The 55908-nt window shown below is 54.0% G+C and carries 62 protein-coding genes and 2 pseudogenes (2 of these 64 running past the window's edge); 21 read left to right on the top strand and 43 right to left on the bottom strand.

The window, feature by feature from the left end; genetic code table 11:
* The 3 genes in view from H5T67_00560 to H5T67_00550 are tightly spaced (at most 35 nt apart) and all read left to right on the top strand, a layout consistent with a single transcriptional unit that may run on beyond the window.
* Nucleotides 1–1665, top strand: the 3' portion of a protein-coding gene (locus tag H5T67_00560; GenBank protein MBC7243809.1) for an alpha-glucosidase. Its footprint begins 45 nt before the window's first position; only the last 1665 of its 1710 coding nucleotides appear in the window; its start codon lies off the left edge, out of view; the stop codon is at nucleotides 1663–1665.
* A gap of 35 nt (nucleotides 1666–1700) precedes the next feature.
* Nucleotides 1701–2618 carry a hypothetical protein gene (locus H5T67_00555; GenBank protein ID MBC7243808.1) on the top strand — a complete coding sequence of 306 codons (918 nt, stop codon included), beginning with the start codon at nucleotides 1701–1703 and terminating at the stop codon, nucleotides 2616–2618.
* 24 nt (nucleotides 2619–2642) lie between these two features.
* Complete coding sequence (locus H5T67_00550; GenBank protein ID MBC7243807.1) at nucleotides 2643–4094, top strand: gluconokinase; 1452 nt, start codon at nucleotides 2643–2645, stop codon at nucleotides 4092–4094.
* A 60-nt stretch (nucleotides 4095–4154) separates the two neighbouring features.
* Here H5T67_00550 and H5T67_00545 read toward each other — a convergent pair whose 3' ends face one another.
* The 5 genes from H5T67_00545 to H5T67_00525 form a co-directional block, all read right to left on the bottom strand.
* A complete protein-coding gene (locus H5T67_00545; protein ID MBC7243806.1) occupies nucleotides 4155–4415 on the bottom strand; it encodes a hypothetical protein in 261 nt (86 codons plus the stop codon).
* 72 nt (nucleotides 4416–4487) lie between these two features.
* The gene (locus tag H5T67_00540; protein MBC7243805.1) at nucleotides 4488–4748 is read right to left on the bottom strand and encodes a glutathione S-transferase N-terminal domain-containing protein; all 261 of its coding nucleotides are present in this window, start codon (nucleotides 4746–4748) and stop codon (nucleotides 4488–4490) included.
* 81 nt (nucleotides 4749–4829) lie between these two features.
* A complete protein-coding gene (locus H5T67_00535; GenBank protein ID MBC7243804.1) occupies nucleotides 4830–5192 on the bottom strand; it encodes a winged helix-turn-helix transcriptional regulator in 363 nt (120 codons plus the stop codon).
* A gap of 85 nt (nucleotides 5193–5277) precedes the next feature.
* Nucleotides 5278–6219 carry a SufD family Fe-S cluster assembly protein gene (locus H5T67_00530; protein ID MBC7243803.1) on the bottom strand — a complete coding sequence of 314 codons (942 nt, stop codon included), beginning with the start codon at nucleotides 6217–6219 and terminating at the stop codon, nucleotides 5278–5280.
* The gene (locus tag H5T67_00525) at nucleotides 6200–6955 is read right to left on the bottom strand and encodes an ABC transporter ATP-binding protein (GenBank protein ID MBC7243802.1); all 756 of its coding nucleotides are present in this window, start codon (nucleotides 6953–6955) and stop codon (nucleotides 6200–6202) included. The genes H5T67_00530 and H5T67_00525 overlap by 20 nt, the downstream gene beginning before the upstream one ends.
* Nucleotides 6956–7312: 357 nt before the next feature.
* Between H5T67_00525 and H5T67_00520 the strand changes: the two genes are divergently transcribed.
* The gene (locus H5T67_00520; protein ID MBC7243801.1) at nucleotides 7313–7561 is read left to right on the top strand and encodes a macro domain-containing protein; all 249 of its coding nucleotides are present in this window, start codon (nucleotides 7313–7315) and stop codon (nucleotides 7559–7561) included.
* Nucleotides 7562–7653: 92 nt separating this feature from the next.
* Here the strand turns inward: H5T67_00520 and H5T67_00515 are convergent, their stop codons facing one another.
* Nucleotides 7654–10863, bottom strand: a complete 3210-nt coding sequence (locus tag H5T67_00515) for an N-6 DNA methylase (GenBank protein ID MBC7243800.1) — start codon at nucleotides 10861–10863, stop codon at nucleotides 7654–7656.
* Nucleotides 10864–11123: 260 nt separating this feature from the next.
* Here H5T67_00515 and H5T67_00510 point away from each other — a divergent pair.
* Nucleotides 11124–11451, top strand: a pseudogene (locus tag H5T67_00510) (phage integrase N-terminal SAM-like domain-containing protein).
* Between the two features lie 307 nt (nucleotides 11452–11758).
* Here the strand turns inward: H5T67_00510 and H5T67_00505 are convergent.
* The 34 genes and pseudogenes from H5T67_00505 to H5T67_00340 all read right to left on the bottom strand — a co-directional run bounded on the left by H5T67_00505 (nucleotide 11759) and on the right by H5T67_00340 (nucleotide 34495).
* The gene (locus H5T67_00505) at nucleotides 11759–11989 is read right to left on the bottom strand and encodes a DUF5320 domain-containing protein (GenBank protein ID MBC7243799.1); all 231 of its coding nucleotides are present in this window, start codon (nucleotides 11987–11989) and stop codon (nucleotides 11759–11761) included.
* Nucleotides 11990–11994: 5 nt separating this feature from the next.
* Nucleotides 11995–12396 (bottom strand): helix-turn-helix transcriptional regulator, encoded by a 402-nt coding sequence (locus tag H5T67_00500; GenBank protein MBC7243798.1) that lies wholly within the window; start codon nucleotides 12394–12396, stop codon nucleotides 11995–11997.
* Nucleotides 12397–12594: 198 nt separating this feature from the next.
* Nucleotides 12595–13042 (bottom strand): annotated as a pseudogene (locus H5T67_00495) (MogA/MoaB family molybdenum cofactor biosynthesis protein).
* A gap of 423 nt (nucleotides 13043–13465) precedes the next feature.
* Nucleotides 13466–15697 (bottom strand): xanthine dehydrogenase family protein molybdopterin-binding subunit, encoded by a 2232-nt coding sequence (locus H5T67_00490; GenBank protein MBC7243797.1) that lies wholly within the window; start codon nucleotides 15695–15697, stop codon nucleotides 13466–13468.
* Nucleotides 15698–15730: 33 nt separating this feature from the next.
* Nucleotides 15731–16462, bottom strand: coding sequence for an ABC transporter permease (locus H5T67_00485; protein MBC7243796.1), 732 nt, complete (start codon nucleotides 16460–16462; stop codon nucleotides 15731–15733).
* Nucleotides 16449–16958, bottom strand: a complete 510-nt coding sequence (locus H5T67_00480) for an ABC transporter ATP-binding protein (GenBank protein MBC7243795.1) — start codon at nucleotides 16956–16958, stop codon at nucleotides 16449–16451. The genes H5T67_00485 and H5T67_00480 overlap by 14 nt, the downstream gene beginning before the upstream one ends.
* A gap of 29 nt (nucleotides 16959–16987) precedes the next feature.
* Nucleotides 16988–17395 (bottom strand): dinitrogenase iron-molybdenum cofactor biosynthesis protein, encoded by a 408-nt coding sequence (locus tag H5T67_00475; protein MBC7243794.1) that lies wholly within the window; start codon nucleotides 17393–17395, stop codon nucleotides 16988–16990.
* A gap of 10 nt (nucleotides 17396–17405) precedes the next feature.
* On the bottom strand, nucleotides 17406–17858 hold the full coding sequence (locus H5T67_00470) for a zinc-binding protein (GenBank protein MBC7243793.1): 453 nt from the start codon (nucleotides 17856–17858) through the stop codon (nucleotides 17406–17408).
* Between the two features lie 471 nt (nucleotides 17859–18329).
* A complete protein-coding gene (locus H5T67_00465; protein ID MBC7243792.1) occupies nucleotides 18330–18995 on the bottom strand; it encodes a hypothetical protein in 666 nt (221 codons plus the stop codon).
* Nucleotides 18976–19659, bottom strand: coding sequence for an NADH:flavin oxidoreductase (locus H5T67_00460; GenBank protein MBC7243791.1), 684 nt, complete (start codon nucleotides 19657–19659; stop codon nucleotides 18976–18978). The genes H5T67_00465 and H5T67_00460 overlap by 20 nt, the downstream gene beginning before the upstream one ends.
* Nucleotides 19660–19846: 187 nt before the next feature.
* A complete protein-coding gene (locus H5T67_00455; protein ID MBC7243790.1) occupies nucleotides 19847–20614 on the bottom strand; it encodes an XdhC family protein in 768 nt (255 codons plus the stop codon).
* A gap of 225 nt (nucleotides 20615–20839) precedes the next feature.
* Nucleotides 20840–21133, bottom strand: coding sequence for a hypothetical protein (locus tag H5T67_00450; protein MBC7243789.1), 294 nt, complete (start codon nucleotides 21131–21133; stop codon nucleotides 20840–20842).
* A gap of 41 nt (nucleotides 21134–21174) precedes the next feature.
* Nucleotides 21175–21552 carry a YlbF family regulator gene (locus tag H5T67_00445; protein MBC7243788.1) on the bottom strand — a complete coding sequence of 126 codons (378 nt, stop codon included), beginning with the start codon at nucleotides 21550–21552 and terminating at the stop codon, nucleotides 21175–21177.
* Nucleotides 21553–21565: 13 nt separating this feature from the next.
* Nucleotides 21566–21970 carry a YlbF family regulator gene (locus H5T67_00440; GenBank protein MBC7243787.1) on the bottom strand — a complete coding sequence of 135 codons (405 nt, stop codon included), beginning with the start codon at nucleotides 21968–21970 and terminating at the stop codon, nucleotides 21566–21568.
* 88 nt (nucleotides 21971–22058) lie between these two features.
* On the bottom strand, nucleotides 22059–22331 hold the full coding sequence (locus tag H5T67_00435; protein ID MBC7243786.1) for a metal-sulfur cluster assembly factor: 273 nt from the start codon (nucleotides 22329–22331) through the stop codon (nucleotides 22059–22061).
* 103 nt (nucleotides 22332–22434) lie between these two features.
* Nucleotides 22435–22647: a zinc ribbon domain-containing protein gene (locus H5T67_00430; protein MBC7243785.1), complete on the bottom strand. Its 213-nt coding sequence runs from the start codon at nucleotides 22645–22647 to the stop codon at nucleotides 22435–22437.
* 99 nt (nucleotides 22648–22746) lie between these two features.
* Nucleotides 22747–23307, bottom strand: coding sequence for a hypothetical protein (locus H5T67_00425; GenBank protein ID MBC7243784.1), 561 nt, complete (start codon nucleotides 23305–23307; stop codon nucleotides 22747–22749).
* Nucleotides 23308–23387: 80 nt separating this feature from the next.
* Nucleotides 23388–23534: a hypothetical protein gene (locus H5T67_00420; GenBank protein MBC7243783.1), complete on the bottom strand. Its 147-nt coding sequence runs from the start codon at nucleotides 23532–23534 to the stop codon at nucleotides 23388–23390.
* Nucleotides 23535–23562: 28 nt separating this feature from the next.
* The gene (locus H5T67_00415; protein ID MBC7243782.1) at nucleotides 23563–24234 is read right to left on the bottom strand and encodes a cytochrome c biogenesis protein CcdA; all 672 of its coding nucleotides are present in this window, start codon (nucleotides 24232–24234) and stop codon (nucleotides 23563–23565) included.
* Between the two features lie 49 nt (nucleotides 24235–24283).
* Nucleotides 24284–25507: a hypothetical protein gene (locus H5T67_00410; GenBank protein ID MBC7243781.1), complete on the bottom strand. Its 1224-nt coding sequence runs from the start codon at nucleotides 25505–25507 to the stop codon at nucleotides 24284–24286.
* Between the two features lie 62 nt (nucleotides 25508–25569).
* On the bottom strand, nucleotides 25570–26349 hold the full coding sequence (locus tag H5T67_00405; protein MBC7243780.1) for a bifunctional metallophosphatase/5'-nucleotidase: 780 nt from the start codon (nucleotides 26347–26349) through the stop codon (nucleotides 25570–25572).
* Nucleotides 26350–26358: 9 nt separating this feature from the next.
* Complete coding sequence (locus tag H5T67_00400) at nucleotides 26359–26664, bottom strand: hypothetical protein (GenBank protein MBC7243779.1); 306 nt, start codon at nucleotides 26662–26664, stop codon at nucleotides 26359–26361.
* A gap of 10 nt (nucleotides 26665–26674) precedes the next feature.
* Complete coding sequence (locus tag H5T67_00395) at nucleotides 26675–27190, bottom strand: hypothetical protein (protein ID MBC7243778.1); 516 nt, start codon at nucleotides 27188–27190, stop codon at nucleotides 26675–26677.
* A gap of 59 nt (nucleotides 27191–27249) precedes the next feature.
* On the bottom strand, nucleotides 27250–27828 hold the full coding sequence (locus H5T67_00390; GenBank protein MBC7243777.1) for a hypothetical protein: 579 nt from the start codon (nucleotides 27826–27828) through the stop codon (nucleotides 27250–27252).
* Between the two features lie 43 nt (nucleotides 27829–27871).
* On the bottom strand, nucleotides 27872–29497 hold the full coding sequence (locus H5T67_00385) for a hypothetical protein (GenBank protein MBC7243776.1): 1626 nt from the start codon (nucleotides 29495–29497) through the stop codon (nucleotides 27872–27874).
* Nucleotides 29498–29555: 58 nt separating this feature from the next.
* Entirely contained in the window at nucleotides 29556–29981 is a 426-nt protein-coding gene (locus H5T67_00380; GenBank protein ID MBC7243775.1) for an arsenate reductase ArsC, read from the bottom strand.
* Between the two features lie 42 nt (nucleotides 29982–30023).
* Nucleotides 30024–30287, bottom strand: a complete 264-nt coding sequence (locus tag H5T67_00375; protein MBC7243774.1) for a ferredoxin family protein — start codon at nucleotides 30285–30287, stop codon at nucleotides 30024–30026.
* A 158-nt stretch (nucleotides 30288–30445) separates the two neighbouring features.
* Nucleotides 30446–30649: a hypothetical protein gene (locus H5T67_00370; protein ID MBC7243773.1), complete on the bottom strand. Its 204-nt coding sequence runs from the start codon at nucleotides 30647–30649 to the stop codon at nucleotides 30446–30448.
* A gap of 316 nt (nucleotides 30650–30965) precedes the next feature.
* Entirely contained in the window at nucleotides 30966–31502 is a 537-nt protein-coding gene (locus H5T67_00365; GenBank protein MBC7243772.1) for a Fe-S cluster protein, read from the bottom strand.
* A 614-nt stretch (nucleotides 31503–32116) separates the two neighbouring features.
* Nucleotides 32117–32647: a winged helix-turn-helix transcriptional regulator gene (locus tag H5T67_00360; GenBank protein ID MBC7243771.1), complete on the bottom strand. Its 531-nt coding sequence runs from the start codon at nucleotides 32645–32647 to the stop codon at nucleotides 32117–32119.
* 127 nt (nucleotides 32648–32774) lie between these two features.
* Nucleotides 32775–33050 carry a ferredoxin family protein gene (locus H5T67_00355; GenBank protein ID MBC7243770.1) on the bottom strand — a complete coding sequence of 92 codons (276 nt, stop codon included), beginning with the start codon at nucleotides 33048–33050 and terminating at the stop codon, nucleotides 32775–32777.
* Nucleotides 33051–33086: 36 nt separating this feature from the next.
* Nucleotides 33087–33458 (bottom strand): hypothetical protein, encoded by a 372-nt coding sequence (locus tag H5T67_00350; protein ID MBC7243769.1) that lies wholly within the window; start codon nucleotides 33456–33458, stop codon nucleotides 33087–33089.
* A gap of 250 nt (nucleotides 33459–33708) precedes the next feature.
* Nucleotides 33709–33957: a thioredoxin family protein gene (locus H5T67_00345; protein ID MBC7243768.1), complete on the bottom strand. Its 249-nt coding sequence runs from the start codon at nucleotides 33955–33957 to the stop codon at nucleotides 33709–33711.
* A gap of 160 nt (nucleotides 33958–34117) precedes the next feature.
* Complete coding sequence (locus tag H5T67_00340) at nucleotides 34118–34495, bottom strand: winged helix-turn-helix transcriptional regulator (protein ID MBC7243767.1); 378 nt, start codon at nucleotides 34493–34495, stop codon at nucleotides 34118–34120.
* 275 nt (nucleotides 34496–34770) lie between these two features.
* Between H5T67_00340 and H5T67_00335 the strand changes: the two genes are divergently transcribed.
* The 6 genes from H5T67_00335 to H5T67_00310 all read left to right on the top strand — a co-directional run bounded on the left by H5T67_00335 (nucleotide 34771) and on the right by H5T67_00310 (nucleotide 40413).
* A complete protein-coding gene (locus tag H5T67_00335; GenBank protein ID MBC7243766.1) occupies nucleotides 34771–35142 on the top strand; it encodes a hypothetical protein in 372 nt (123 codons plus the stop codon).
* Between the two features lie 249 nt (nucleotides 35143–35391).
* Nucleotides 35392–36606: an ABC transporter substrate-binding protein gene (locus tag H5T67_00330; protein MBC7243765.1), complete on the top strand. Its 1215-nt coding sequence runs from the start codon at nucleotides 35392–35394 to the stop codon at nucleotides 36604–36606.
* Between the two features lie 207 nt (nucleotides 36607–36813).
* On the top strand, nucleotides 36814–37680 hold the full coding sequence (locus H5T67_00325; GenBank protein MBC7243764.1) for a branched-chain amino acid ABC transporter permease: 867 nt from the start codon (nucleotides 36814–36816) through the stop codon (nucleotides 37678–37680).
* A gap of 19 nt (nucleotides 37681–37699) precedes the next feature.
* Nucleotides 37700–38869: a branched-chain amino acid ABC transporter permease gene (locus H5T67_00320; protein MBC7243763.1), complete on the top strand. Its 1170-nt coding sequence runs from the start codon at nucleotides 37700–37702 to the stop codon at nucleotides 38867–38869.
* An 8-nt stretch (nucleotides 38870–38877) separates the two neighbouring features.
* Complete coding sequence (locus H5T67_00315) at nucleotides 38878–39693, top strand: ABC transporter ATP-binding protein (protein ID MBC7243762.1); 816 nt, start codon at nucleotides 38878–38880, stop codon at nucleotides 39691–39693.
* A gap of 15 nt (nucleotides 39694–39708) precedes the next feature.
* The gene (locus H5T67_00310) at nucleotides 39709–40413 is read left to right on the top strand and encodes an ABC transporter ATP-binding protein (GenBank protein ID MBC7243761.1); all 705 of its coding nucleotides are present in this window, start codon (nucleotides 39709–39711) and stop codon (nucleotides 40411–40413) included.
* Between the two features lie 81 nt (nucleotides 40414–40494).
* Here H5T67_00310 and H5T67_00305 read toward each other — a convergent pair whose 3' ends face one another.
* The gene (locus H5T67_00305) at nucleotides 40495–41397 is read right to left on the bottom strand and encodes a hypothetical protein (protein MBC7243760.1); all 903 of its coding nucleotides are present in this window, start codon (nucleotides 41395–41397) and stop codon (nucleotides 40495–40497) included.
* 387 nt (nucleotides 41398–41784) lie between these two features.
* Between H5T67_00305 and H5T67_00300 the strand changes: the two genes are divergently transcribed.
* The 6 genes from H5T67_00300 to H5T67_00275 all read left to right on the top strand — a co-directional run bounded on the left by H5T67_00300 (nucleotide 41785) and on the right by H5T67_00275 (nucleotide 48864).
* Nucleotides 41785–42531 carry a hypothetical protein gene (locus H5T67_00300; GenBank protein ID MBC7243759.1) on the top strand — a complete coding sequence of 249 codons (747 nt, stop codon included), beginning with the start codon at nucleotides 41785–41787 and terminating at the stop codon, nucleotides 42529–42531.
* Between the two features lie 262 nt (nucleotides 42532–42793).
* Nucleotides 42794–43693 carry a DNA polymerase domain-containing protein gene (locus H5T67_00295; protein MBC7243758.1) on the top strand — a complete coding sequence of 300 codons (900 nt, stop codon included), beginning with the start codon at nucleotides 42794–42796 and terminating at the stop codon, nucleotides 43691–43693.
* A gap of 6 nt (nucleotides 43694–43699) precedes the next feature.
* Nucleotides 43700–44881, top strand: a complete 1182-nt coding sequence (locus H5T67_00290; GenBank protein ID MBC7243757.1) for a hypothetical protein — start codon at nucleotides 43700–43702, stop codon at nucleotides 44879–44881.
* A gap of 17 nt (nucleotides 44882–44898) precedes the next feature.
* On the top strand, nucleotides 44899–45726 hold the full coding sequence (locus H5T67_00285; GenBank protein ID MBC7243756.1) for an ATP-binding cassette domain-containing protein: 828 nt from the start codon (nucleotides 44899–44901) through the stop codon (nucleotides 45724–45726).
* Between the two features lies 1 nt (nucleotide 45727).
* On the top strand, nucleotides 45728–46534 hold the full coding sequence (locus H5T67_00280) for an ABC transporter permease (GenBank protein ID MBC7243755.1): 807 nt from the start codon (nucleotides 45728–45730) through the stop codon (nucleotides 46532–46534).
* A 119-nt stretch (nucleotides 46535–46653) separates the two neighbouring features.
* On the top strand, nucleotides 46654–48864 hold the full coding sequence (locus H5T67_00275; protein MBC7243754.1) for a hypothetical protein: 2211 nt from the start codon (nucleotides 46654–46656) through the stop codon (nucleotides 48862–48864).
* Here the strand turns inward: H5T67_00275 and H5T67_00270 are convergent.
* A complete protein-coding gene (locus H5T67_00270) occupies nucleotides 48842–50179 on the bottom strand; it encodes a TldD/PmbA family protein (protein MBC7243753.1) in 1338 nt (445 codons plus the stop codon). The genes H5T67_00275 and H5T67_00270 overlap by 23 nt on opposite strands.
* Nucleotides 50180–50243: 64 nt before the next feature.
* Nucleotides 50244–51683: a TldD/PmbA family protein gene (locus tag H5T67_00265; GenBank protein ID MBC7243752.1), complete on the bottom strand. Its 1440-nt coding sequence runs from the start codon at nucleotides 51681–51683 to the stop codon at nucleotides 50244–50246.
* Between the two features lie 198 nt (nucleotides 51684–51881).
* On the opposite strand from H5T67_00265, the gene H5T67_00260 reads away from it, so the two are divergent.
* The 4 genes from H5T67_00260 to H5T67_00245 all read left to right on the top strand — a co-directional run.
* The gene (locus H5T67_00260; protein MBC7243751.1) at nucleotides 51882–52118 is read left to right on the top strand and encodes a zinc ribbon domain-containing protein; all 237 of its coding nucleotides are present in this window, start codon (nucleotides 51882–51884) and stop codon (nucleotides 52116–52118) included.
* A gap of 331 nt (nucleotides 52119–52449) precedes the next feature.
* Entirely contained in the window at nucleotides 52450–53703 is a 1254-nt protein-coding gene (locus tag H5T67_00255) for an argininosuccinate synthase (protein ID MBC7243750.1), read from the top strand.
* Between the two features lie 78 nt (nucleotides 53704–53781).
* Entirely contained in the window at nucleotides 53782–55161 is a 1380-nt protein-coding gene (argH, locus tag H5T67_00250; GenBank protein ID MBC7243749.1) for an argininosuccinate lyase, read from the top strand.
* Nucleotides 55162–55484: 323 nt separating this feature from the next.
* A protein-coding gene (locus H5T67_00245) for a pyrimidine-nucleoside phosphorylase (protein MBC7243748.1) crosses the window boundary here: on the top strand, nucleotides 55485–55908 show its 5' end (the start). It continues 881 nt past the right edge of the window; 424 of the gene's 1305 nt are visible here — the first part of the coding sequence; the start codon lies at nucleotides 55485–55487; its stop codon lies beyond the right edge, outside the window.

The following is a 55908-nucleotide window of genomic DNA, read 5'->3' as shown; positions in this document are numbered from 1 at the left end:
TACCCCCGAAGTTTTGCTGATGGCAATGGAGATGGCATTGGAGATTTTCCAGGGATGATTGAGCGCCTGGATTATCTGCAGGATCTGGGCATTGATGCCATCTGGTTATCGCCGCATTATCCATCCCCCCAGTACGACTGCGGGTATGATGTGAGCGACTATACCGGAGTTGCTCCGGAATATGGCACGATGGCGGACTTTCAGCGCTTTCTGGACGGAGCGCATCAACGTGGCATCCGGGTCATCTTGGACCTGGTGTTGAACCACACTTCACACTTGCACCCGTGGTTTGTCGAGTCTCGGTCCAGCCGAGATAATCCCAAGCGAGACTGGTATATATGGCGTGATGGTAAGGATGGGCAGCCTCCCAACAATTGGTACTCTGCGTTCGGAGGTCCAGCATGGGAATATGACCCCACCACTGGCCAGTATTATTACCACTATTTCTTAAAACAGCAGCCTGATCTCAATTGGCATAATCCAGCGGTCAAGGAAGCGATGTGGAAAGTCGTGCGCTTCTGGCTGGAGCGAGGCATAGATGGCTTTCGCCTAGATGCCATTGGCACTATCTTTGAAGATCTGGCGATGCCAGACCACAGTGTCAAGATGTCGCAGGTGGAGTTGTATCATGCTTTACGTAACGCCAAAACTGCAGAAGAACGGGCCAGGCTTTTGGAGCAGCAGGATGAGTTCTATGTACATCAAGTTGATCAGCCCGAAACGCATGAATTGATGCGTGAGTTGAGGGCGCTTGTTGATGAGTACCCAGAGCGCATGCTAGTGGGTGAAGATGATGATATTGCCTACTATGGAGATGGGCAGAACGAACTTCATCTCCTGTTTAATTTTCCGTTGATGCGGACGGATCGCATAACCCCAGCCTGGGTGAGAGCGAATCAGAAGGAGCGACTGAATGCGTTACCTCCAGGTGCATGGCCATGCAATACGCTGGGCAATCACGATACAGACCGGCTGTACAGCCATTTTGGCGATGGGCGGAACGATGCCGAGATAGCGAGGCTGTGTGCAGCACTCATGCTTACCCTCCGTGGTACGCCCTTTCTCTATTACGGTGAGGAGATCGGCATGACCGATTTGTTGCTCACGGACGTGTGCCAGTTCCGGGATTTGCTCGGAGTTATCGTGTACCAAGTGGAGACAGAGATTCTAGGGACTCCGCCGGATGAGGCTGTGATTTATGCCGCACGCATTGGTCGGGACAAGTGTCGCACACCAATGCAGTGGGCGAATGCTCCTAATGCTGGTTTCAGTCCCCTTGGCGTGCAGACCTGGCTGCCAGTGAACCCCAACTATGCTCATGGTGTTAACGTTGCGGATGAACTGGCGGATCCTGATTCGCTGCTGAATTTCTACCGGCGGTTGTTGCGAGTGCGCAAGCAAACTCCAGCGCTTATCGCTGGCGAGTATGTACCCTTGCATGAGGATGCCCAGGACTATTTGGCCTTTCTGCGCAGCAGCGAGAGCGATGGACAGAGTTGCCTGGTAGTGCTGAATATGTCTAACAAGTCACATGTGCTGAGTTTTGATGTGCCTGCAATGACAGCACGCGTGATTTTCTCTAGCCGCTCACGAGGCAACCCTATTGACACGCTAACGCATCTTCCCATCGCGCCTTTTGAAGTGTACATAGGTGAATTGACATAATAACAGACTCGTTGAGTAATGAGGATAACAAGGTTATGGAAAAACTGAATTACAAGGGATGGCCCAATAGTTATCGCTTGTCCAATGGCTTAGTTGACCTTGTAGTGACCACGGATGTTGGTCCACGCATTATCCGCTTTGGTTTTATCGGTGAGGAGAATGAATTTAAGGAATACGAATCCATGCTGGGCAAGGTGGGTGGCGATGAATGGCGCATCTATGGGGGGCATCGTCTATGGCATGCACCCGAAGCCATGCCACGCACTTATTTTCCTGATAATGGCTCTGTTCAGTTGGAAACATATCCAGATTTTGTGCGCCTGATACAGCCTGTAGAGATGGCCACGGGCATACAGAAGGAAATGGATATTCGCTTTTCGCGCGAAGGACCCCATGTGCAGGTTACCCACCGCTTGTGCAATACCAATTGCTGGGCAGTAGAGCTCGCTCCGTGGGCGCTGTCAGTGATGGCTCCAGGAGGTACGGGGATTATCCCCCTGCCGCCACGTGGCGCACATGCAGAATTTTTGACACCACTGAGCACCATTGCTCTTTGGGCATATACGGACATGGCTGATCCACGCTATACATGGAGCAGTAAGTATATCCTATTGCGACAGGATCCAAGGGCCAAGACGCATCAGAAAATCGGGGCGATGGTCCCAGATGGTTGGATAGCCTATGCTCGTAATGGGCATCTTTTCTTGGTCCGCTTTGACTACGTGCCAGGGGTACCGTATCCGGACTTGGGCTGCTCAGCAGAGATATTCACCGATGCGGAGATGTTGGAGATCGAAACGCTTGGGCCACTGGTTCGCTTGCAGCCTGGCGCTGCAGTTGAACATACCGAGTATTGGTTCCTCTTCCGCGATGTGCCTGTGCCCCAGGACGATGCTGACGTGGATGAACATATCTTGCCCAAGGTGCAGATAGCGCAAACGACTGACCGATAGGGCTTTTGGGTGGGGAGATATGCCTTGCTGATCGGTCTTGATTTGGGCACGACCAATTGCAAAGCTGTGGCATTGACTGCCGATGGATGTGTTGTTGCCAGCGCGTCCAGTTCATACAGCCTGCAATCGCCTCATCCCGGTTGGGCAGCGCAAGATGTGCGCGAAGTTTGGCGTGGCGTAGTAGAGACCATACGTACTTTAGCGGTAAAGCTGGATCGAAGGCAGCTCCATGGCCTTTGCCTCAGTGGCGCCATGCATAGCTTATTTCCTGTTGATAAAGAGGCTAGCCCGCTGGCCTTGGCGATGACCTGGGCTGATAACCGTGCTTTGTCCTATGTGCCTGCTCTGCGTGCCCAGACTGACCCCTATGCCTTGTATCAGCGCACTGGGTGTCCACTGCGCTCTACTTATCATCCTGTACGTTTGCAGTGGTGGCTGCGGGAATCGGTATGCCAAGGAGCTTCGCGCTTTGTTGCCATCAAGGACTGGGTACTGCATCGTTTGACTGGTATCTGGGCTACCGACTTGAGCTTAGCTTCTACTACGGGGCTGCTCAATCTCGAACATCTGGATTGGGATGCGGAAGCGCTGGGTCTGGCTGGAGTGACACCTGATCAGTTGCCACCCCTCATCTCACCTGCAGCAGTGGTCGGAGAATTGAATCAGCAGGTGGCGAGTGAGATGGGCTTGCCACGAGGCTTGCCCGTGGTAGCGGGGGCTAGCGATGGAGGCTTGGCAAATCTAGGTGCTGGGGCTGTATCCCCTGGGCAGGTTGTGGTTTCCATCGGCACCAGTGGTGCCATCCGCAAAATCGTTCCGCAGCCGCAGTTTGACGTCGCTGAGCGCACCTGGTGTTATTTTCTCGTGGACGGACGTTGGTTTGCCGGTGGGTCCATCAACAATGGTGGACTGGCATTGCAGTGGATACGCGAGAGGTTCTACCCTGAGCTGCCCGCGGAGCTAGGGTATCAGCAGCTGCTGGAGGATGCGTCTACGGCCCCTGCTGGTGCTGGCGGTGTGCTGGTATTGCCTTATTTCAGTGGTGAGCGCAATCCACACTGGAACCCTACGGTGCGGGCAGTCATCTATGGCTTGAGTCTAGAGCATACTCGTGCGCATGTGGCACGCGCCACTTTAGAGGGAGTAGCCTTTTGTCTGGCGGATGTCTGGGAAGCCCTCGCGGGGGGAGACCAAGGAGAGGAACCAGTGCGGCTCACTGGAGCTGTTGTCCGTTCTCCCGTATGGATACAGATTCTGGCAGATGTGCTGCGCATCCCTCTCATGCCAGTGGAGGTGCCTGATGCATCCGCCCTTGGCGCAGCAATGCTCGGCCATTGGGCCTTGGGAAACATGAAGACCCTTGGGGCTTCGCAAGCCCCAAGGGTCTCTACTGCTTTCATGCCCAATCCAGAACAGTGCGCCTTTTATGCCTCAAGGCATCGGGTATTTCAGAAACTGTACCGCCTTCTAGAATAGGCCGCCATTGGCGGAAGAAAGATGCTATCTCCCTTCCAGGGAGATGAAATCAGGGGTTCATCAGCCATCGCCTTCGACAAAAGTCATGCCCTCAATCTGCTCAACAGCGGCTATGACCGCTTTGCGCAGACGCATCTCTAACTGCGATTGATCCGCAGCCTCCGTAATAGGCAGGTCGAGGGTTAGCGCTTCTAGTATTTGCCACAAGCCTACCGTGCCGCGATCCGCCTTAGGTTGCTGTGGCTCAAGCTCCAAAACTAGTTGGCGAATGCGCTCCGGTGTAATGGTGGCCAGGAATTCCTCCAATTCCTGCTCATTCATAATGCTCTCCTTCTGCTATATGGTTTCGGAGGCCTCAACTTACTGCGGCGCACGGCCGCCAGCTTATACTGCTCAGGAGCCATGGAACCCAATGATGACTTGCTCGCCCATTACGATAGTGGGCACCTTCCGTTGCCCGCCGTTCAAGGCTAACATTCGCTGGAGCATATCCGGCTCTTGGAGCACATCATACTCTACATAAGGCAGGCCATCATGTTCCAGCTTGCGCCTTAGGGCACGGGTATAAGGACATCCAGCTTTGCTAAAGATCTGGACCGCATTTGGCGCTGGCGTCGCGGCTGCACTTTTGCTCTGTGAACCGTCTGGTTGCATACGGGATTTGCATTTGCATGGTCGCGTAGGTTGTTGCGTCATGGTGAATTCATTCCTCTGCAAATGTTGGTCATGATGTATTCATGGACAACGTGCTTTTGGTGTTGGCACATTCGACACACGTCCGGAATCGAAAAGCTGCTGGCAAGAGGCGACAATGCCCTGCAGGCGTTGCCAATTGAGGGAATAGTAGGCCCAACGTGCATCGCGGCGTGTGCGTACTAATCCCGCCGCGCGTAGCACCGCCAGATGATAGGAAGCCAGTGGTTGCGATAGTTCAAGCGCCTTTGTGATATCGCACACGCATTGCTCGCCACTGACCAAAAGATCGAGAATGCGCAACCGTGTCTCGTCAGCAATGATGCCCAGGTCAGCAGCGAGGTCCTTCAGGATGCTAGGTTCTGTCTGCGCAATTTGTTGCAGTTCTGTCGTTATGATTTTCATGAGCGTAGCCCATTTGTATAAACCGACATTTATATATTATATACAACAATTTTGCCCAAAAGTCAAATTGCTGTGCACTTCGCAGCTACCGTAACATGCCTCGGATAATCACATCCACAGCGGTCTCCTCATCCAGACCGCGAGCCATCAATGTCTCCAGTTCCTTCTTGTCCACGGTGCCAATGGCTGCTTCATGGGTTACGTACGCACGGGGATCCGTTACCTTGACCACGGGGATGGCATTGGCTATCGCTTTATCGCGTACAATTTCGATGCAGTCCACATGGCCACGAGCAAAGGGGGCGTTTCCTTCGGTTGTGCCGATTACCTCACTGGTGGCTTGATCGCGCACAGCAATGCGTGCCTTAGCTAGGCCACGCGCCGCCTCGCCATTTAAATGGATAGTTTCTTTCACAGAGATGGTATCTGTACCGTAGCCATAGGCTTTGGTGGTCAGCTCAGCCACTCCGTGGGCGCCTACGTCCACTACGTAATCCAGATCTAGCTTGCCCACACGACCGGTGGTCAATGTGAATTCTGCTGTATACTGCCCACCTTCATCTACGACAATCTGGGCTTTGGGCAGCACTTCGGCGCCCCCTTCTTCACCGTGATAATGAGTCTCGGAGTATTTCATTTGAGCGTCGCGGCCTACATGGATCTGCGCTTCCATGAGGTGCACAATGCGCTTGGCATTGGGGAAGGTGCAGTGAGCGATGAAATCCGCTTTGGCCCCTGCGCCAATTTCGAATTCGGATAGGATGCGCTGCGTGCCTTCCGTCGGGATCACTCCAAAGCAGAGATGGGCCGGGGTGTCCAGTTTGATCCCTGGTTCAATTACTACTTTGACCCGCACTCCATCTGGCAATGGTTCAGAGATGAGGTGAATCCCAGCGACTTCGTTTGCACCCAGGATGCGATTGCCGCTGACGACCAGGCTGGCCACACGCGATGACTTGAGGAAATGAGGATTGCCCCCTGAGCGCTCATAGGCTTTCAAGATAGCTTCAAAATCGCTCATACTCATCTCCGACGGGCTCCACGGCTTCGGCCGTCACACACGGCTGGCAACGGCTGGTGTAATAGTCGCACATCGCCTGCGGTTTTCCAACGCGCAGGATTTCGCCTGCGCACATCAACGCTGCTTTATCAGCCACCGATACCATCTCGTTGCGGTGTGTAATGAGCAGCACAGAAGTTCCCTCTGCAGCCAGGCGGCGAATCAGACGGGCAATGTCATCCAGCGAAAGCACATCAATGCCCGAATCGGGCTCGTCGAGGATGGCTAGACGCGGGTGCATTGCATAGACGGCAGCCAGTTCGATGCGCTTCCGTTCGCCACCGGAAAGGGCATCGTTGACGGTGCGTTCCAGATAGGAGAGCGGAGAGAGAGCTACGGCGTTCAGTGCCGCTTCCATCCGCTCCCGCAATGGTTCCTTCATTCCCAGCGCGAGATAGTCCTTTACCTTCAGTCCCTCAAAGCGGGCAGGTTCTTGCCACGCTAGGGTCATGCCTAGCCGTGCGCGTTCGGTAATGGAGAGGTTGGTAATGTCCTGGCCATTGAAGAGGATGCGTCCCTCGGAAGGGCTATATCCCGCACAACCCATCAAGGTGTAAGCCAGGCTGGACTTACCTGAGCCATTGCGGCCCAGGAGTGCAAATACCTGCCAGGGCGCAATTTCAAAAGTTACGCCGCGCAGGATCTTTTTCTCTTGTCGTTGCAGATGGAGATTCTCCACGCGCAAAAGATAGCCATTGTGCATTTTGCACCTCTTTCGCATTGAGTGTGTTTCCACAGCGTAGAAAGAGCCTCTACCTGCCAGACGTAGATATGCATCTTCCAGGCAGAGGCTCCCCGTCGGCAATTAGACAGTCAAGGGACACATGCTTTAAGAGACGGTCCCGTGACCACAAGTTATATTATAGCCATGTGTAGCAGAATAGACAAAGCTTCATTACGCTTGCGCCAACAGATCGTTACCAGGTGATGCAGGCGATCTTGATAAAAGGGGGTGCTCCTGTGGTAAGAGTTGTGGCAAAAACTTCACCAGGAGGAGCACCCCCTATGGCCGATCTGGCCTACCGGGAAGTATACACGATGAATCGCGTAAGCAAGACACATCTCGTGCAAACCTATCAGGAAACGGGCAGCATCAGCGCCACAGCTCGCCACATCCTGCGCCGCCATCGCCCTCCACAACATCCATGCCGTGGGTCCCATCTACCGCGGTGGAACGCAAGGGGAGGCAGAGAACCTGGCCAGTGCTTACCGTTACAGCCTGGAACTGGCTTCCAAGCACGGCATCAAGAGCGCTGAAGGAATTGGTTTAGCACGGCAACAGGGCAACCTAGAGAACATGAGTTCTTGACACAGAGCCATCGCGATTCGCAGTGAATGCTCTCGCTGGATAACGGGTTGTTTCAAGGGCTGACCAAAGCGCCACGCGCCCAACGTCACCGCTCACGGGCGGCGGGTACGCCGTCGCGTGGACCCGTTTGTTAGGCTGTCCGTCTTGGTTTTGGTTTCCGCGCCTGGCAGGGGGACGATCTCTTTCTCCGCCTCCGGATAGGGGCCGTCAATCTCCTGCTGCAATTCAATGGTCCGCGCCAGCGCCGTGACGATGCGGCAGTAGGTACGGATGTCGTCCAGGGTGAGGGTGCGGTCTCTGCGGTCTTTCAGCCACTTGTGGCACACCTGGTAGCCGCCGATCTGGTACGCCCACACCTCGGGCGGAACGCCCTCGAAATACTGGTTCGGGTTGATGTACACGCGCTTCCGCTCGGCGTCGTAGCGAAGGCCCTTCTTGCCCGAGACGATCACCTTCCCATCCCCCTCGCCCTGGAAGCGGGCAATGGGCGGATCGAGTTCGGGCGATTTGAGCAGGTGCAACGCGACAAGCCGCTCGCCCAGCGCGGCAAGTTGCCTGAACAGTTCCGCGTCCGCCGTAAAGGGGATGCGCGGGAAGTCCATCCGCAGAAACTCGGCGTACTTTGTCCGGTATGTGGGCGCGTAGAGCACGGCATAGACGTAGTGGAAGATATCCTCTGGGGTGGGTTCCCAGCCGTAGGCCGACGCCAGCGCCGCCACGACCGTGGGATCGAGATTTGGCTCCCTCTCGTCTGGCTCAGGCTTGCTGAAGAGGTCCTTTTTAGAGGTGTCAGGGTAGAGGTAGAGAGGGAAAAGGTAAGAAATTGAAACAGCGGAGGTTATCGAATGAGCATCTATTACTGAATTGGCTACAAAAACCTGCTGTATTCCTGATGTATCCATTTGCCTTGCGGTGACCAAGCCCACATTCTCCCCCGCCAGCATGTGGCGCATGAAATGGGGATAACACCATCTAAGGAAACCCTTGTTCCTACCCGTATAATACGTGTATCGAACATCAAATGGCCGATAGAGGATTGGCACTATCCGTTCCTTATTGAAACCAAAGGTATTTAGATCTTTTTGGGCTGCGGTAATAGACCAATCTCTCGCGTCTTTGCCCAACTGAAATGCTTGCCGAGCCAATTCTGGCGGCATCTGTGAGAACGTAAGCACCGTGTGCCAAACTTCATCTCTGGAAAATTGGATTGCCAAACGGTCGCGGCCGGCAATGAGGCCCGTGTTGGACTCGACGAAAACGTTATTGACGGAAGGGAATCTGCTATAGTGCTCGAAATATGCTTCGCTCTGTGGCACAAAGAGATAGAAGGGCAGTTTAGGCTTTAGCTCCCGCCAGCCTGTATCTGCGATGTCATGTGCCTTCAGCCACTCGTACTTCGCCTCGCGGGAGCCGTATAGGTCCGCATGCCGGACCACGGCGTCGGATTTTGTCTTGCCGCCGCGCTTGACGAAGAAGGCGATGGCGACACCCTGGCGGATGTCGAAGACGTTCTCGTCCTTGCTCCCGTCGGGAGCGGTCTCTTTCTTGAGAGAATTGCCGTGCAGGTCGAGGACGTAGATTTCATCGAAGGTCCGCATGAGGCTCTGGCGCATCCCTCGGAACGTCGGGTTGTCCAGATAGCCGTGATTGGTGATCATACCGACCACGCCGCGCCCGGCCTGCTCGATCTTCCATTGCGCGAAGCGCAGGAACTTGACGTAATCGTCCTGAAGCCATTTGGGGTTCTTTTCGCCCAACGGTTTGCCGTCCACCTGCTTGTAGGTCTCGATCAGCCCGCGAATCCACGCGCCGGTATTGGCCGAGTGGCCGGAGTAAGGCGGGTTGCCCAGAATGACCAAAATAGGCGTATCACGCTTCACCTGCAAGGCAAGATGGGATTCTTCGGCTAGCGAGGAGAGCCCCGGCAGCTTGCTGCCCTCTAGTTCGCTCATGTCCAAGGTATTGGTCAAATAAAAAGGCATTCGTTCGTTATCTGCCAGGTGATAGTCGAATTCGTCCAGGAAGAAACTCATCTTGAGGTGCCCGATGGCGTAGGGGGCCATCATCAGTTCGAAGGCGTAAAAGTTCTTGAGGATGTGGCGGCGGATGAAATCGGCGCGGCCGCCTTGGCCGTACTTGGCCACGAACTCGGCCACGGCCCGTTCGGCGGCGCGGGCGATGAAGGTCATGGTCCCGGCGGCGGGGTCGAGCAGGGTCACGTCGTCGGAAGCGAGGCCATCGCGCTTGCCGAAGTGGGTCTTGAGGATGCCGCGGAGGGAGCGGACGATATAGCCGACGACGGGCTCCGGGGTGTAGTAGACGCCGCGCCGTTCGCGTTCGGCGGGATCGTACTGGGCAAGGAAGGTCTCGTAGAAGTGGACGATGGGGTCGCTGCCCTTGCCCTCGTGGTAGTAGCGGTCAAGAATGCCGGGGACGTCGGCCACGGCGAGCACCTCGGCGATGTCGTCCACGCACCAGGCCAGTTGCTCCGGCAGTTCGCCCAGCGAGATAAACCGGAACAGGTCGCGCAAAACGCCAATGGTGTGCGGGATGGCGTCGAAGGCGGCGCGGCGGTTGAAGCCGTCTCCGGCGCGGGTGCGGGCGGCAAAGAGGCCGTAGGTGATGGTCTGGGCGAAGAGGTCGGCAAAGTCCTCGGGCGTCAGGGCGCCGATCAGATAGGTCTGAAAGGCCTCGAAGAAGCCGGTGAGAACGCCGGGCGCATCCTTCTCCTGCGCGAGCTGCTGAGCGACCACATCGCGCAAGAAACGCGTGCGCTTGGCCAGTTCGACGGCCAGCGATTCCGCCGTGAACGACTGCGGGAGGGAGAAATCGAGGAACCGGTCGAGAAGGGTGCGAAGGTCGTCTCCCTTTTCGAGAACCGGAGTTGTGTGCAGGCGGGTCAGCACGAAAGGGCGCGCCGCGAGCACTGTCTGAATCCGTTCCCCGTTCCGATAGAGGCGAAACTCAAAAAAGTTGGTGAGGATGAGGTTCGGGAATGTTGCGCGGTAGCGGGTGAGTTGCTCCGACTGCTCGATCTCGTCAAGCCGTTCTTCCGTCGGTTTCTTGGCCTCGACATAGCCGACGATCCGGTCCGTGCCGTTCCACAGGCGGAAATCGGGGTTGCCCGCGTCCGTCGGCTTTGGGAGGGTCGTCACCCGGATGTGCTTCCGCCCGGTTGCATCGGCAAACGTCTTCAGCATGTTGGCGAGCGCGGGGTAGAAGCTCTCCTCCCGCGCGTCGCCTTGCTGGGCAACGGCGTGTAGCTCCTTGAAGTAGGCTTTGAATGGCGTCGGATCGCTCATGTCATCCTCGTTTCTGGCGGGCTAACGGCGCGGACGCGCAGCGTCCGCGCTAACTATTGAGTAGACCGAACTATTTCGGCCTAGCTACCCCGATTCCTAGACAGAATCAATTCGGTATAGCGTGCTTGAAAGTTGACTTATGCCAGTTTCGGCTATAATACCTGAAGTCTTGACTGGGCAATCGGGTTAACGATGCAGGTCCGACGACGCCTGTATTATGCAACACAAATCTTTTCTTGTCAAGTTCGAGGAGACAACCTATGGAGGAGCAACGCCCCAAGAAACTGTTGGACCAGGTCCGCGACGCCATCCACCTCAAGCACTATTCTATCCGCACCGAACAGGCCTACGTCGGCTGGATCAAGCGCTACATCTACTTCCACGGCGTGCGTCACCCGTCCGAAATGGGCGCTCCCGAGGTCGAAGCCTTTCTCACCTACCTGGCCGTCAAGGAAAACGTCGCTGCTTCGACACAGAACCAGGCCCTCAGTGCCCTGCTCTTCCTCATATCGCGAGGTACTCCACCAGGACCTGGGTCCCGTTGACGCCCTGCGCGCCAAGCGACCCAAGCGGCTGAAACGTCTATAGTCGTTGTCACTTGCTCATCGGGCACGGTGTGTAAATGGGCCATTCCCAGCGCCTGTGCTACGGAATAAGGCCGACAATGTGGTACAGGGCAGTTAGTGTATGAAGCGATAGCCCCATGTCCGACTGCGCAAGACAGGCTGCAGGGTCGGCTGCCCGCGGGAAAGCTTCGGCTGTCCAATGACTGATGGCCTTGTGATCGGGGTGTTCCGAGATCCCGTCAAGCGGCCAGGTAAGCAGTATCTATGCCGAAGCTCCCGCACCACAGCGACGATCTGCGCCACGGCTTTCTCGATGAAGAGTTTCCATCTTATTCCGTTTCTCTGGCCTTGAGTTCAGCAATGCGCTCTTCCACCGCCTTCGCCTCAGCCTGTAGTTCTTGCAAGTACTCCTCGAGCCAGGCAATACGCTCCTCACGAGTAGGGAAGCGTCGGCCAAAGCGCATCATGCGCGGGCCAAAGCGCATCCAAGGGCCAAAAAATCCCTCGTCCCAGCAACAGCCATAACCATGATGGCTACGATATTCGCCGTATTCACGCATCTCTTTCACCTCTTTTCTTTCTTACCAAACTGTGCTTCATATTCACTGAGGAAGCGGTCCAATCGCCGGCGCGTGCGGCGGACGTTCGCTGCCCAGGCGTGCAGGTAATCCAATCCCTCCTCGGTGATTTCATATACGCGTCGGGCTGGGCCGCCGCCCTCTGTGTCCCAGGATGAACGGACCAGCCCTTCTTCTTCGAACTGGCGCAGGGTGCGGTAGAGCAGACCGGGGTCAGCGCCAGGGCTGTCTTCATCCTGAGCCAACCGCTCCATCAGGTCATAGCCGTGGGCAGGTGCTTGAGCCAAGAGCAACAGCAACCAGGGCTGCACGAAGCCTCGCACTCTGCCTCTGGGAGGGCAACAGCGGCCTGCACTCTCGTCAAACTCTTCGTGATGTTTGCCGCACATATAATCTCCTTTTATCTGATATGATCTTCTATATGAATTACACATATATTATACCACAAATGCTCTCATTTGTCAAATCAACGCATGATCCCGGAGCAGAAGCTTCACCGCACGGTAAGTATCCGTGGGTTTTTGATGACCCTTATTGCAGGCTGCATCGCAAGGCGAAACATGACAGCTTTCTGGATAAAGTACCGCTTACTTTGTTCCACCGCCAAAGCGAGCTTTCCAAGCGGGGTCGTTGATGCCATTGGGTGGTGCTTCACCCTTCACCAGCGCCACCGCAGCAGGCAGGAGTGGTCCCAGGAGCTCCATGTGTTGGCGCACTGCCTGAGGGCTGCCTGGCAGGTTCACAATGAGGGTTTTGCCACGGATGCCCGCTACAGCGCGGGAGAGCACCGCAAATACGGTGTGTTTGCCGATACCCTTCCATGCGCATGAGCTCTGCTAGCCCAGGCATCTCCCGTTCAATGACCGCCAATGTCGCCTCAGGGGTTACATCGCGGAGCGTTAGGCCAGTGCCACCGGTGGTGAGAACGAGGTCCACGCTCTGACGGTCCACCAGATCGAGCAAGGCGGCCTGAATCTGTGCTTTTTCATCGGGGACGATTGCATACGAAACCACCTTACCTCCAAAAAAGCACATTTCCCCAGAAGCTAACCGTTCGTGTACCTTGATGGGATCGGCCTCAGGTCGGAAACGAATGTACTCCGCAATGTCATTTTCGTGAAGCAGGGCAGTGGTTATTGGCACACGTGGCATCACTTCGGAGATAGGCTCGTCTAGCAGTCGCTCCATTAGTACCATGCGGCGATAGATGGTCTCGCCTAGTATCTTGAACCAGAGGCTCTTGACGCCCTCCTGACGCCATACCTCAATGGCTCGCCTCAGTATTTCTGGCAGAGTCTTGTGTGTGCTCATTCAGTGGCGACAATCCTATTCGAAACGCTACGGATGCCGGTTAGTGCGCCATTGCGTGCAACGAACAGCATGCCAGATTTGAGCAAGTTCGTGCCTGACTAGGAAGCGGTCCGTAAATACTGACTTGCTACCCGCTCTTTCGTAGATTCAGGTTCCCAGAGGAATCTTTCGAAGATGGTAGAGCACTCTTTCTGCCGTAGCTGGCAGCCGATCCAGCCATATCCCGGTTGCATCGTGAATCGCATTGAGAATGGCTGGCGCAGTAGACAAGGTGGTCATTTCGCCCACTCCTTTGGCACCATAGGGGCCTGTGGGATCGGGCACTTCTACAATGATTGGCACAACCTCGCCTGGCATATCGAGAACGGTGGGAATCTGATATTCCGCAAAGTTGCGTGTGCGCACCATACCTTCTAGCTGGATGAACTCTTCTATCAAGGCATAGCCCAACCCCATGTGTATCCCACCGCCTATCTGACCCACGATCATATCAGGGTTCACGGCTTGGCCCACATCATGGGCGGCCCATATTTTGAGCACGTCCACTACGCCTGTTTCCGTATCCACTTCAACCAAAGCAATCTGCGTGGCGTAGCCGTAACTGATATGAGGATCGCATTGGCCGGTCTCAGGGTCATAAGCGCTGGTGGGGCGGACGCTGCGTCCGTGGTAGGTGTACTCTGCTGTGATGTGGCGCTCTCCGCTCTCTGCATGCAATACGTCCTCTAGCTTTGCCTTAGCTGCCCGGCAAGCACGCAACACGGCATTGCCAGACATATAGACATGCCGTGAAGCCGAGGAGGAGCCAGCATCCGGCACCTCTGCGGTATCCAGCGGGGCAATCTCTACTCGATCCAAGGGTACATCCAGGGCCTCAGCAGCGATCTGTGCCAGAGCGGTGTGCACTCCTTCGCCAACGTCTGAGGCGCCAACCAGCACGCGCACGTGCTGGATGGTCCCTGACTCTTCCAGGGAGAGCTCCACGCGCGCCGTAGTCTTGTCATCGAAGCCAAAAGAGTAGCCGACGTTTTTGTAAGCGCAAGCCACGCCGATGCCACGGCGCTTATGAGGCGCGGAAGGTCGACCTAGGTCGGGCTTGAACCAGTGGCCGTTTTCCTCGCGCCAGCCCGCAGCCAGCGCCGCTCGTCGCAATGTTTCCTTGATGCCTACCCCAGGAGGCATGCGGTTGCCAGTCACAGCGATCGATCCTTCTTCAAAAAGGTTCTTCAGACGCAGTTCCACTGGATCCATGCCCAGCGCTTCAGCGAGTTTATCCATCTGTTGCTCATAGGCCACTGGAGCCTGCGTGGCGCCAAATCCGCGCATGGCCATGGTCACGGCGTTGTTGGTATAGACGGTGTAGCCATCAATCTTGGCATGGGGGATCACGTAAGGTCCGGCAAAGAAACTGGTAGCATTGGCCAGCACAGGGACGCTAGTAGAGGCGTAAGCTCCGGCATCAGAAATGCCCTCGATTTCCACAGCAGTGAGCCTGCCGTCGCGGGTTGCGCCCCAGCGATGGCGCAGGTAGAAGGGATGGCGCTTGCCAGTGCGCATTACAGATTCCTCGCGGCTGAAGACCATCTTCACCGGACGGCGGACGACATAAGCGCACAGGGCTAGCAAATGTTGGATGTACATATCCTCCCTGCCACCAAATGCCCCGCCTACGGCGGGTACAATCTCGCGGAGCTGGTCTTGTGGCACGTTAAGCATATGCGCGATCTGATGGAGGTCGTCATGTGGCCACTGCGCAGCAGAGATTACCGTTACCCGACCTTGTTCATCAATATAGCCCAGGCCGGCTTCTGGTTGCAGGTAGGCATGCTCTACGTGGGGGGTAATGTAATATCCTTCGACAATCACATCGGCTTGGGCAAAGCCCACCTCGATATCCCCCTTGCGGATGCGGAAGTGTTGCAGGATATTGGTGTTCCCGCGTTCATCGTGCACCAAAGGAGCTCCTGGCTTCATAGCCTCGCGCGGGTCAGTAACCACGGGCAAGGGCTCGTAATCCACCTTCACCAACCAGCGAGCTTGCTCCGCGATTTCTTCCGTCTCCGCAATGACGATGGCAATGCGGTCACCTACCCAGCGCACCTTATCCCCTTCCGCAATCAGTACCGGCTGATCCCTGATGTTAATGCCGTACTCATTGACTGGCACGTCGCGGTAGGTGATAACCTTGACCACACCGGGCAGTGCCTCTGCCTTGGATGTGTCAATGCGCCGCACACGGGCATGCGGATACTCGCTCCACGCCACTTTAGCGTGGAGCATCCCAGGCATAGAGAAATCACCGGGGTAGCGTGCTTGTCCGGTAACTTTCTCCCAAGCGTCAACACGCGGCAAGCTTTGGCCTATGACCTTGGTGTCCATCTTTCCTCCTCTCTGCGGGGTGGGCACTGCGCTCTAGTCTAGCCAGCGCTCTAGGATGCGCACGGCCAGGCTAAATAGAATCATAGCAAACAATGCCAGTATGAGCAAATCAAGAGCGCAGGCCCTCCAGGCGGTTCCGGACAATGCGGCGCGCAGTACCTCTACCGCATAAGTGAGCGGCAAGAGCCAAGCAATCACCCGCAAGGGCAAGGGTAGTGTATTGATGGGCACGAAGACGCCGCCAAGGAACATCATCGGGAAACGGATAAAGTTTGCCAAGGTTTGTGCCTCGAACACCTCTTTCACGGCTATTGATACGAATGCGCCCAATGCAGGGAAAGCCGCCGCAGAGAAGAGCATGGCGAGGAACAACAGCAGCCAGTTGATGCCGGCAGTACCAAAGACTAGCAGCGCTATGAGCAGCACTACCAGCGTTACGGTCAGTCCAAAAGCCATTCCACCCAGTAGTTTGCCTGCCAGCAATGCAGGCAAACGTATCGACGCCAGCAACAGCCGCTCTAACGCACCGATGCGCCGCTCGAAAACAATAACGATGGCTTCCATCGAACTAGTCCCGAACAGCAAGGTCAATCCTAGAAGCCCTGGCATTAGCGTATGCACATCGTTCGGGTTGCGGATGGCAAAAGCCAGGACAAAGGCAAAGGGGAAAAGAATGCCCCAACTGATGTTGGGAGGCTTGAAGTAATAAGCCTCCAGATCTTTCAGGGCGATGTAGAACATACAACGCAAATCATCCCGCCACATTGCTTTGCCCTTTCCCTCCTTTTTCGACCACTATCACTTCGGCACTCAAACCAGTCAGTTGGACAAAGACGTCTTCTAGTGTCGGGCGGACAGTACTGATTGCCAAGATATGCCGATCTTTACTCTGCGTCAAAGCCAATTGGACGGTGGCCACCACATCCTTGCCATAGAAGCGCATAGTACGGATGTTCCCATTGGGGTCGGCAACAGTCGCTTCCACCACCACGTTGCTCTGAGCTAGTGCCTTTAAGCCATCCACAGTATCTAGAGCAACAATACGCCCCTGGACAATAATGGCAATACGGTCGCACAATTGCTCGGCTTCTTCCAGATAGTGCGTGGTCAAGAAGACGGTTACTCCCTCATCGCGGAGTGCAGCGATCATGCGCCGCGAATTTCGCGCGCTTATCACGTCCAAGCCAGTTGTGGGTTCATCTAGGAAGAGCAGCGGCGGGCGGTGCGCTAGCGCAGCCGCGATGGTCAATGCGCGTTTCATACCTCGCGAGAGTCTGGCATCGGAAAGGCTTAATGTAGCCACTCGGTATGATCTACCAAGCGACCGTTCAGATAAGCCTGCACGGCCTCATCAATGGAAGCGATATCTGTGATGATGGGGCGGATGCCAGCCTGGGCCATGCTCTCGTAGGCGCCAGCACCCATCCCCCGCGCCAACAGCACTTGGCAGTCGGCAATGGCGGCTGCCATGCGGGCATGGCGACTTTGCGCGCCAGCGTCAAAGCCGTGGCCGCGCGGGTCAGTCCCATGGGACTCTTCGGCATGTGGTTCGCCAACGAATTGCGCATGACCCATTTTATCACGTATTTCACGTGCTACGATTTTGTTGTCTTCGATCGTGACGACGACATAAAACGGGGCACGTCCAAAATGTTGACTGATGATCTTTCCATCTTCAGATACAGCAGCGATCTTCATAGTCTTTCCATTACTCCTTTTCTTTTCCTGATTTTTCTTCAGAGGGCAGTGGCTCTAGCGCTTCGTCAGCGATTTTCTTGGCAATGCGCTCGACATCAGCCATGTCAAAGTCCAACGTAGGCACTTTCTCCATTCCCTCCTTGGCGATCACTGTCTCATAATCATAAGGTATCTCTAACCTTTCTAGTACCTTGCTGGCGCAGCGATTGCCACAGCCATTGATGACAATCAGTCGTCTAGCGCGCTTGGCGATGTCTACGTGCGGCTTTGAGTCGGCAGCGACGGCAGTGATGCAACACATACGCGCCGCTTCCTTAGAGTTTGTCAACTCAACTGCCACCTGATGGCCGACCTGACCCACGCTGGCTGCTCCATCGCAAGCCAGAATGATGTCTAGGTTCTCTGCCTCTTTGGCGCAAACTGGCAGCAACCTGACGGGTGCTTCTTGCTTTACCTCTGTCATTTCGAAAGATCTACTTTGCTTTATTCTCTCAAGATACGAACTTCGCCAGGAGCCTCTCCAGCTCATTCTTCATCCTGATGGTATCGAAGTAGAGCCCGACCACGGCGAAGATCATCTTTTGCTTCACCAAGCTGCCGTAGAAGGTATTCAGCGTAGAGCGGCTCGATGCTGCGTGCGATAGTCTTGTAGCGCTTGAGGATGGTGACCACATTGCCCTGGGTAGCCAGGTATTCTGCGGTCTCCAATCCTAGCATTCCTCCGCCAATCACAATGTTGCACTGGCCTGTGAAATACATTCTCTTTGCGAGCAGTTCTTGGGCTATTAGTACATTCGGTCCATCCACACCAGGGATATCTGGAACAGCCGGTTCGGAGCCAGTGGCTAGTATGACCACATCTGGTTGTCCGTCTCGCACTGTTTGTGCATCTGCCATCTTCCCCAGGTATATTGCTACTCCTAGCCGGGAGAGTTCATATGCGTAGTATTCCGTTACCCAATTGAGCTTCTCCTTTCCAGGTGGCACGGAGGCGATATTGAGAGCACCACCGAGATGCTCTTTCTTCTCGTAAAGAGTCACCTGATGTCCACGCAAGGCTGCCACTCGTGCCGCTTCCATCCCCGCCGGGCCACCGCTGATCACCACTACTTTTCTCTTGACCTTTGCAGGGCTTATTTGTGAAACATCCTTGCTCTTGCCTACAGCGGGGTTCACCGAGCAACGCAAAGGTGCATCCTCGACATGCCTGGCAACCACGCACTCGTTGCAGCCAATGCACTTTCTGATACTCTTCGCTGGCTAGTGCCTTGTTAGGCCATTCCGCATCGGCGATTAACGCTCGGCCGAGGGTGACAAAATCTGCCTTTCCTGTCTCGAGAATCTCCTCAGCCATGTGTGGCTCACGAATGACTCCCACGGCTATCACCGGGATGCTGACCGCATGCTTGATTCTTTCCGCCAGGTATACCCTCCAGGCTTGGGGATAAGGCATTGGTTCCAAGCGCTTCTCCTTGCCCCCCAACCCAAAATCGGGGTGAATGGCATCCGCACCTGCTTCCTGGAGACGTTGCGCGAACCAAGCCGCATCTTCCAAAGTAAGCCCGCCTTTCAGCAAGTCCTCAGCTACCAGGCGTACCATGACCGGAAAAATCGAAGCCGAGATGGGACTTGATGCCCACAAGGATTTCGAGCAGGAAACGCAGGCGATTCTCCTTGCTACCACCGTATTCATCTTGGCGCTTGTTGCTAAGAGGGGAAAGGAATTGATTGATGAGCAAGCCGTGACAAGCCTGAAGCTCCACGGCGTCAAATCCCGCCTCCCAGGCCCGCCGCGCTGCCTGCATATATTTGTTTGCTATCTCCATGACCTCTTTCTGGCTGAGTGCTCTAGGGCAGAGGCCATCCTTGGGCCTTGGCACAGCCGATGGAGCAACTGGACTTTTCCCTTCAGTAAAGCGTAAATCAGCGCTCATTCCAGGATGTGTTAGTTCCACGGCGGTTAGCGCGCCGGACTCGTGGACTGCATCTGCCAATCGCTGCAGGCTCGAAATGAAACGATCCTCGTCTATGCGTGGTTGCGCGGCTCCGTGTCTGCCGAGAGGGTAATCAATACAGACGTTTTCCACAGTGACTAGCCCTACTCCACCCTCAGCCCTTTCGGCATAGTGTGCAATCAGCTCTTCAGTAATTTCCCCATCTGCTCCTGTCAAGTTAGTGGAAATCGACGCCATAATGATGCGATTTTTCAGCTCCATCTTCCCGATGGGGCCAGGTTCGAATAGTTTCGAGAGCAGGGCGCTCATCTGTGTTGACCTCTATGTTGTTACCTCATGGTATTGCGAAGACTCGCTTGATTATTACATAAAGATAATAATCTTTTATATGTATAATGCATATATATTATACACAATAATAGCCTATTAGTCAAATTGGCGCTTTTGTCTATAATGAACCGTGCTTCGTGTGCGGTAAGGCTTAGCTAGCTATACATTAGTCGCTCTCTTTCATCAGCAGCGCACGGGGCTTTCCGCTTCCGCCATAGCGTACCTGCACGATCTCAGCCAGGATGGCCAAGGCGATTTCGGCTGGACTGCGGCCACCCAGATCCAACCCAATTGGCGCATGCACCTGGGTCAACTGCTCTTCGGGGATGCCTTCAGCACGCAGGTGCTTAAAGATGGTGCCCACCTTGCGCAAGCTGCCGATCATGCCAATGTAAGCCGCTGGCGTATGGAGCACCTGACGCAGGGCCTGCTCGTCGGTGATGTGGTCTTCGGTGATCAGCACCACGTACGTCCAGGGGGTAACGGAGGCCGGATCAAACTGGGGCACGGTGGCGCGTTCCGTGCGGACATCCACCACTTGCACGTTGAAGCCAACGAGACGCGCCATCTCGGCCAGAGGCTGGCCAATGTGCCCGCCACCCACGATCAACAGGATAGGGGCTGGCTGATACACTTCGATAAATACTGTAGCTTCGCCGCCGCAGAGCATGCCCACCGCGTCAGGCCCTGCCTCACGTAGTGTATAATGAACTAGGCGCGATTTCCCCTCCCGCAAGGCATTTAATGTTTCCTCGCGGACGCGTTTCTCTAGCGTGCCACCGCCGATGTTGCCCACCATGCTGCCATCAGATCGCACCAGCAATTTAAAACCCACCTGGGCGGGAGAGGCGCCTTTTACTTCGACGACAGTCGCCACAGCCACGGGTTCGCTGCTTTCCAAGCTTTGCTGCAAGGCTCGCAAGATTTCCTTCATTTTCCCCTTTCCTCAGCGTTCTGGCCAGTCAACAGCCGTTGCTGGCTTAGCAATGCTCGATATGGATCCCTCCCAGTCATTCTGAACGCAGTAAGAACCTGCGCGTCACTGGAACGAATTCCGTCCAAGGCGCACAAGACCATTTGGGTGACCTCAGGGCAGGCTCTACGCTGCGCTCACGGTGACACAAGGCTGTTCTGGTTACACGGGATTGTCGTAAGTTCCTTAAGCCTGTAGGCCAGAAGCAATCTCTTTGCGATAAATCAGCCGACAGCCTTGCTGCCGAAAGATGTCCAGGATGAGACCGTAGCAGTCTTCTACGCCTGTTTTGTCTATAGCCTGTATTTCAGGCATTAATTTGAAGATGATCACCGAAGAGCACTGCTCCCTCCAGCCACCTTTAAGCGTGGGAGCAAAGATTTCGATGTCGGTTATATCGCAATCCTTGCCCTCTAGTGCATCGTAAAGCTGTCCCAGGACATTCCGCTCCAAGATGTGCCCACTGGCTTTGATCTTCATTTCATGTCATGCATTGCTCTCTCCTCCTCTGCATTGCAGAACTAGGGCGTTTCCTCACCGATTGCTCGGCTCAAGGTCTCCCAATCCACTCGTAGCACTTCACTGATTTCTGCACAGAGATCGGTCAGATAGGATTGTGCCTGCTTGCGCATCTCGCTATAGGTGATGACCATGGGATGAGCGCGAATTCGATTTTGCACTTGGCGCAGAGGCGTTATTTCGGCCATCGAAATAGCCTGGCCATCCCGCTGTCGCTGTAGCAGTTCTTGTTGCTTCCGGTCCCATTCTGTCAGCAGGCGCTGAGCTTCAGCATCGGCCTCCAGCTGCCCTTGCGCTTTGCGTAGTTCTGCTAATGGAGGTGTTTGCACTAGCCAGGCTGCGAATTCTCTCACGGTCTTTTCTAAGTTTGCATCTAGCATGCTCTATCTCCTGTCATCCGCAGCAGCTTGACTGCTGGGGTGGGAATTCTGTGCCGATGCATTCACTAATGAGCCGTGCGACTTGGCGAAACATTTTCGCCAACTCTTCCTGGCAATGAACATAATCCTGCACAGCGGGTATCTGCATCATGCTCTCGTACAGACGCTGCAGTTCATCCTGGTCGTTTTGGCTGATTGTACCCCACATTTGCATCATTTGCAGATATTGTTGCTTCTCTTGGAAATCCTGTATTGCCCGGAGGGCCACCGCATCCTGGCGCAGTTGTTGGCGGGCCAGGTCAAAGGCTCTATACTCAGGCGTGTACATCAGGGCATTGGTAAAGTCGCGGAACTCTTTTGCCTCTTTAGCTACGGCAGCGGCGGTTATCACCCCTTCGTTACGTGGTTGATTGGTCATTCTCGCTCTCCTTTCCCTCACCTCGACTGCCAATCCGTTCGGGATATCCTTTGCACAGCTTGTCGCCTCGATTTGTGCCGAGATGCTCTCAGTGTTTCATCCATGCCGGATTCCAAGGCTCATCCAACAGTGTTACTTTAGCTTCTTTCACCCCCGGCACAGCGGCTGTAGCTTGCTCCACCTGTGCCGTGAGCATACTGGCAAGAGGGCAGAAGGGCGTGGTTAAAACCATCTTGATCTCTACCTTTCCCTCCTTGTCCAGCACAATCTCGCGGATCATGCCCAGGTCTACCACGCTCATGCCGATCTCCGGGTCCACAACTGGCCGTAATGCTTCTAGAATCATTTGTTCAGTTATCATGTTTTTCTCCTCAATATGCATTTGGAACGCTTGGTTGTCACCGCAGCAACTAGCCATGCGCCACATAGTTGGGCCTCTTCCGGGCATTAGCGCACCTCCTGCTTCAGCGTGCCGAGCAACAACTGCCGCCTGACGGTTTGGTAAAAGCTACCTCACCTGATTTGGCAAAGAAGACCAAGTCGCCGAAGACTTGGCCGGTGTTGTCGCTGCCGCAGCGCGGACATTTGGGGCTCAAGTCCTTCTCTTTCTCCCGAAATGAGGCGCGGATTTCGAAGCGCTCGCCACAATCACCACATTCAAACTCATAGGTTGGCATTCTGTACTTCCTTAACGATTTGGTGGAAGTAAGGCAAAACACCATTTTGCCTTATTTTATTCTAATCATGCTGTCAAATCCAGTCATACTGTGCAATGGCTATCTATTTGGTTTCTGCAGCTCTTTGCCAATTCCCAGCAATTGGGCCAGTCGTTGCCCTGCCTCCGCATGTTCTGAGTCTGATAAGTGAGGGCATTCCGAGAGGTGGCGCCCACCCCACAATAGCTCGAAAGCGAAAGCCATGCAAGTAGCTTCACCACAGGCTTTGCAATTGAGGCGCGGCAGCAATGGGTACACGTCCAACGACCCCAATAGCTTGCGTGCCTCGTAGCAAGGCGCGATCTCCCCTCGCCGGCGCCAAGTGTCATTGCATAGCCCCTGGAACCAGGTCAATTGAGCGATAGCGTCCTCAATACCGTCTATTTTGGCCATGACTGCCACGTGAGGATAGAAGGTGAGAATGCGCCATTCCCTCTTGATGGTGATGATTTGTGCCGCAGGGTTGTACATCAAGTTCGGGATGATGGCATTCAGGTACGGGAAAACGGCGGCAACATTGTCCGAAAACTCGGCAATGATGCGGTTCTTGGTGGGGTCAGCGATGCAGTCCAGGACGTGGGTAATTTTGAAGTTATGTAATAGCACATCATTTTGACTCATGATCGTCTCATGGGATTTCAGAACAGGCGTTTGCCGGGCACCTCTTTGATGCCTGACCCAGGCACCTCGATGAGCACCTTTCAACCGCCTGCTAGCGCCTCGTTTGCTGGGTGCTTGAGATGTTCGTCCAAGAATTGCAGGGCGCCCCTCTCATCACGGTCGAGCAGAACGCGACACAGCTCAAGAAGCTCCTGGTCGCTCAAAGGGACTACCAATGCTTTCTTCATCACCATCCACTTTCTAGTGCTTTGGTCGTCAAGCACTCCATAGGAAATACAATCCGATTAGGACCATGAATGCCCCACTCAATTGCTCAATCCGAGCTGTCCATGCCGACCTCTTAGGCATGAGTTTCGTCCAACCCGCAAAGGTGCCGAGCAAGACGATAGGCACACCACGCCCAGCTCCGTACATCAGGAGCAGGCTCGCGCCGTAGGCTAGCGCACCCTTGGACATGACAAGCGTGAGAATAGCAATCAGCGCAGGCATGGCGCAGCCAGAGGCAACGAAGCCTGAGACCAGGCCGAGCAGTAATGCTCCCATCATACCACGTCGCTTGATCTTTTCGCGCTGTCCGGCACCCCAGTCTGGCAGGGGAAGCGAAACGACTCCCATCCACTGCAAGCCCATGATAATGCACACCGCTGCCATGACATAGTACCACAGGCCACCTGCACCAATAATCCGCCCCACCAGGGCGGCGAGCACTCCCAGAGCTGTGAAGGTAATCGCCAGCCCCAGGGCGAACGCTCCAGAGAGGGTCAGACTGCGCCAACGGCTAATCTGCTTCTGCCCTGCGACGAAGGCGATAACTAGCGGGATCATGGCCATGTTGCATGGCCCAATGCTAGTCAACACCCCCCGGGTAAAGACAATCAGATAAGCCCACAACGAGACATTGGCTACTGCCGAAAAATCCCATTCCATGGCCGTGTTTTCTCCTTATAGCGAGTCCGTCACAATCACCGCTGGTTTCCTAGAAAACAATGATGCTGTAGCCCAGCCAGACGGCCAGCAACGCAAACAGGACGGCTGTCCCCAATTTGACCGCAGCAGCCCTGCGGTTCATCCAATGCAACAGTTGCTGGGAAGTAGTGCCCAAGTACACCAGCAGGAAGACGATGACCAGTGGTAGGATGAACATCACGTTGTACATGAGCAAAGCCAGACCTGCTCGTGCCCGCCACTCTTTCAAGCCCAACACGAAAATGATCGTAGGCAGGTAAACCTGGCCGGTGCAAGCTAGCTCCACGATAGATACCGCTGCTCCCAAAACCAGCGAGGCCAACACAAAGTTCCTTGCTCGCGATCCTTCGCGAATCAAGCGTCTCGACCATCCGCGTAGGTAGTCTGGCAGCTTCAAACTCATATCCTCCAGACGTCCTTCTCGTGCCTTGCGGTAATCGGCAAAACTTCCCCAAGCCAAGCCCAGACACAGCAGCATGGTGAGGCCGTAAACCCATTTGCCAATGACATCAAGCATCGGCAGTGCAGTAAGAAATTGCAGAAGCCCCAACCCCATGGCCAGATAGGCCAGGAAGACGCCGGTAGCAAAAGCAGCTCCGGTAGCCAGCAACTCACGTCCCTGTCGCTTACGTACCGAAAGGTAGGAGATGAGGAAAATCATGGTGGCAAAGGCACAGGGGTTAATGCCATCCAACAGCCCGGCGCCAACTACGGTCAGCAGTCCGAGAGAACGAAAACGCTGCACAATCGCCTCCTCGGCAACTTGTTTGCCTGCTTCCCAGTCGGCCCAGAGCTCCGGTGAACCTGAAGCGAGATACGGCTTGATCAGTTCTTCGAGGGGGCGAGCGCCGATTTGGCTCAGACCAACTAGGTAGTCATCGCCAACAAAAACGGCGGGAGCGACAAGATGCCTCTCTTCTGGCACGCCAGCGCGGAGACAGAGATACTGGTTAAAGGCAGCCTCTTCACGGATGTTCAGCCGGCGCACTTTCACCTGAGGATACCTGCTCGCGACGTATTCGACATCGCGATCTGCCTTTGCGCATAGGTCACAACCCGGTTGGTAGAAGTATACCAGGTATATGGGGGGAGATTCCGCCGAACTTTGGGCAGCGCCAGCTTTGAGGAAACGCAGGTGCATTGCGATGCCGCTATTCCACAGCAGAGCAACGACAAGCAGTATCCCTGCAGTGGCAGCTATGTGGTATAGGACTGTGTATTTCTTATGCCACATTATCTCTACACCCTGTCTAAGCCATTGCTCTGGCGAGCAAGTGAAATAGGAGGCTATCTCGCTCAATGGGCACCGGGCGTTGGCGGCGGGTAGAGCTGGTTATAGCGTGCGACAAGAGCTGCCAACTCCGGATGGTCGGCAATATCTGGTCCAAGAGGTATAATATCCACCCAAGGGTCAACAAGCGTGCCCTCAGCTGTAACTGTTACACCCAACTTGCCCAGCCATTCTCCATCATATCCTGCCTGCACAATGATCGTCGAGCCCACCATTTCAGGCGCTCGGAGAAGCCTCCTTGACCTTCCTCCCACAATCACGTCAATGTCTGGTATGGCTTGAGCTAGAGCCTTGTCTCCTTCTAGGCCTAGATGCGAGAGCACGATGATCACATCGCTGTGCTCTTGCACCTCAGGCAAATATCTCTGCAGGCTCTGTATGGGATCCAGGGCCTTAGCTGTTTGGGCGATGTCTGCCAAATTGACTATCTCCGGTTCACTAACACCGATAATGCCATAGCGCAAGCCGTCTCGTTGCACGATGATATAGGGCGTGAAGAGAGGCTTCTCGCTCTGCGTATCGAGGATGTTGCAAGAGAGGATGGCAAAATTTGCCTCCTTTGCACGCTCCTGGAGCACTTGGATTCCCTGGCTCAATTCCAAGGTGCCCACAGTGAGGGCGTCATATCCCATGGCATTCATCGCTTCCACAATAATGCGCCCCTTGGTTTCAAAAGCCAATCTTTCCCCCAAAAGCGTGTTTCCTGCATCCAACACGAGCACGTGTTCGCCTGCTTGTTCGCGAAGATACTCGATTGCGGTAGCCCGCCGGGCTACTCCACCCATGGGAACTCCTCAGCCGCAGGGGTCTACATAGCCCCGTGTATCGTTGGTATATAGGATAGTAAGCCTCGCTACGCCTTGCAACGGTGGCGTTGGGGTAGGGGGCAACAGTATAGCCTTTGTCGGCGTAGGTGGAACTGTTGTGGGCGACACGGGTTTCGTAGCCGTCGGAAATGCCCTGCTGGGCGCCACCGGGATAATGGTCGGTGCAGGTTGGTTTACAGTGTCCCCCGAGCAGCCGATAAGCAGTATTGCCAGCAGCAGGAAGACGGCAGCCTTTGCTATGGAAATTTGGAAACAGCATCTGTATCTGCGCATGGTTACCGCCTCATTCCTCACTCATTAGTCTAGCCAGTTCAGCACGCAGGTCCTGTTGCTTCATTAAGCCAACAACCCGTTTGACTTGTCCGGAGCGGTCCACGAATAAGGAAGCTGGGATGCTGCCAATGCGCGCGGCGCGGACCAGGTCAGCGTTGGCCGGATCGTCAATGACGATTTCGATGAACACGACAGTGGGCTCGTAGTCGCGTCGCACCATCTGCACCAAGGCTTCCATCATTAGACAGGGCCGGCAAAGGTTGCTGTGGAAAAGGATCATGGCTGGCTTCTTGTGGCGCAGCACCCATTCGATCTGGGTAGCTGGATCTGCTTTGCTCGGAAATGGGTCTGCCTCCTCACTAAGAGGAGATGGCGTTGGTGTCAGTGATGTGGTCGCAGACGCCATCTCTTTAGCAGGCAAGTTGGAAATATTGCTTGTTGTGCCACGAGTTTTTAGTGCCAAAATGGCTACAACCGCAGCAAGCACGAGCAACCCGACCAGCCAGCGATAGAGTGATGAACGCATAGACAATTGTTTCCTTGTTCTTTTATGCCTGCCAACTGGCAGGCGTTTTGTTAGCGCATTCAACCAGAGCAAGGGATTGATTTAGCGCTTCCCAGGCTTGGCACAAACAGGGTCAGGGTATAGGGTATAGTATAAGACTGTCCATCGAGTGTAAGGGATACGGTGGAACTAAATCGTTGTTCCTCCCAGATGATAGTATAGTTGAAGCGCGAGTACGCTCCCGCCACCATTTCCTCCTGCGCGAGATCGGCTTGGATAGCAGCCAATCTATCCTGATACGCCTTCTCAATCTCAAGCGTCAGTTTAGCACGGCACTCTTCCGATATGGCGGTCCCTTGGCCGCTCTCCATTGCTTTAGCTTCGGCCCCTAGAGTGAGGCTTTTCTGCACTTGGGCAACCGTGCTCAAAGCTTGGCGCCGTTCCTCTGTGCCACTGCAGTTATCGAAGTAGTAGGTGTCATTGCGAATGACTTGGCTGACCGGCTCAACGACGGTAACCTGGATAATTTCCTCAGGTGTTGGAGAAGCGCTTGCCATGGCCACGCCTTCTGTGGGCTTGGATACGGCGGCCGGCGTTGCCTGGCTGCTACATGCCCCACAGCCTAGCAAGAGCACTCCTGCCAATAGCAGCAGAGTCAATGTGTGTACCTTTATGAGATTTCCCCTTTCCTTCTGTACAGAATTATAACGCAGCGATGCTGTAGCCCAACCATCCCGCCAGCAGCAAGAAGAGCGCTGCAGTGCCTAGCTTGACTGCTGCGGCTCGTCGCATCATCCAGCGCGTGAGTTGTTGAGAAGTCGTTCCGAAATAGACGAGCAAGAAAACGAAGATCAAAGGTGTGATGAACATCAAGTTGTAGGTAAGCAGCGCGGAAACCGCTCTGGCACGCCATTCCGGCAGACCCAACACGAAAATGATCGTGGGTAGATACACTTGTCCGGTGCAAGCCAGCTCGACAATGGAGACAATAAAACCCAGCACCAAAGAGGCCGCTATGTAATTCCGCGCCCGAGAACCCTCGCGGATTAGGTAGCGTATCCAACCACGCATCCGATCGGGTAACTTTAGACTCATGTCTTCCAGTTGTCCTTGCTTGGCTTTGCGGTAATCGCTGAAGCTACCCCAAGCCAGGCCCAGACAGAGCACCAGTGTGAAGCCGTAGATCCACTTGCCCATTGTACTTAGCACCGGCAGCGAGGTGAGAAACTTGAGCATGCCCAATCCTACCCCGAGGTAGGCGAAAAATACCCCTATTGTGAATGCGGCGCCGGTGGCGATGATCTCGCGCCCTTGTCGCTTGCGCACCGAGAGGTAGGAAACGAGGAAGATCATTGTAGCAAAAGCACAGGGGTTCAGGCCATCTAGCAGTCCCGCTCCGATCACAGTCCACAGGCCCAGCGAACGGAAGCGTTCCAAGATGGTCTTTTCAACGACTTCTTTCTGCGCTTCATAGCCTGTCCAAGGTTCTGGTGCTCCTGTTTCGAGGTAAGGGCGGATCAACTCCTCCATGCTGGATCCGGTGATCTCTGTTCCGACTAAGGCTGAATCCGCGACAAAGAATGCTGGAGCGGTGAGGTGTCGCTCCTCCGGTACTTTGGCCTTGAGACACAGGTACTGGTTCAGTGCCATCTCTTCCTTCACGTTAAAGCGCTGCACTTTTACTTGCGGATATTTGTTTAGGATGTACTGCAGATCATGCTCCTTCCGTTCACAGAGGTCGCAGCCAGGTTGGTAGAACCAAGCGACATAAATGGGTGGTCTTTCGCCTGATACGGGAGTAGCCGTCCATTGCGGTGAGGGTGTCTGCATGGCAGCCATTGCGGTGCGCTGTGCTTCATGGATGGCAGTGCATTCAGTGCACTCTGGCGTGGGGGTGGGGGCTGCAGCCGGTGGTTCGACAGGGAGTTCCACGCCGCCCTGCGCTAGGTAGTAGTCCACACGCTCTTTCAGGCGGGTGCTGATTTCCTCTGGGCCAATCAGGACGTCTTCGCCGACAAAGATCTCGGGAATGCCCGGATTGGTGACGCCAAAGCGCTTCTCCAGGTCAAGCAAGAACTCAAAGTTCGCGGCGTCAGCCATATTGAGTTCATGAGCGACAACGCGTCCCTCGTAAGCAGCAAGCAATGGCTCCAGGACACTCTCATGAATGTCCTGACACACCGGACAATTGGGGTCGTAGAAATAGAACAGATACACCACGCCATCGGCATGAACGCCACTTTCCATCTCAGCAACTAAGATGAGCAGCAGCAAGACGAGCCCTACAGTTTCTATTTTATTACGCAGGATGTATACCCAGTTATGCATTGTCTAGCTCCATTTTTGAGGATATTTTGTATATTGCTGACCTCAACTGTAGCAATGTTCATGGCTTATGCTTGTCTGCCAACCATTCTCTGATGCGTTGTTCGATCTGATCCCGGACTTGCCGGAATTTGTTCAGCTTCTCTTCTTCGCTTCCTTCAAAAGCAGCCGGATCGTCAAATGGCCAGGATAAGCGCTGACCCATACCTGGGAAAATAGGACACCTTTCTTCTGCCTTTGCGCACACCGTGATCAAGTAAGAAAAATGCACCTGCCCCAACCATTGCTGCACGCTTTTGGCATAATGTCCGTCCATAGAGATACCGATTTCTTCCATTACTTGTTTGGCGTATGGGTGGATCGCGGTAGGCTCCAGCCCAGCGCTGTACACCTCAAAACGGTCTCCAGCGTATTTTTTCAGGAAAGCTTCAGCTATCTGGCTGCGTGCTGAATTGTGTGTACAGAGAAACAAAACCTTCGGCTTCATATCCTTTTCCCCTATAGCAGAGTTCCCAACGCACCATTCCATTTAACTCGGCGGATACTGCTTGCGCAGTTCTTTGATAACTATTTTCACTGCCTCTTTGGGCGGATGGGAAATAGCGCCCGCCTCGCACACGTACTTACAACTTTGGCAAAACACCACACATTCGTAGGGATTAGCCACAATGGGCCGAACCGTGTCCATGTCAAATACGTTGTGCTTACAAGCTTTGACACAACTCATGCATCCGATGCAACGCTCTTCATCAATGATTGGATACCACGGAATCAACGTGCGTGGTATACCCAGATGCTGTTTTGGTACTCCCGTGCGTTTTCAATACCTCCTTCGCTGTCCTAATAATGATCCACGTGCATGTCGCACTATGTAACCTATCTCTGCATGTATTGAGCCTGGCGAGCACTCTGTCAAATTGCTGCTCACTCCAGTTATGGTTTGGTAAAGAGCTAACGCCCCATCGTGCGCAGGATGGAGCGCGGCGGAAAGGTAATGGCGTGGTGCGGGCAAAGGCGTGCACAGGCATCGCAGCCTACAACGCAATTCAAAGGCTGCACGACATACACCACCCCACTGTCCCGCTTGGCGTATACCCCACTGCTGCAGAACTGCAGGCATTTGTCGCAGCCATCGCAGAGCGTTTCATCTATCATAGGAAACCATGGCACTTGCGGACGTGGCGCACCGCGCTTGGTTGTTGGGGCCTGGCCAGTACGCTTTTGTTCGTAATAGCTGCGGTACTCCCGCAGCAACGCTGCTGCAAAGTCTCGCTCTGCAGATGCAGGGATATAATTATGCTTCCGTGCCCCTGCGACCAGTTCTGCTCCAAGTTCTTCATTGGGCAGCTTATCCGCCTGATACAGCGACTCGAAAAGTTCATCCAGCCCTACCATGCCGGTCGGAAAACGTCCCACAATGATCTGGCGATAACTCAGTTCCTTTTTGTCAAGCATCTCCTCTGCTCTTATGCTAAGTTGTGATTCCTGCGGCTTCGAGCATTTGCAGCAGCCGCGTGCGTTGTGAACGGTATTCATCTTCAAAAAGCGGCGCACAGGCGGATATTGCCGCCTGTCCTGCCACTAGTTTCAAAGCAAATGTGAAACACGTCGGTTGCCCGCAGGCTTTGCAATTTGACCCGGGCAGCAGTTTATAGACATCGAGCGCTTTGAGTGGTTCGCGCTTCACCAGACTAGGCTGAATGCGCTCCCGCTGTTCCCAGGTCTCGTTGATCAAATCCACCATGCGTCTGACCATCGCTTCAGCCTCGGCACGATCCTGCAGGTTGCTCACAGCGATCTCATGGGGACGGATGGAGATAGCGCGTCCGCCCATACGCCAGGTCAATACCTGCGCCTTGTGATCATAAATGGCGCCGCTCAGCTTGGCGTTCAGATAGGGCAGCACTTCTGCAATGTCGGTGTCAACCTGTGCAAAAGCGCTCCAGCGCTCACTGCCTGGATCACATGGCGGTGATTCCAATCTGAGTTCATACCGTTCAATTAGCATCACAATCCCCTAATCAATGGACAAATCCCAATGACCACATCCCAGCGAACCAGAGCGAGACCTGGGAATTGCTTATTCTCCCTTGCCTGCTGCTGGCTCCAAGTATATCCAGAAGCGCCCATAGCTTGAAATGGCAACTAATAGCTTCGATTGGCGCGGTTTTAGGCTCTCCCAGATGTCCTTGGAGATGTAGATCGTCAAATCATCCGCCTGTAGCCGGGCAAAGTCCTCTGGACGCTCGGGTTCGCCCACCCGACCGGATGGGCCCTTATATGCGGTTCATCAATCCACCACAATGTCACGTGAGATCGTGAGGACTCCACCGTGCTCACGGATATAGTTGATCAACCACTCGGAAGTAAGTCTAACTTTCTTTTCCAAGACTGCCTCCCTTCTTCAATGTCTTTTCGCTCCTTATAGGGATGGCCAGAACTAAGCCGCCTCCATCAGGCAGTGGATGCCCACACTAACGTGGTTGGCAGGCTGCCCCATGGCCGAGGCAGCCTGTACCACCAGAGCTGGCGCGCGGCAACTGGGCTGGCATAGATAGTCGCTGGCTGACTGGCACAACTCCAGATGCGCCTGCGCCTCCTGTCCATATGACGGGGCATGCATCACATGCAATGCGGAGGCCCAGCGTTGCAGGTAAGGACAGGATGGATCCATCGAGACCGCCACATTCTCCGTGGACAGTCGGTACATACGCAAGCAAATAGAACAATCGCATTCGGCGATTTCAGCTCGTACGACCATGCCTCGTGTGCCAAATGGTTGTGCAGGTAAGTGGGCATGCATCCTGAGTTCAGTGCACTTTGGGCAGGGGCATAACCACCACGGCGTCGGGATGACCAGACAGGCGTAGCAATCAGGTGCAACCAGTGCAGTGCGAACAGTCTCGACAGCAATTCTCCGAGCTCTTCGTCCCGCAGGCGATAGCTGATGTGCTGGCTCTCACGAGTTGCTACGATGAGATTGTTCTGGCGCAGGAAGGCCAATTGTTGTGAGACGTACGCCTGGCGTCTGTTGAGGCTTGTCATCAAATGGCAGACGTACTGCTCACCTGCGCCGAGCGCCCATAGGATCTGCACACGCACTGGGTGGGCGAGAACTTTGATCAGTTCGAGCCCCCGTGTGTGGTTTTTCACCGTTTGTCCTCACGTTCTCTAAGAGCCAGCCAGTGGCCTGACGGTGGCTACAGACTAGAAGCATGCCTCAAGCAGCGTTGCTTTGGAGCTGCCTCCTCTCTGGGAAGCTACGTCAGACCCCACATCGCTATTGCGAGTGCACTGCCATCAGCTCGGCGATGGCTTTCCTGATCTCCTCCTTCGTTGGGAAGGAGATCGCATCGCCACTGCAGAGATTAGCACAGGCACTACATCCCACTACACAGTTGTAAGGATTGGCGACAATGGGGTGATTCCCTTCGTCATCCCATTGGTACACGCCATTTCCACAGAAGTTGAAACACTCCTGGCAGCCAATGCACTGGTCCAGGTCAACGCGTGGATACCAGGGTATCTGTTCTCTTGGGATTCCTCTCGGATTCATCTATAGCCTCCGGGCAGATTAGTGTCGGTGCTGAAGCTAAGCTGCAGCTTCGCTCAGTTGCTTGACCGCTTCTGCTACCTTATTCATGGCCTCCTCTGTGGACATGTTGCGCAGGTCAAGGGAGACCACCTGCTTGTCAAAGTCGCCACCCACTGAAGCAAAAGCGTCCTTGAACATCTTGCGCTGCATCTTGGGATCGCAAGCGCCAATGATGTACTTGCTATTGGACTTGATGTAATCTGTCAGGAAGCGGTCGCCGTCATCCACGCACAGTTGTGGATGGACAATGGCATACTCTACATCCAGTTCATTGCGGACATAGTTGATCAGTTGCCACAGGTTGAGGCTCTGAAACCCGGGGCACTCACCAGTGCAAATACACATGACAAATCTTGGTTTCTCAGACATAGTGCGATGCCTCCTCCAATGTTGTAATATTGTGTTTTCCTAACTCGCTTATCCAGTACAAACCAGCCAGGTATCCTTTGCCTGGCTAGTCTGTGCTGAAAGTGGGCCAAAGTGTTTGTGCAATTATATTCAGTTTTCTGAATATACTATACCGCAGAAATGGCTTTTTGTCAAATCTGAGGAGCACGCACAAGTTGGTGCCCTGATGGCTTTACAACAAGCTTCTGCGCATCATGAGCGGATCCAGGTGCTAGTTGCTCGAAGCTGTGTTCAGCCAGCTTTTGATCTCTCCTTTTGTTGGGACGCGCCCGCTACAGACTACCTTACCATTGATCACCAGCCCCGGCGTGCGTAGGATGGGGTATTTCATGATCTCCATCAAATCGCTGACTTTCTGAAAGGTGACGTCGGCTAGGCCCAACTCAGCTGTTGCTTCCTTTGTCAGAGCTTCCAATTTCTTGCAGTTTGGGCAACCAGGTCCGAGTATGATAATGTGCATGGTTTTCTCCTTATTACCTAATCCAGTTGTAGTCCATTTGCCGCAATGACGGCGATGGCAATGAGCAAGCAGGTTTCGACAAGGCGAGTCAAAAAGGGAATAATGTAGTTCATCATGTGCTTTCAATCCAACATAAAGGCTAGGAGATAAACGTTATGGATTACAGAGGAGAGCGCTTTGCACGGCAGGCGGGGCAAGTGCAGGTGCTCTCGTCATACTTCGGGGGTGTAAAGCAGCGCAAGATGTGATCGCCACTAATCTGTGCGAGACAGTGTCGGGCTTCCTGCAGCAGATGTGGAACACTTGCGTCTGCGAGGGAATAGTAGACGTACAATCCTTCTTTCCTGTCGGTAATCAAGCCAGCTTCTTTCAGAGTAGCCAACTGCTGCGAGATGTACGCCTGGCGCAGTTGTAGAATGGCTGATAGGTGACAGACACAGGCTTCACCACGAGATAAGATATCCAGGATGCTCAACCTAATCGGGTGAGCCAGTGCACTGAAAAACCGTGCTTGCCGTTCATAGAGTGCTCGCGTCATTTTCTATTCCTTTATATAAAGGATGGAATATACTTTAACTCTATTTGTATCATTGGTCAAGCCAAGCTACGACGCGCTGGCACAAGTGTAGTTCAGTTTCGCACAAGCCCTCTAAGGGCATGTGGCTCTGTTTGACAAAATTTTCAGATTTGCTATAATTATTTTGACTAACCGCGCTACGATGAGCAAGTACTGAGCCGTGCCGGGGCTTACGAGTCCATCTCCTCGATGAGATATTCGTACCAAGGTATCCTGAATTAGGAGGAAGTCATATCGTGAAAAAAAGACGGCCTGTACTGATCGTGGTGATCGCGCTATTGCAGATCATACCTATCCTTTTGCTGCCTCCCAAAGTATTGCTGTCCGTCAATCGTGCGCTATTAGCTGTGCCAGTGGCTATTTTTGGAGTACTAGCCTGGGCATTGCTTACCCTGCGCCCAGTCGGCAGGATGATGACGATCTTCTTACAAGGTTTTAATATCATTGTGCGTATGTTGATCACGCTATCCAAGGTAGTTCCGTCAAAAGCTCCGGGCACTCCAGCAGATATTCCTCTTCTGATTACTTCATTGCTATCCATTGCTTTATCGGTGTTGATCCTATTCTACATAGATCAGCCCGAGATGCAATTGCTGTTCGAGGCATAGCATTAGTTCTTCAGTTGGCAGAGTAGCCTGCAAAGCGGTCAATGGACGACAGTGCCAAAGGGTTTTGGCTCAGAATCTCGAAAAGAAGGAGGTAAATAGAGCCTAAAATGACGGGTTTATTAGAGAATCGAGATGAGAACCCTTGCGTGCACTGTGGGCAGAAGAGCACGGGGTGGCTTCCCTTGTATACGGTGCCGTAAGAGGTGCAATACCAAGTATCTATAATCCTATTGCAAGGAGGTTTTGACGATGAAAGGCAAGTTAACTTTAGTAGTGAGCGTAGTGCTAGTATTCGGCCTGTTGCTAGGGGCTTGTAAACCGGCGGCTACTCCTACACCAACGCCCAAGCCTGAGGTCAAACCCACAACACCACCAACTGCTGTACCGCCCACGCCCAAGCCGGCGGAGCCAATCAAGATCGCGATACTGGGGCCGCTGACGGGCGATGTAGCGACGTTTGGTGCGTCGAACCGGGATGGAGCGATCATGGCGTTTGAGGAGTGGAACGCCAAGGGCGGCGTGCTGGGGCGGAAGATAGAGTGGGTATTGGGCGACTCGCAGTGCGATCCGAAGGCTGCAGCGGATGCGGGGAAGAAGGTGATTGATGAGGATCAGGTGAAGTACATAGTAGGAGCGGTATGTTCGAGCGAGTCCATTCCCATCAGTGAGTATGCCAACCAGAAGAAGGTGTTGCAGATCAGTGGGACGTCCACGAACGTGATGGTGACGGTGGACAAGGATGGGAAGGTGAAGCCGTACACGTTCCGGGCGTGCTTCATAGATCCGTTCCAGGGTTCGGTGATGGCGAAGTTTGCCTTGGAGAACCTGAAGGCGAAGACGGCGGCGGTGGTATTGGATGTAGGGAATGACTACATCAAGGGTTTGGCGGAGGAGTTTCGGAAGGCTTTTGAGAAGGGTGGCGGGCAGGTAGTGGTCTGGGAGTCGTTTGTGAAGGAGGACACGGACTTTTCGGCCATCCTGGCGAAGGTGAAGGCGGCCAATCCGGATGTATTCTACATTCCCACGTACTATGATAAGCTGAATCTGATAGGTGCGCAGGCGAAGCAGAAGGGGATCACGGCGGTGTTGCTAGGTGGTGATGGTTGGGACTCTCCGGATACGGATTTGGCGGCCTGCGATGGCGGCTACTACACCAACCACTATTCGCCAGAAGACCAGCGTCCGATCGTGCAGGATTTTGTGAAGCGGTATCAGGCGAAGTTTGGCAAGGTGCCGGATGCATTGGCGGCGTTGGCGTATGATGCGGCGAACATCTTGCTGGCTTCGATTGAGAAGGCGGGGGTGGATGATCCGACAGCGGTAGCGAAGGCGATGGAGACGATTCGCTACGAGGCTGTATCGGGGACGATCACGTTTGATCAATTCCACAACCCGGTGAAGAATGCGGCGATCCTGCACGTCAAGGATGGCAAGGTGCTCTTCGAGGCCTCGGTGAGCCCATAATTCGGTGTCCAAGGGAGGGGGCACGAGGTCTTGCCCCCTCCCTTATTTCTAAGGAGAGGAAGGGGAACAGATTCGAAAATGCAGAAAATTCTGAGTCGTGTCGTTCCTTTTTTGCGTAGAGGCTGGTATGCAATCCTGGCGGGATTGTTCATCTTGCTCTGGTTAGCAGGACGTTTTCGTGAGAACCCGGTGCTTTTCGCACAGTTTATGGTGGATGGCATCCGCCTGGGTTTTGTCTATGCCTTGGTCGCTTTGGGCTATACGATGGTTTACGGCATTGTACGCCTGATCAATTTTGCTCACGGTGACGTTTTCATGGTTGGTGCGTTTACTGCTTTCTATGCGACCACGCACTATCATTGGGGTTTTGTCCCCGCTATGATATTGGCTATGGTAGTGTGTTCTTTCCTAGCCGTTATCATCGAGCGAGTGGCCTATAAACCTCTGCGCGATGCACCACGTATTGCAGCCTTGATCACGGCTATTGGTGTTTCGTTTTTTTTGGAGTATTTCACTGCTTTGGATTTCGTCTTCACCCCCAACTTTATCAGTTATACGCCACTGCCAATCAAATTCAAGACCTGGGATGTGGCTGGTGTGACTTTTTCCAATGTCATGTTGATTGTGATCGCGATAAGCACGTTGCTCCTTGTTCTCTTATGGTATCTAGTCTATCGTACCAAGTTAGGGAAAGCGATGCGCGCCGTAGCCTGGGATAAGCCAACAGCGCGTTTGATGGGCATTGACGTGGATATGGTGATCACCTTCACCTTCGCTATAGGTGCGGCTCTGGCGGGCGTGGGAGGCATGTTGTATGTCATTGTGTATCCGCAGATTCGCACTTTCCTGGGTGTAATGCCCGGCTTGAAGGCATTTATTGCAGCGGTGTTCGGTGGTATTGGCAGTATTCCTGGCGCATTTTTGGGCTCACTGATCATTGGCATGGTGGAAACCTTGAGCCAAGGCTACCTGTCTTCTACGCTGCGGGATGCCATTGTGTTTTCTATTTTGATTATCGTGTTGCTCTTCAGGCCGACAGGACTATTTGGCGAGGCCGCGAAGGAGAAGGCATAAGTTAGGAACAGGAGTGGGTATGACTAAATCTCGGTTTCGTTTTCTAGGGCAAAGCTGGTTGTTCTGGGTAGGTGTATGCGTTGTCTTTTTGGTTGTGCAATGGGTGTTGATGCCGCGCATGACGGAATTTCGCCGCACAGCCTGGGTTATATTCCCCTGTATCATGGCCATTATTTGCCTAGGATTGAATCTGATCTATGGCTTCAATGGACAGTTTTCACTGGGACAATGGGGCTTTTATGGCATTGGTGCCTATACTGCAGCATTGATTACCTATCATTGGGCTGCGAGGATCAGTTATCCAATACAAGGAATTGTCCTGCGCATTCCGCCTCTTTTGCAAAAGCTCATCCCTATGGCCCAAGTCGAGCTTTTCCATTTTGATGCCGGAAAGTCAGCGTTGCTATTTGTTGCTGTGCTGATTGGAGCCGTCTTTGCAGCAATAATCAGTCTTGCTTTTGGCTATATTGTGCTCTTGCGCTTGGGCTCGGATTATTTCGGCATTGCCACGCTTGGCTTTACTATCATGATACAGGTGTTGATCATTAACTCTGACCAGGTGATACCAGAGACTAAAGGAGCACGCGGGATGGTTGGCATCCCGCAAATGACTTCCTTTTTCTGGACGTTTATTTTCTTGATCCTGACAATTGTCATCGTACGCAATATCTTGTATTCCAGTGTTGGTCGGGCGATTGTCTCGGTGCGCGAAGACGAAGTGGCTGCACAGGCGATGGGCATTGACACACTGAAATACAAGACCATCTCCTTCGTCATTGGCAGTTTCTTAGCCGGTCTGGCTGGTGGGCTGTACGCCCACCTGTATGCCTTCTTGTCGCCAGGTTATTTCTCCTTTGTCAGGTCTTTCGACCCGCTGATCATCATCGTCTTTGGTGGGTTAGGTAACATGACGGGCACGCTCCTGGCTACATTTTTGTGGGCTATTTCGCTGGAGGGCATGCGCATCTGGTTGCCACAAGGCTTTGAGGCATGGCGTTTTGTGGTCTATCCCATTGCCCTCTTGTTGATCATGCTGCTACGGCCACAAGGGTTGATGGGCAGGGTTGAACTGGGATTTCTGCGCGCACCAAAGTGGCCATTGCGTGTGGCGCCTGTGCAGGAGATGAAACCACAGGTAGCTCCGGCAGGGGCTGGCAATCCTCAACCTGGGGAGGACAAGTTGTCATGACAGCGAGCATGGACGAAAGGCCTATTGTCCTAGATATCAAAGACTTATCCAAGAACTTTGGGGGACGGCTGACAGCAGCAGGCTACGAAGGCGGGCTGTGGGCTGTTCGTGATTTCGATCTGACTGTGCGCGAGGGGGAGCTGGTTGGCCTTATTGGCCCCAACGGTGCGGGCAAAACGACCGTCTTCAACATGATCAATGCCTTAATTTCTGTCACGTCGGGGCAAATAACCTTCTATGGGAAGAATCTGGTTGGCTTGCCACCTCATGTCATCACGCAGGCTGGCATCGGGCGCACTTTTCAAAACATTCGCATTTTCCCCCGCTTGAGCGTGCTGGACAATGTGCGCATCGCGTATCACCCCCATGCCGGGTATGGGTTGTTCCACGCGATCATGCAGAATGGGCGATTTGAAGAGCGTGAACGTGAGTTGACAGAGAGGGCGCAGGAGTTGCTGGCTCTGTTCAATTTACAGGATCGCCAGGAAGAACTTGCTAGCAACTTGCCTTATGGTGAACAGCGCCGTCTGGAAATCGCTCGCGCTCTGGCTGCTCAGCCTAAGTTGTTGTTGCTAGATGAACCAGCAGCAGGCATGAACCCGCGCGAAGTGCACTCACTGATGGATTTGATCCACTTTATTCGCGATAGATTCAAATTGACCATTGTGCTCATCGAGCACCAAATGCGTGTGGTGATGGGCATTTGTGAGTGGATTACGGTAATGGACTTTGGCCAGGTGATTGCGCGGGGCACTGCTGATGAAGTATCTAACAATCCCAGAGTGATCGAAGCCTATCTAGGCAAAGCAGGGAGGAGGGTGTAGCGCTATATGGCAGCAATGCTGGAAGTCAAGGACCTGCATGTTTTCTACGGTGCCATTCATGCCCTGCAGGGTATTTCTTTTCACATCAACGAAGGCGAAATTGTAACCTTGATTGGTGCAAACGGTGCAGGCAAAAGTACTACGTTGAAAACCATCTCTGGTCTGCTGCGCCCCAGACAGGGTAGCATTATGTTTAAGGGCATTGACCTCACCAAGGTGTCTGCACCCAGGATCGTGTCACTGGGCATCTCTCAGGTGCCCGAAGGTCGCAAGATATTCGCACCACTGACTGTGCGCGAGAATCTGGAAATGGGTGCTTATACGCGGAATGACTCCAAGGGGATTCAGGAATCTATGGAGCGGGTCTTCGCTAGTTTCCCACGCCTGAAGGAGCGTCTAAATCAACCTGGCGGCACGCTCTCGGGCGGCGAGCAACAGATGTTGGCCATGGGGCGTGGTTTGATGTCCAATCCCAAGTTGTTGCTTTTGGATGAACCCTCCATGGGTCTGAGCCCGCTCCTGGTAGAGGAGATATTCCGCATTATCCAGGAAATCAATGCACGGGGCACCAGCATCCTGTTGGTGGAACAGAATGCGGCTATGGCTCTTTCCATTGCCCATCGCGCCTATGTATTGGAGACTGGCAATATTGTGCTGGAAGGACCGGCAGCAGAGTTGCTGGAGAATCCGCAGGTCAAGGCGGCGTATTTAGGGCGATAAGCGAAACGCGTTCCGTCTTCTAGCACCATGTGGTGGATTGTTCACGGCCGGGTTATCAAACTCGGCCGTTTGTTTTGCTTTTCATGCAGGAGAGCCTATGCGTTTCACGAATGCGGCCAACTGTTCTGCTATCGCGTGCACAATCTCGTCTGGTACGCCATCTGTCGCTTTGGATTGCAGGCGGAGGTCAATCGGATCGTTGACATAATCTACAGCAAAGAAACGGCCGTCCATGGAGAGCGCGATTTCGGTGGAGAAGAGTTCGAGCTCGCACAAGTCCGCGATGCAGAGCGTCATGTCGCGCAGTGGGCTCAATGCATACTCTGCCTCCTCGGCTGGACTGAGCGGGGTATAGATGTGAGTCCGGCCATCCCACCAGCAGGGGTGGACCTGCCCGACACAGTAAATGACACGGAACCACGCTGGCCGTGAGCCAAGCTGAGCCGGAGCGACGTGAGCTTGCAGCAAATACTCGCCATCGGGATATTCCTGCCTGGCGTTCAATACTTCTTGCCATGAGGTTGCTTCATTGAACACGCCTTCACCGCCCCCACGGCAGGCTGGTTTGATCGTAAATGGTGAGCCCAGCGAACTCAAATCGAGCAAGGGGAGTTCTGGCAGTTCGTTGTATGGCGGGATGATGAAGGCATGAGGTACTTGCACGCCTGCGCGGAGGAATTCCATGTGCATCTCCGCTTTGTCCCAGGCACGACGTGCTTTCTCATAAGCGTTGATGAATCGCAGTCCATTTTCTTGCGCCCATTGCACCAGGGTCATGAACCGAGGGTCATCATCGGAAGCGCGGTCGAATAAGGTATGGAAAGTTTGTTCCGCGTTTGCCAGCGCTTGCAAGCTAGACGCAAGGTTATGGGGGGTGATCTGCAGCACCGATAGGCCGTGCTCGCGGCCGGCCATATCCAGTAGCGCGACAAAGTCGGCGTCGTGGTTCCAATTCCAGGCGATACACAGATCGTAATGGATCATGGGCTTGTTCCGCGGTGCGTGTTTCTTGCTGCGTGATAGCAATGAACCATTATAGCACACTTGAGGATAGGCAGCAATTTGACAAATCCGCCTTTTCAACTAAAATAACAATCAAAATACAGATTTCCTGGCTCTGGCGAGTCCCCATGCGGGGAACGGGGGAACCAATTTTCGGGGTGTATCTCGTGGGTACGAGTAGGAGAGTCTTCCCTCTCAAACCCGTCAGCTAACCTCGTAGCCTGTGGAAGATAGAGCTGTCTGTGTTTTGTTAGTGCACAGGGAGTGAATTGACCGCAGTCTTTCCTTGCTGGAAGCGATAAGCCGGGTTCGCCCCGGTTTTTTGTTGCAGTGCACCCCTCTGCCAGTGGCCAGCAAAAAGGAGATGCTATGAAGGGAGTCATTTTGGCCACGGGACTAGGTCAATATCTGGTACCATTATCCACTTGTCTTCCCCATCCATCGGCTTTTGTGCCTGAGCGTCCCTTGATTGATTATGCCATCGAAGCCTTTATGAATGCAGGCTTTGAAGAAATTGGCATCGTATTGGGTTACAATGAAGGTATCCTGCGTCCTTATTTGCAGGACAGTGCCAGGTATGGCATTGCGATCTATTGTTTGCATAATCCTTGGCATATGCGTGGCAGTGCGACTTCTCTCTTCGCGGCACGTCCCTTTGTGGAGGGTGAACCCTTCGTCGTAGCAATGGCTGACCGTTTGCTTCCAGCACACCTTCTGTTCCCATTGCTAGTTAGTCCTTGGCACGCACACGTGATGTGCGTTAATCGTCGAAATAAGACGGGGGCGAGATGGCAAGGCACGGTTAAGGTATGGCTTGACAAACATGGGAAGGTGCAGCGCATTGGCAAGCGCCTGAAACATTGGCATGCAGTGGATACTGGTGTGTTCCTTTTTCAATCGCGCATCTTTCATCATCTTTCTTATTTGCTGCGACGTTGGGAAGAGCCTTGTTCTGTGATCCAACTCGCACAGCATCTCATTGCCAGTGGTGACGAGCTCTGGGCCTGTGATGTCTCCAATTCTTTCTTGCTCGATAATGCGGATAACTGGAATCATTTCCGTTATGTGCAACAGATGCTCAGCATTAGGCTAGCTCAGGAAGAACTCATCGCCTAGCCAGGCCTCAGATAAGGGCGCCTCCTCTGGCTGAGCGGAATCTCCTCTCTGCTTCTCTGCGCTCTGTTCATCCCCAAAGTTGAATCATAACGCAGCGGATTTGTCCTAAAGAGTAATTTGGCTACAATTAGCAAGCATCGTTTTCCACGCGGTGGAGAACCTGTTCTGAAGACTGATCAACTGTTGCAGCCGGCAGCGGCGATTTATGCACTAGTTGATTAGCGTAGCTAGTTGCGCTCAACTAATAGGGAGGAGAAACCCAGTGTCTGAAACGTGGCAGGTAGACGGCCGTGCGCTTGTCGTCTCCAATTTGAGGAAGGTTTTCTGGCCGGAAGACTGCTTGACCAAAGAAGACATGCTGCGCTATTATCAGGCGGTGGCGCCAACGATGCTGCCCTATCTGAAGGACCGGCCAGTTACTCTGCGCGTTTTCCCTGACGGCATCCATGGTTTCTCCTATTACCGACGGGACGCGCCGGAGCATGCTCCCAAGTGGTTGCGCTATGTAGATTACCAGCCAGAGACATCCGCGCGTATTATTCAATTGCCATTGATAGATGACGCAGCAGGGTTGCTATGGCTGGCAAATGAAGGCGCCATCGAGTTTCATTCCTGGGCTTCCTGTGTCACTAACCTGACACAGCCAGATATGGCGATCCTTGATCTAGACCCGGGGGATCAGGCTACTTTTGACGAGGTCTTGCAAGCAGCATTGCGGCTGCGCGATGCGTTGGAAAAATTGAACCTGCATAGCTATCCAAAGACCAGTGGTGGACGAGGCTTACACGTGTACTTACCCTTAGACTCTGGCCATACCTTTGAAGAGGTACGCATGTGGGTCAGGACGCTGGCTGAGCGTCTGGCTGTTTCGTATCCCGAGCTGATTGCCGTGGCGCATGGAGCAACGCATCGCGGTCGCCAGGTTACGATAGATCATGCTCAGAACAGCATCGGCCGCAATACAGCAGCTCCCTACACACTGCGGGCGCAGCGTGGCGCGCTTGTATCGGCTCCGCTTACCTGGAGCGAGGTTGAAGCGGGGCACATACGACCATCAGACTTTGCTCTGCGCACATTGTCTGAGCGTGTGCAGATGAAAGGCGATTTGTTTGCTCCAATACTGCAAGGAGGCCAATGGTTGCCTCCTCTGACCACAGGATAAACCCGAATGAGCAAGATACTGATTTTGATGAGCGAAACAGGTGGCGGGCATCGTGCCAGCGCCGAGGCTATACGGGATGCATTTCGGGAGCGATATGGCGCACAATTCCAGGTAGATATGGTGGACTTGTGGAGCCAGCACACGCCTCCGCCTATTAATCAGGTGCCCAAAACATATCGGTTCTTGGTAGATGATGTGCCCTGGTTATACAAGTTTATTTACGAAATCGGCGAGAAAGCAGAACTGATCGACCCACTGATGAAGGTTACAGCAACCTTTCTGTCGCCCTTTATCAAGAGAACTATTGAGGAATATCATCCCGACCTAATTGTGTCTGTTCATCCGCTGATGCAGCAGATCACGTTGGAAGTGTTGTTGCGCATGAAAGGTGCCATACCCTTTGTCACTGTAGTAACTGATTTGATTACCATCCCACCCGTTTGGTTTGACCCTAGGGTCACGCTCTGTTTTGTTCCTAGCGACGAGGGCTACGTTCTGGCGCGGCGCGCAGGGTTAGAGCCTCATCAGCTGCGCCAGTTGGGTTTGCCTATCCGTCCAGCCTTCGCTCAAACTCCCCCGCCTAAATCACTCGTGCGCCAGCAATTAGGCCTGATGCCGGAGGTAAAAGCGGTCTTGATCGCTGGTGGTGGAGAAGGCATGGGACCCGTGGGGGAGATTGCGCGGGCAGTAGCGCAGCGTCTAGCTGTCAATGGTCAAGGTGCAAGGTCACCGGCTGGCCAGTTGGTTGTGATCTGCGGACGCAATCAGGAGTTGCAGAGGGAGCTGAGCGCTTGGGACTGGCCTGTGCCTGCGATCATCAAAGGTTTTGTCGAGAATATCTGGGACTGGATGATGGCCTGCGATTGCATTATCACCAAGGCCGGCCCTGGGACCATTGCCGAAGCCTGTGCCCTTGGATTGCCTATCCTGCTCAGCGGCTACATCCCAGGGCAGGAGTCAGGCAATGTGCCTTACGTGTTGAAGCATGGGATCGGGATCTATGTTACCGAGCCATGGCAGATCGCCGAGGTGATTGCTGGTTGGTTTGGACCGCAACAGGACATCATGGAACAAGTCGCGGCTAACGCGCGCAAGTTGGGTCATCCTCAGGCTACGTTCCAAATCGTTGAGGAGATTGCTAGACTGCTTAGCAGCAACAAATCAGATTCCACCAGTGCCATAACTTGAAGGGGTTAATCACAGACATGTCGGAAGATAAAACCATGCACACTGCGGATTGTATTGTGAACACGCAAGGACTGATACGGCGCTTTGGCACCTTAACAGCCGTGGATGCACTAACCATTGCCGTCAAGTCTGGTGAAGTGTTTGGGCTGGTGGGTCCGAATGGAGCAGGCAAAACAACCGTGATCAAGATGCTGACCACTTTGCTGCCGCCTACCATGGGCAAAGCCAGCGTGGCTGGCTTTGACATTGTTCGCCAGGCAGCAGACGTGCGACGTTGCATTGGCTATGTTCCTCAAGTGCTCTCTGCCGACGGTACTCTAACAGGCTACGAGAATTTGCTTATCTTCGCCAAATTGTATGACATCCCGCGTGCGGAACGCGAGTTGCGGGTGCGTGAAGCACTGGCTTTCATGGGCTTGGCTGATGCCGCGGACAAGTTGGTGCGCAACTACTCCGGTGGGATGATCCGTCGGTTGGAGATTGCACAGTCCATGTTACACCATCCCCAGATATTGTTCCTGGACGAGCCAACGGTTGGTCTTGATCCATTGGCACGTAAAGCAGTGTGGGAGCATATTTGGCAGTTGCGTGCTGATTATGGTGTGACGATCTTTCTGACTACGCACTATATGGATGAGGCCGATAACCTATGCAACCGAGTCGCGATCATGCATCTCGGTAAAGTGGTGGCCCTTGGTACACCGGCGGAGTTGAAAACCTCCATTGGCAATAGCAATGCCACATTGGATCAGGTGTTCACCTACTATACAGGAGATATCTTGGAATCAGGAGGAAGTTACCGTGAGACTTCTCGAACAAGGCGCACCGTCCACAAGCTGGGCTAGCATGGGCCGGCCATCCTTGGGACGTGTGTGGAGAACCATAAACCGGTTTGTCAGCAAGACGTTAACCATTGCTGAGCTGGAGGTGCGCAAACTGCGTCATGACCCCACCGAGCTATTGACACGTGCTGTGCAGCCGGCGCTCTGGCTGCTGGTCTTTGGGCAGGTTTTCACTCAGACGCGCGCAATTCCTACTGGCGATCTGCGCTACATTGATTTCATGACCCCTGGTATCTTGGCACAAAGCGTATTGTTCATTGCCATCTTTCATGGGATTGCAATTATTTGGGAGCGCGATCTGGGGATCGTGCACAAGTTTCTGGTCAGCCCCACGCCGCGTGCTGCGTTGGTGCTGGGCAAAGCGCTATCAGCTAGCGTGCGTGGGTTATCGCAGGCCTTTCTCGTCTATATATTAGCATTGCTTCTGCATGTGAGGGTGTCCAGAAATCCTTTGGCACTGCTAGGCGTACTGGTCACGATCATACTAGGTGCGGCGCTTTTCTCTTCGTTCTCCTTGATCGTCGCCTGCCTAGTGAAAACGCGGGAGCGATTCATGGGCATTGGTCAGGTGCTGACGATGCCGCTGTTCTTCGCCAGCAATGCCATCTATCCAATTTCAGTCATGCCTGCCTGGTTGAGGGTGATTTCGTGTGTCAATCCCCTGACTTACGAAGTAGATGCATTGCGCGCACTGATACTGGCTGGTGGGACAAGCACCTACGGAGTGGGGTTGGATCTGGTTGTCTTGCTGGTGGTGACAGTGCTCTTGGTGATCATCGGCGGACGCTTGTATCCCAATGTCGTGATCTGAGAGTAAGTCCGTAGCAGGTGTTTTAGCGCTGAAAATGCGGTAACTTGATGGGCACAACTGGGTAGTGCGGATTGCAAGCGCCAAACCTATGCTCTGCAAAAAGTTCTGGAGGAGGAACCATGCTATATATGACACGGTTATCTAGTAGGAAGCAGGTGCACTGTGCCATTGTATTTTGCCTAGCGGCAGCAATCCTATTGAGCCTGCTTCATGGGGCAGGTAGTTCTGCCAGCGATGTGCATACGCTGTCCGAGATAGAGATGGAAGTAAGGGGTCAGGTCGGCGGCGCGATCCGCTCGGTGGCCGTGAAGGGGCAATATGCCTACATTGGCCTTGGTCCACGCTTGGCTGTGCTCAATATTTCCAATCCTAGCAGTCCGCAGTTCGTTGGGCAGAGCGAGTGGCTTGCCGATGTTGTGCAGGCGGTGGCCGTGTCCCCTACCTCACCCTCCTATGCTTACGTAGCAGCAGGGAGCGCTGGATTGTGCATTTTCCGTGTCGATGTGCCTGCAAGCCCTGCTAAGGTTGCCTCGTGGCCTGTGCCCGAGCGCAGCCGAGCTATAGGCCTGGCGCTTGACGGGTCATACGTCTACTTGGTTGTAGATGAGCAGGGATTGGGACGATTATATATCCTGGATGTCCACGATGCGCAATCCCCTCGCGAAGTTGCGTATTACGAGACCGAGACATTGACTCGAATATGGGGGGTGGATGTCGTCGCTGGCTATGCCTACGTGGCTGCGGATCAGGCTGGCCTGCATATTGTGGATGTCAGCAATCCTGAGGCACCTTCCCGTGTAGGAGTTCTCGAGACGCCAAGCTATGTCCTTGGCGTTGATGTGGAAGGCAACTACGCTTATGTGGCGATCGAACCATACTGGGATCCAGACGTGGGTAATCAGGTGGATGGATTGTGGGTAGTGAATGTAAGCGACAAAGCGAATCCGCTTAAAGAAGGAGCCTGCCTCATTGAGGGCTACCCAACAAGTGTGCTGGTGAGGAGTTCTTATGCTTATGTAGCAGCGCTGAATGGCGGTTTAGTGATTGTTAACGTCAGCCAGCCTGGGGCTCCATTTAAGGCTGGGCAATATCGGGAGGCATACAATGCTATTGGTGTTGCTTTATCAGATAGATATGCCTATTTAGCAGATAGCGGGGGTGGCTTGCGTGTGATTGATGTAGGGCAGCCAACCAATCCACGCCAAGTGGGCATTTATGCTCAGGCTGGAGCTTTTTACAATCTGGAAGTGATCGGAGGATACGCCTATCTTGCTGATGAGTTCAATGGCTTGCGTGTGGCGCAGGTCAGCAATGCGGCATCGCCAACGCTGTATTCGGTGTGCAATGTCCCTGGTGTGGCGACAGGGGTGACGGTTGGCGGTCGTTATGCCTATATCACGCATATCCCTGTTCTCAGTTTGCCTGATCAGCTGCCTGGGCTAAGTATTATTGATCTACTCAACCTAACCAATCCCAGTCGGGTGGGCTTTTGTGCTACGCCGGATTTTCCTTATGCGGTTCAAGTGCGCGGGAACGCTGCTTTCGTTGCCAATAACCGTATAGGACTGACTATCATGGATGTCAGTACTCCCTCAGCGCCAACCGTGATTACGAGCTGTGATACTCTTGGAGAAGCCCGGGGCGTGGCTATTTCTGACCCGTATGCTTATGTCGCTGATGGCACTGGAGGGCTGCAGGTATTCAATGTGAGCAATTTAGAGCAGCCGCAGTTAGTGGGCTCAAGCGATGCACCGAAAAATGCTTGGAGCGTCGTCGTATCCGGTACTCTCGGTTATGTGGCGGATGGGATACGGGGTCTGCGCATCCTCGACCTCTCTACGGTAAGTCGCCCACGAGAACTAGTCCGCTATCCCACCGACGGCACAACTTATTCGCTCGCTTTGTATGCCCACTATGCCTTGCTGGCTGATGGGTATCGGGTATGGGCGATCAATGTGAGCAGTCATTTCTCGCTCAGCGAAGCCGGGGTGCTCTTGTTGCCGGGACAGGTAACCGATATTGTCGTTAACTGGCCTTATGCCTATGTCGCAGCAGGAGAAGCTGGCCTATTTGTCGTGAGTCTGGAGGTTGTACCTCCTACCCCAACTCCAACGCGTACCGCTAGCCCTACTCCGACCAATACATCTACGCCTACGCTGACGGCAACGGTCACTCCCACACGCACATGGACGCCAACTCCAACCCATACGTTCACGCCCTCGCCAACGAGCACGCCAACGGTGACCAGCACGCCCACACCGCAACAATACTGGCTTTATTTGCCGATCGTTCAACGTGGCGCCAGTGCTAGAACTCTGTCACGCCGGTAAAGGAAAAGCGTTCGATGCACAATGCAGGTACGCGAACCCCTCCATAGAAGCCGCTTCTCAGTTTTGTCTCCGCGCTGATCATCCGCACGTTGGAGAGCGCTTCTAGGATGTTTTGGGTGAAGCGGAGGTTTTTCGTAGCGCCTTTGATCTCGCCATGCTCGATCCAGAAGGTGCCATTACGGGTCATGCCGGTAAGGATGGTTTTGAGAGGGTGGACTGGGTTCACGTAATGAAACCGGGTCACCCACAACCCTTGTTCAACAGAGGCTAGCATTTGTGCTTTGCTATCCGTTCCTGCTTTCATGAACAGATGGCCCGGCAATGGCCCGTAGGGGTTTGGTGCGGGCAAGGCATGGCCGGTGGATTCTTTGCCTTCCTTATTTGCGGTGTAACTGTCGTACACAACTGCTTTTGCCACTCCATCGGCGATGAGGTCCACACGCTGTTTGGGCACTCCCTCGAAGTCAAAAGGCATTGGCAGCCCACTCCCATCCAGTCCATCATCCCAAATGGAGATATTGTATCCGGTTATGCGTTGACCAAACTTATTAGCCATGAAGCTACGTCCTTCTTGCACGGCCAGCGCGCTGAATCCCAGGTAGGATAGGTAGGACAACATCTCTGCCACCGCATATTCTTCGAGGATCACGGTGTACTCGCCTGGTTCGATAGCGTGTGGGTTGCGGCTGCGCAGAGCCTTGTCCACCGCTTCTCGTCCAATCTGCTCCGCATTGATTTCGCGCACGTCGAGAGACGTTGCGCCGGCATAGCCCGAACTATCATCGGACATAATGACAGTGGTGAGATCAGCGACGGTGCTTGGCGCGTAGGCAAACACGCCCAGCGAGTTGCTGACGGCGATTTCCGAACTGGCCGTGGTGAACGCCCCGGAGGCAACTAGCCCATTTTCTTTGGATAGTTGACAGATCGCCGCTACTGCTTTGGCACGTTGTTCTGGAGTAAACTCCGCTGTGGCTTGGACGAATGCGTTCACCGCAGGGATGGGTTTAGGCGAAGGCAGGGAGTGGAAATCAGGGTTCTCTGGCTGTAGGAGGGCAATCTCCACCGCCTTTTCCGTAACGCGGTCCAAGGCAAACTCGCTGAAATCGTTGCCCGAAGCGACCCCGACCTTTTTGCCCAAGACCGCCCGGACGTGGACGCGCACATTGCGTTCGGCAACGTTTTGGTGGATATGGGAATTAGCGAAGCGCGTTAGATAGGTTTCTTCGCTGAACAATAGTACTTCGGTTTGCTCGGCAATGGAATAGGCAAGCACACGCTGTGCAATCCGTTTCATTCTTTCTGGACCTAGCATCGTGGTATCTCTCCTTTGGTATTGGCTTTCGTTACTTTTCTGCAGGCTACAAATCCGAAGTCTTTCACACAATGCCTACGCGCACATGGCGAAAGCGCGCTGGTGCAGCTCCATGTGCAACATGAGCAACCTGAGCTGGTTCCCCTTTTCCACAGTTGGGCAGCCCCCAGATTTGCCAGTATTTCTCGTTGCATATGGCGTCACACGAGCGCCAAAACTCGGGTGTGATGCCCGTGTATGTGGCGTTTTTCAGCATCTGTCCCAGTTTGCCCTTCTTAATTTCATAGGCAAGTTGCGTGCCAAACTGGAAATTCAGTCGCTTGTCATCTATGCTCCAGCTTTTGTTCACCGCCATGTAAATGCCATCTTCGGTGTCGGCGAGAAGATCCTCAAGTTCCCAAGTTCCTGGTTCCAGGTTGATGTTGGTCATGCGGATAAGAGGAATGCGGTTCCAGCCGTCAGCGCGCATTGTGCCATTGCTGCGTTGCCCCAGCATGGCAGCAGTCTCACGGGAGGTGAGATACCCGACGAAAATGCCTTCCTTGACAATGGGGCTGCGTTGCGCAGGTACACCTTCATCATCATAGCCGAAGGTGCCTAGGGCGCTGGGAATAGTGGCATCGGCATAAATATTGACAATGGGTGAACCATATCGGAAAGAGCCGAGTTTATCCAGGGTCAAAAAACTGGTGCCGGCGTAACTCGCTTCCTCGCCAAATACCCGGTCTAGTTCAGAAGGATGGCCACAGGATTCGTGTATTTGCAGGGCTAATTGGGTGGAGTCGAGGATCACGGTGGTGATACCACTCGGACATTGGGGAGCACTCAGAAGGGCTACTGCTTCTTCCGCGATGCGCTGACCGTTCTCCACCAGGTTGAGCTCACGGATGAATTCGTACCCTGCTTTTTTCTGTTGTCTCCCGAAGCTGTTTGGAAAAGAGCGCGTCTGCATTTCGTTTGCGCCAACAGCGGTGGCTTCTATCCCTGCTCCGCTTTCGATAAGGATCTGTTCGATGTAACTGCCCTCGGAACTGGCAAAAACCTTGTTCTCGCGGAGAAAGGCCATGTTGCTCTCCGTTACTGCGATGCCTTTGGCGCGGCGCATCTCTTCATCGGCAGCTAGCAATAGTGCAATCTTCTCCTCTAGCGGAATGGAGAAAGGATCCACCTGCACCGGAGTCTCATAGCGAGCCACGTGTACTTCTGATGGACCGAGATAGACATCGCGGGCTTTGGCGAGGCTGCTGGCGCGTGCGATTTGTGCCGCTTGAGCTGCCACGCGCGCTGCTTCATCCAGGCTGAGGAGCGAACTGCTGGCAAAGCCCCAGGCGCCGTTTACAATTACACGTACGCCAAACCCCTGGTTCTCGTCATGGGAAAGCCCTTCCACGTGTCCATTTTTGACCAGGATGGATTGTGTCTGTTGGTGGACAATGCGTATGTCCGCATAAGTTGCTCCCTGTAATTGCGCCGCGTTGAGCGCTCGCTCAGCGATTTCTTTCACAGTTACCCTCCTTTGTTTGGTGCAGCGATAGCACGAATCAAGCCTGAAGCAGGTAGATTCGTGACTTTTTATGCGTGGTACAATTTGCTCGCAAGCAAATTGTTGAGTACAATTATAATGCGGGTGTTAACCAGCAGCAAGCAGATCGCTGGTCTCGCATCTAATTTTGGGTGATGAAGCATTTGTGGAGAGAGTTACATGCCTCTTTATGAATATATTTGCGACCGATGTCAGTGCAAGTTTGAGTTGTTGCGCAGTTTTAGCAAAGCAGATGAGCCGGCAGTGTGCCCGAATTGTGAGTCTCCGGGTGCACGCCGTCTGCTATCTATTTTTGCCGCGCTGAGCAAAGGCAGTGACGGAACAACCACCAGCGTGGCTGGAGGTGGTTCGTGCGCTGCCTGTGCCGCCACTTCGTGTGCAGGGTGCAAGAAGTAGTGGATAGAAAGTAGGCTCTCCTTTTGCGTTTGACAAAAATTTCCTCTTGTAGTAAACTAGATTAGCGAAATAAATGGACTGAATGGGTTGAGCTTTATGAGTAGTTGCTGGTTAACAGTGGATGTAGTGGATATCCGACGAGCCCGCGAAGAGCCAGACCACCCGTCTGGGTAGCTTCGTTCGGGCTGCATCTTTCACAATCATAGGACGATAGACAGCCAGCTTCCAGACGGAAGCTGGCTCTTTTTATACGCGATGGGTGGCTTTTCCATCGCGTTTCGTTTTTCCTCAGAGTGTTGGAAAAGCCCAAAATCTAAAAAGGAGGAGAAAAATGAAAGGCAAATTCAAAAAAGTGGTGTTAGCGTACTCTGGCGGACTGGATACATCGGTGATTGTGCCATGGCTGAAGGAGAATTATGGCTGCGAAGTGATCACGTTTACGGCCGATGTGGGGCAGGGCGCAGAGGAACTGGTTGGGTTGGAGGAAAAAGCCCTCGCTACTGGTGCTAGCAAGGCGTACATCCAAGACCTGCGCGAAGAGTTCCTGAGAGAATATGCCTTCCCCACCATGCAGGCAGGAGCCATCTACGAGCGCCAATATCTGTTGGGTACTTCATTCGCACGTCCCATCATTGTCAAGTACCTGGTGAAAGTGGCAGAGCAAGAAGCAGCCGATGCCGTTGCCCATGGTTGCACGGGCAAAGGCAATGACCAGGTGCGCTTTGAACTGAGTGTCAAGGCGCTCAACCCTTACCTCCATACCATAGCGCCATGGCGCGAGTGGGAGTTGCGCTCCCGTGAAGACGAACTGGCTTATGCGCGTGCGCACAATATCCCCGTGTCTGCTACGGAAAAGTCCATCTACAGCCGCGATCGCAATCTCTGGCACCTGAGCCATGAGGGAGGCATGCTGGAGGATCCCTGGGTTGAGCCAGAAGAGGACCTCTTTTGCATCACTGTCGCCCCTGAAAAAGCACCGGACAAACCGCATTATTTGACCATTGATTTTGAGCAGGGCGTTCCGGTGGCTATTGATGGCGTGGCGATGGGACCGGTGCAGCTTCTCACGCAGCTCAATGAACTAGGCGGTGCTCACGGCGTAGGACGCGTGGACATGGTGGAGAACCGTCTGGTAGGCATGAAATCACGCGGGGTGTACGAAACCCCAGGTGGCACAATCCTGTATACTGCCCATCAGGGGCTCGAAAGCATCTGCCTGGATCGGGAGACGCTGCACTACAAGGAGTTGGTTGGGCACCGCTATGCTGAGCTGGTATACTATGGGCTGTGGTTCACTCCCTTGCGTGAGGCGCTGGATGCTTTCGTGGCCAAAACCCAGGAGCGGGTCACTGGTACTGTGCGCGTCAAGCTCTACAAGGGGAGCTGTGTCGTGGTAGGGCGCAAGTCGCCATTCAGCCTCTATCGTGAGGACTTTGCCACCTTTGGCCGGGATGTCGTCTATAACCAAAACGATGCCGCCGGGTTTATCAATCTGTTCGGTCTGCCGCTGAAGGTCAAGGCATTGGTTGATCGCCAGAATGGACAGGCGCCGTGGCCAGCCCAGTTGGAGATCCAGCGCGATTAGGGGGATAAAACAAGCAGTGAGAGTGACAAGGGGGTCACTCGTTGCTCATGAGGCGTGACTGGGAAAGGAGGAAAGGCAATGATGCTGTGGGGAGCACGATTTGCTAAAGCGATGGATGAGAAGACGAGATGCTTCAATGACTCCATTGCCTTTGACCGACGGCTGTATGCTGCTGACATCAAGGGAAGCATAGCCTACGCTAGCGCTTTGATGCGGGCAGGATGGCTCACCGCTGAAGAGTGTAGCCAGCTCATCGCTGGCCTGGAACAGATACGGCGTGAATTCGAGAGGGAATCATTTCAGTTTCATCCTGATGACGAAGACATCCACACTGCTGTCGAGCGGCGGCTTACGGAGTTGTTGGGTCCTGTGGCGGGTAAATTGCATACCGGGCGATCGCGCAACGATCAAGTGAGCACCGACCTGCGTCTCTACCTGATGGAAGAGATGGCTCGCTTGCGCCAATATCTAGCTGAATTACAGGGAGCTATCCTAGATAAAGCCGAGTCCTGTCTGGACATCATCATGCCCGGTTACACGCACTTGCAGCCGGCGCAGCCAGTGCTTTTCAGCCATTGGCTGATGTCTTTCTTTTGGAAGTTTCAGCGCGACCGCGAACGGCTGAGCGACGTGCAGCAGCACACAGCCATATTGCCCTTGGGCGCAGGGGCGCTGGCCGGAAATCCATTCGGCATTGACCGCCAGGCCCTCGCGGCCGAATTGGGCTTTGCCGCTATTGCGGAGAACAGCATGGATGCCGTCAGTGACCGCGATTATGTGGTGGAATTCTTGGCTTGGGCGGCTTTGCTGCAAGTTCATCTCAGCAATCTGGCGGAAGACCTCATTCTGTGGAGCAGCCACGAGTTTGGCTTTGTGCAGTTGGACGATGCCTATTGCACCGGCTCCAGCCTGATGCCGCAGAAGAAAAATCCGGACACGCTGGAGTTGATGCGCGGCAAGAGCGGGAGAGTGACAGGGCATTTGATGGGCGCGTTGATGATGCTTAAAGGACTTCCATCCGGCTACAACAAGGATTTACAGGAAGATAAGGAAGCCATTTTCGACACAATAGACACGTTGTCCTTGGAACTACCTATCGCTGCCGGGGTTATCTCGACGCTGCGAGTGAACGCGGCGCGCATGTCCGCGGCGTTGGACGAGGCGATGCTGGCCACTGACCTGGCCGATTACCTGGTGCGCAAAGGCGTGCCCTTTCGCCAGAGCCATTACCTGGTAGGGCGAGCGGTGAAAAGAGCAGAAGCACTGGGCGTAACCCTGCGCGAACTGGATTTAGCCGAGTACCAAGCCATCCACGCGGCATTTGCAGAGGACCTCTACGCCGTCTTTGATTACCGCCAGTCGGTGGAGCGCCGCGATGTACAGGGAGGCACAGCACCAACTGCAGTTCGTGCGCAGATAAAAAGGGCGCGGGAGTTGGTGAAGGAGGGTGGGGAGTAAGAGCTCACCTATGGCTCCTTTGTTGCGCTCGGGGCAGGCTCTATCCCAATGTGAAACAATGCGTCAGAAGATGAGCGCTTGTGCGCGGAGCAAAAAGGAAAAGCCTCTGCGCTCTCGGCGTGCTCCGCGGTAAAAGTAGCCTGCCTCACCCCCAAAACCCTTTGCTGCGCTCAGGGCAGGCTCTCTCCTGCGTTGTAGTAGAGGAGTGTATTCTGCCTAGACTTGAGAATCCAGCGGCGACAGCAGGGTTTGCTTTTTTAACCAGTTATGTTATCATTTTGGGGCGTCTGTGATCATGTCGGACGAAAGGAGCAAACCTGATCATGCGAGTTATTGACATAATAAACAAAAAACGCGATGGCGGAGAGCTGTCTAGGGAAGAAATCGAGTTCATGGTCTTGGGGTTCACGCGCGGTGACATACCCGATTATCAAATGTCAGCCTGGATGATGGCCATCGTGTGGCGGGGCATGACCGAGCGGGAGACCGTGGATCTAACTCTGGCTATGGCTCGCTCTGGAGAGATACTGGATTTGTCAGATGTCGCTCCGCTGGTCCTGGATAAGCACTCTACGGGCGGGGTAGGGGACAAGACCACGCTGGTGGTAGCTCCCCTGGTGGCTGGCCTGGGCTTACCGGTGGGCAAGATGTCCGGACGCGGGCTTGGTTTTTCCGGTGGCACTTTGGATAAATTGGAATCCATTCCGGGTTTCAATGTGAATTGGACCCGCGAGCAATTTAAGGCTT

This window comes from Chloroflexota bacterium (assembly GCA_014360905.1).
In the GTDB taxonomy this organism is placed as follows: Bacteria; Chloroflexota; Anaerolineae; order UBA2200; family UBA2200; genus JACIWX01.
This window is presented reverse-complemented; position numbering and strand designations above follow the sequence as displayed.

Coding starts and splice junctions, on each gene's coding strand:
- H5T67_00480 (MBC7243795.1), bottom strand. CDS start 16,958: ATGAAACGCGCATTGACCATCGCGGCTGCGCTAGCGCACCGCCCGCCG.
- H5T67_00460 (MBC7243791.1), bottom strand. CDS start 19,659: ATGAGCGCCCTGCTCTCGAAACTATTCGAACCTGGCCCCATCGGGAAG.
- H5T67_00410 (MBC7243781.1), bottom strand. CDS start 25,507: ATGTGGCATAAGAAATACACAGTCCTATACCACATAGCTGCCACTGCA.
- H5T67_00350 (MBC7243769.1), bottom strand. CDS start 33,458: ATGTCTGAGAAACCAAGATTTGTCATGTGTATTTGCACTGGTGAGTGC.
- H5T67_00435 (MBC7243786.1), bottom strand. CDS start 22,331: ATGATAACTGAACAAATGATTCTAGAAGCATTACGGCCAGTTGTGGAC.
- H5T67_00395 (MBC7243778.1), bottom strand. CDS start 27,190: ATGCGTTCATCACTCTATCGCTGGCTGGTCGGGTTGCTCGTGCTTGCT.
- H5T67_00275 (MBC7243754.1), top strand. CDS start 46,654: ATGCTATATATGACACGGTTATCTAGTAGGAAGCAGGTGCACTGTGCC.
- H5T67_00315 (MBC7243762.1), top strand. CDS start 38,878: ATGGACGAAAGGCCTATTGTCCTAGATATCAAAGACTTATCCAAGAAC.
- H5T67_00285 (MBC7243756.1), top strand. CDS start 44,899: ATGTCGGAAGATAAAACCATGCACACTGCGGATTGTATTGTGAACACG.
- H5T67_00465 (MBC7243792.1), bottom strand. CDS start 18,995: ATGGTACGCCTGGTAGCTGAGGACTTGCTGAAAGGCGGGCTTACTTTG.
- H5T67_00345 (MBC7243768.1), bottom strand. CDS start 33,957: ATGCACATTATCATACTCGGACCTGGTTGCCCAAACTGCAAGAAATTG.
- H5T67_00420 (MBC7243783.1), bottom strand. CDS start 23,534: ATGAAGAAAGCATTGGTAGTCCCTTTGAGCGACCAGGAGCTTCTTGAG.
- H5T67_00445 (MBC7243788.1), bottom strand. CDS start 21,552: ATGCTAGATGCAAACTTAGAAAAGACCGTGAGAGAATTCGCAGCCTGG.
- H5T67_00535 (MBC7243804.1), bottom strand. CDS start 5,192: ATGAAAATCATAACGACAGAACTGCAACAAATTGCGCAGACAGAACCT.
- H5T67_00330 (MBC7243765.1), top strand. CDS start 35,392: ATGAAAGGCAAGTTAACTTTAGTAGTGAGCGTAGTGCTAGTATTCGGC.
- H5T67_00405 (MBC7243780.1), bottom strand. CDS start 26,349: ATGGGTGGAGTAGCCCGGCGGGCTACCGCAATCGAGTATCTTCGCGAA.
- H5T67_00490 (MBC7243797.1), bottom strand. CDS start 15,697: ATGGACACCAAGGTCATAGGCCAAAGCTTGCCGCGTGTTGACGCTTGG.
- H5T67_00310 (MBC7243761.1), top strand. CDS start 39,709: ATGCTGGAAGTCAAGGACCTGCATGTTTTCTACGGTGCCATTCATGCC.
- H5T67_00290 (MBC7243757.1), top strand. CDS start 43,700: ATGAGCAAGATACTGATTTTGATGAGCGAAACAGGTGGCGGGCATCGT.
- H5T67_00450 (MBC7243789.1), bottom strand. CDS start 21,133: ATGAAGATCAAAGCCAGTGGGCACATCTTGGAGCGGAATGTCCTGGGA.
- H5T67_00325 (MBC7243764.1), top strand. CDS start 36,814: ATGGTGGATGGCATCCGCCTGGGTTTTGTCTATGCCTTGGTCGCTTTG.
- H5T67_00370 (MBC7243773.1), bottom strand. CDS start 30,649: ATGATAGATGAAACGCTCTGCGATGGCTGCGACAAATGCCTGCAGTTC.
- H5T67_00555 (MBC7243808.1), top strand. CDS start 1,701: ATGGAAAAACTGAATTACAAGGGATGGCCCAATAGTTATCGCTTGTCC.
- argH (MBC7243749.1), top strand. CDS start 53,782: ATGATGCTGTGGGGAGCACGATTTGCTAAAGCGATGGATGAGAAGACG.
- H5T67_00430 (MBC7243785.1), bottom strand. CDS start 22,647: ATGCCAACCTATGAGTTTGAATGTGGTGATTGTGGCGAGCGCTTCGAA.
- H5T67_00500 (MBC7243798.1), bottom strand. CDS start 12,396: ATGTGCGGCAAACATCACGAAGAGTTTGACGAGAGTGCAGGCCGCTGT.
- H5T67_00540 (MBC7243805.1), bottom strand. CDS start 4,748: ATGCAACCAGACGGTTCACAGAGCAAAAGTGCAGCCGCGACGCCAGCG.
- H5T67_00505 (MBC7243799.1), bottom strand. CDS start 11,989: ATGCGTGAATACGGCGAATATCGTAGCCATCATGGTTATGGCTGTTGC.
- H5T67_00400 (MBC7243779.1), bottom strand. CDS start 26,664: ATGCGCAGATACAGATGCTGTTTCCAAATTTCCATAGCAAAGGCTGCC.
- H5T67_00270 (MBC7243753.1), bottom strand. CDS start 50,179: ATGCTAGGTCCAGAAAGAATGAAACGGATTGCACAGCGTGTGCTTGCC.
- H5T67_00485 (MBC7243796.1), bottom strand. CDS start 16,462: ATGTGGCGGGATGATTTGCGTTGTATGTTCTACATCGCCCTGAAAGAT.
- H5T67_00455 (MBC7243790.1), bottom strand. CDS start 20,614: ATGAAGGAAATCTTGCGAGCCTTGCAGCAAAGCTTGGAAAGCAGCGAA.
- H5T67_00380 (MBC7243775.1), bottom strand. CDS start 29,981: ATGAAGCCGAAGGTTTTGTTTCTCTGTACACACAATTCAGCACGCAGC.
- H5T67_00260 (MBC7243751.1), top strand. CDS start 51,882: ATGCCTCTTTATGAATATATTTGCGACCGATGTCAGTGCAAGTTTGAG.
- H5T67_00280 (MBC7243755.1), top strand. CDS start 45,728: ATGGGCCGGCCATCCTTGGGACGTGTGTGGAGAACCATAAACCGGTTT.
- H5T67_00305 (MBC7243760.1), bottom strand. CDS start 41,397: ATGATCCATTACGATCTGTGTATCGCCTGGAATTGGAACCACGACGCC.
- H5T67_00320 (MBC7243763.1), top strand. CDS start 37,700: ATGACTAAATCTCGGTTTCGTTTTCTAGGGCAAAGCTGGTTGTTCTGG.
- H5T67_00440 (MBC7243787.1), bottom strand. CDS start 21,970: ATGACCAATCAACCACGTAACGAAGGGGTGATAACCGCCGCTGCCGTA.
- H5T67_00470 (MBC7243793.1), bottom strand. CDS start 17,858: ATGACAGAGGTAAAGCAAGAAGCACCCGTCAGGTTGCTGCCAGTTTGC.
- H5T67_00530 (MBC7243803.1), bottom strand. CDS start 6,219: ATGAGTATGAGCGATTTTGAAGCTATCTTGAAAGCCTATGAGCGCTCA.
- H5T67_00545 (MBC7243806.1), bottom strand. CDS start 4,415: ATGAATGAGCAGGAATTGGAGGAATTCCTGGCCACCATTACACCGGAG.
- H5T67_00475 (MBC7243794.1), bottom strand. CDS start 17,395: ATGAAGATCGCTGCTGTATCTGAAGATGGAAAGATCATCAGTCAACAT.
- H5T67_00365 (MBC7243772.1), bottom strand. CDS start 31,502: ATGCTAATTGAACGGTATGAACTCAGATTGGAATCACCGCCATGTGAT.
- H5T67_00415 (MBC7243782.1), bottom strand. CDS start 24,234: ATGGAATGGGATTTTTCGGCAGTAGCCAATGTCTCGTTGTGGGCTTAT.
- H5T67_00355 (MBC7243770.1), bottom strand. CDS start 33,050: ATGAATCCGAGAGGAATCCCAAGAGAACAGATACCCTGGTATCCACGC.
- H5T67_00255 (MBC7243750.1), top strand. CDS start 52,450: ATGAAAGGCAAATTCAAAAAAGTGGTGTTAGCGTACTCTGGCGGACTG.
- H5T67_00385 (MBC7243776.1), bottom strand. CDS start 29,497: ATGCATAACTGGGTATACATCCTGCGTAATAAAATAGAAACTGTAGGG.
- H5T67_00300 (MBC7243759.1), top strand. CDS start 41,785: ATGAAGGGAGTCATTTTGGCCACGGGACTAGGTCAATATCTGGTACCA.
- H5T67_00515 (MBC7243800.1), bottom strand. CDS start 10,863: ATGAGCGATCCGACGCCATTCAAAGCCTACTTCAAGGAGCTACACGCC.
- H5T67_00425 (MBC7243784.1), bottom strand. CDS start 23,307: ATGAGTCAAAATGATGTGCTATTACATAACTTCAAAATTACCCACGTC.
- H5T67_00340 (MBC7243767.1), bottom strand. CDS start 34,495: ATGACGCGAGCACTCTATGAACGGCAAGCACGGTTTTTCAGTGCACTG.
- H5T67_00525 (MBC7243802.1), bottom strand. CDS start 6,955: ATGCACAATGGCTATCTTTTGCGCGTGGAGAATCTCCATCTGCAACGA.